The organism is Stenotrophomonas sp. FW305-C-20-S1 (assembly GCF_058783335.1).
Map to the genome: position 1 here is coordinate 1 of NZ_JBYTEK010000027.1, position 56,049 is coordinate 56,049.

The following is a 56,049-nucleotide window of genomic DNA, read 5'->3' on the forward strand; positions in this document are numbered from 1 at the left end:
CGTGAGCCGCATGGATGCGGCGACCGAGCTTACATGGACGTACTTGCAGCGGCCCCCGCAACCGGACCCACCCCGCCATCCCACGGAATGCCCGCTGTTGCAGTTGCTTCGGCTGTTGCATTTGATCTGGCAGGTGCAGGGCGCAGCCCTGCCGACTCACCCACCCACCCTATACTTGCCGCCGTGACCGCCTTCCCCGCCCTCGTTCCGCTTGATGCACCGCTGCTGGTCGGCTACAGCGGCGGCCTGGATTCCACCGTGCTGCTGCACTGGCTGTGGCGATCGGCACAGGCGGCCGGCACGCCGCTGCGTGCCATGCACGTACACCATGGCCTGCAACCGGTTGCCGATGACTGGGTGCAGCACTGCCAGCAGCAATGCGCGGTGCTGGGCATCGAACTGGCCGTGCACCACGTGCAGGTCAGCCGTGATGACGGCCATGGCATCGAAGGGGCCGCCCGGCTGGCACGTCGCGCTGCATTCAGCGCCGAGCTGCAGGCCGGGGAAACCCTGGCGCTGGCCCAGCACCAGGACGACCAGGCCGAGACCTTCCTGCTGCGTGCGTTGCGCGGTTCGGGCATCGATGGGCTGGCGGCGATGACCGCTGACAGCCGCCTCGATGGCCATCGGCTGTGGCGGCCACTGCTCGATGTGCCGCGCAGCGCGCTGCAGGCTTACGCGGCGACACACGGCCTGCAGTGGATCGAAGACCCCAGCAACGGCGAAGACCACGCCGACCGCAATTTCCTGCGCCTGCGGGTACTGCCACTGCTGCGCCAGCGCTGGCCGCATGCCACCGCCGCATTGGCCGGCAGCGCCGCGCATTGCGCGCAGACCCGTGCATTGCTCGATGGAGAAGACGCCGAACTGCTCGCTCACCTGGAAGTGGCACCCCGGGTGCTGTCGCTGGAGCTGCTGCGCCAGGTTGCACCGGAGCGTGCTGCGCGCGTGCTGCGTGCGTGGGTGCGCCGCCATGGCGCAGCCCCGTTGCCGGCGCATGTGCTGCGGCAAGTACAGAACGAATTGATGGCCGCAGGCGCCGATCGGCAGTCGCAGGTGCGTTGGCAGCAGCACGCCATCCGCCAGTGGCGCCAGCACGCCTACCTGCTGCCGGCAGCGCTGCCGGTCCTGCCGAAGGACTGGCACGCGGCCTGGGACGGCCGTGCACCGCTGCAGCTGCCCGACGGCGGCCAGCTGCGCCTGCTCGGCACGGACCGCTTCGAACACCCGCTGGACCTGCGTGCCCGCCAGGGCGGCGAGCGCATCGTGCTGCCCGGCCGTACGCATTCATCCGCGTTGAAGGATTGCCTGCAGCGCGAGCATCTGGCGCCCTGGCGACGCGCACAGCTGCCCCTGCTGTTCGACCAGGGGCAGCTGCTGGCGGCCGCCGATGTAGTCACTGCCGCACCGCTGCAGGCCTGGCTGCAGGCACGCAATGCGCAGTTGCAGTGGCATCCGGGCGGCTGGTGAATTGACCCTTGCGCGCGCGCCGTCCACACTTGTCGCATGGCCAAGAAGTCCCCCGAAAACGCCTCCCCGGTCGCCCAGTTCGAGCAGTCGCTCGAATCGCTGGAACAGCTGGTGGAGCAGATGGAAACCGGCGAGCTGAGCCTGGAAGCCTCGCTCAGTGCTTACGAACGTGGTGTTGGTCTGTACCGCCAGTGCCAGCAGGCGCTGGAGCAGGCCGAACTGCGCGTGCGCCTGCTCAGCGATCCGGCCCAGCCCGAAACCGCCGAACCCTTCGATCCGCCCAGCCATGACGGCTGAGGCGTTGTTCGCGCGCTGGCGCGACCGTATCGAAAGCCAGCTCGACGCCGCCCTGCCCTCACCGGCCGAAGCCCCGCAACGCCTGCACCAGGCGATGCGCCATTCCGTGCTCGGTGGCGGCAAGCGCATGCGCCCCTTGCTGGTCTATGCCGCCGGCCAGGTGTTCGGCGCGCCCCTGGACAGGCTTGATGCCGCGGCGATGGCGGTGGAACTGATCCACGCCTACTCGCTGGTGCACGACGACCTGCCGGCGATGGACGACGATGCCCTGCGCCGTGGCAAGCCCACCACCCACATCGCCTTCGACGAAGCCACCGCGATCCTCGCCGGCGACGCCCTGCAGACCCGTGCGTTCGGCCTGCTGGCCGATGCACCGCTGCCGGCGGCATTGCGCGTGGCGTGCCTGCAGACCCTGGCCCATGCCTCCGGCGCGGCCGGCATGTGCGGCGGCCAGGCGCTGGACATCGATGCCACCGGCCAGCAGCAGTCGCTGGCAGCCCTCACCCGCATGCATGCGCTGAAGACCGGTGCGCTGATCCGCGCTGCGGTGCGCATGGGCGCGTTGTGCGGTGATGCACCCGAACCCGTGCTGGCCCAGCTCGACGGTTTCGCCGATGCGCTCGGCCTGGCCTTCCAGGTCCGCGATGACATCCTCGATGTCGAAGCCAGTTCCGAACAGCTGGGCAAGACCGCCGGCAAGGACCAGGCCCAGGACAAGAGCACCTTCCCTGCCCTGCTCGGCATGGACGGTGCCAAGGCGCAGCTGCGCGAACTTTCCACGCGCATGCAGCAGGCACTGGCGGGCTATCACGAAGAAGCCGATGCGCTGCGCGCGCTGGCCACGCTGGCCGTGGAACGCGATCACTGATTGCAGGCATGGATCTGCCGCGCTGCGCGTTCGCCGGGCATGGCCCGGCGCTACCCTACGCGCCATACACGGAAACGCCCGGCAATGCCGGGCGTTTCTTTTTACGTCGTTGATCGTTGCCGCTTACTTGATCAGGCGCAGTGCGAACGGGTAACGGTAGGCTTCGCCATTGTTCGCCTTCACCGCAGCGATGATGCTGAAGACCAGGCTGAGCAGGCCGACGATCGGCGCCAGGAACACACCGATGACCACGAAGGTCAGGATGATGCAGACGAACATCGCGATGGCGACGGTGATCTGGAAGTTCAGCGCTTCCTTGGCCTGGTCAGTGACGAAGGCCTTGCTGGCGTCATCCTTGTTGATCAGCCAGATGACCAGGGCACCAATGAAACCGGTGAAGATGCCCAGCAGGTGCGCCACCAGGGCCATGGTGCGCTGGTCAGCGGGTACGCTGCTCGCCGCCGGGACGTTCTCGAATTCGCTCACGACAAAACTCCTTTTTTATTGGGTGGTCTTGACCGACCGGCGGCAAGCCGGTCGCGTCAGGCGGGCCTAGCTTACGCCATCAATGGCATCAATCATTGCCGGCGATCGTCATCCGTCCCACCAGGATCGAGCCGGTGCGGATATGCGAGCGCGGATCGACATCGCTGCCGACCGCCTCGATGGCCATGAACATGTCCCGCAGGTTGCCGGCGATGGTGATGCCATCCACCGGATACTGGATCTGGCCGTTCTCCACGCGGAAGCCGCCAGCGCCGCGCGAGTAGTCGCCGGTCACCCCGTTCACCCCCTGCCCCATCAGCTCGGTCACCAGCAGGCCGTTGCCCATCTGCGCGGCGATGTCCTGCAGCGAACCGGCATTGGCCGCCAGCTGCAGGTTGTGCACGCCGCCGGCATTGGCGGTGGTCTGCAGGCCCAGCTTGCGCGCCGAATAGCTGCCCAGCACGTAACGCTGCAGCACGCCGTCACGCACCAGGGCCGAGGCACGCGTGGCCACGCCGTCGCCGTCGAAGGCAGCCGAGCGCAGGCCACGGCGCAGGTGCGGCAGCTCCTCGATCTGCATCCAGTCGGGGAACAGCTGCTGGTCGACGCTGTCCAGCAGGAAGCTCGCCTGGCGGTACAGCGCGCCGCCGGAGACTGCCGACAGCAGGTGACCCACCAGGCTGCGCGCCACTTCCGGCGCGTACAGCACCGGCATGCTGCCGGTCGGCAGCGAACGCGGCTGCAGGCGGGCGATCGTGCGCTCTGCGGCGCGACGACCGACGCTGGCCGGATCTTCCAGGTCCTCGCGGGCCAGTGCGCCGGTGTACCAGCCGTCGCGCTGCATGCCATCGCCGGTGCCGGCGATCAGCGCACAGCCGATCGAATGATGGGTTCCGCGCTCGCGGCCGATGAACCCATGCGAATTGGCGTAGACCGACACGCTCTGCATGCTCGACACCGAGGCGCCATCGGAATTGCGGATCTGCGCATCGGCTTGGCGGCCCGCCGCCTCGCAGGCCAGTGCCAGGTCCACCGCCTCGTCGGCCTGCAGCTCCCAGGGGTGCCAGCCATCCAGTTCGGGGAAGTCGCGGGCCATCAGGTCGGCCTCGGCCAGGCCGGCGGCCGGATCGTCCTCGGTATGGCGGGCGATCGCGCAGGCCTGCTCTACGGTGGCCAGCAGGCTGGCCTCATGCAGGTCGGCGGTGCTGGCACTGCCCTTGCGCTGGCCGAAGTAGACGGTCACGGCAATGCCGCGGTCACGGGTGGACTGCACGGTCTCGACCTCGCCGAGACGGACATTGACCTCCAGCCCACGGTCTTCGCTGCAGCTGACCTCGGCCTGGCTGGCGCCCAGCGCGCGGGCACGCTGCAGCAGCTGCTGGGAGATGTCGGCCAGCCGTTCCAGCCGGGCCGGGCTGTCGTCGCCGACGGCGACTTCAGGGGCGATCACGTTCAATGCTTTATCCTGTGCGGGTTGGGCCCGGCATCACGCCGGGCGACTTTTTTTGAAATCAGGTATGGACGATGCGCGGACGCGACGAAGAAACCGGTGAATTCCACGACAAGAGCCGCAGCCAGAACCGGCGCGATGCGCTGGACGTCCTGGCCCTGGGCGAGAAGCTGGTGTCGCTGACCCCGGCCCAGCTGGCGCGCCTGCCGATCCCGGAGGACCTGCTGCCGCACATTGCCGAGTGCAAGCGCATCACCGCCCATATCGCGCACAAGCGGCAGCTGGCGTTCCTCGCCAAGCACATGCGCCGCGAGGACGATGCCGCGCTGGACGCGATCCGCGATGCGCTGGATGCCAACAGCGAAACCGGGCGCCGCGAAGTGGCGATGATGCACCGTGTCGAAGACTGGCGCGAACGCCTCATGAATGAAGGCGACAAGGCGCTGGCCGCGCTGCTGGATGACCATCCGCAGGCCGACCGCCAGCAGTTGCGCACGCTGGTGCGCAACGCCCAGGCCGAGAAGGCGAAAAACAAGCCGCCGCGTGCCTACCGCGAGATCTTCCAGGTGCTGCGCACGCTGATGCTGCCGGCCGCGCTGGGCCTTAAGGTGTCCGCTGAGGACGTCGAGGCAGACGAACCGGTCGACGACGCCGACGAGGACTGAGTCCCCGTCGGGCATGGCGGTGGCTGTGGCCATCGCCGTGCTCAGGCCTGGGTACCGCCGACGGTGATGCCCTCGATCAGCAGCGACGGCTGGCCGACACCGACCGGCACACTCTGCCCGTCCTTGCCACAGATGCCCACGCCCTCGTCCAGGGCCAGGTCGTTGCCGACCATGCGCACCTTCTGCATGGTTTCCGGGCCATTGCCGATCAGGGTCGCGCCCTTCACTGGAGCGGTGATCCGGCCGTCCTCGATCAGGTAGGCCTCGGTGGCCGAGAACACGTACTTGCCGCTGGTGATGTCGACCTGGCCGCCGCCGAAATTGACCGCGTACAGGCCCTTCTTCACCGAACGGATCATTTCCTGCGGGTCATGCTGGCCGGCGCGCATGTAGGTGTTGGTCATGCGCGGCATGGTCATGTGCGCGAACGATTCGCGACGGCCGTTGCCGGTCGGCGCCACGCCCATCAGCCGCGCGTTGAGGCTGTCCTGCATGTAGCCGACCAGGATGCCGTCCTCGATCAGCGTGGTGCACTGGGTCGGGTGGCCTTCGTCGTCGATGTTGAGTGAACCACGGCGCCCATCCAGGGTGCCGTCGTCGACGATGGTCACGCCCGGGGCAGCCACGCGCTCGCCGATCCTGCCGGCGTAGACACTGGTGCCCTTGCGGTTGAAGTCACCTTCCAGGCCATGGCCGACCGCCTCGTGCAGCAGTACGCCCGGCCAGCCCGGGCCCAGCACCACCGGCATCACCCCGGCCGGCGCCGGCACCGCTTCCAGGTTCACCAGGGCCTGCCGCAGCGCCTCGCGCGCAAAGGCTTCCGGGCGGCCATCGGCAAACAGCGCTTCATAGCCATAGCGACCGCCGCCGCCGGCATAACCCGACTCACGGCGGCCGTTCTGCTCGACGATCACCTGCACGTTCAACCGCACCAGCGGGCGCACGTCGGCGCCCAGCACACCATCGGTGCGGGCAACCAGCACGGTATCGACGCCACCGGACAGGCTGACCATCACCTGCTTCACGCGCGGGTCGGCCGCGCGCAGGTAGCCGTCCAGGCGCTTGAGCACCTCGACCTTGGCTTCGTTGCCGATGCCGTCGATCGGGTCCAGCGCTGGATACAGCACGCGCGCATCGCCGCGCAGCAGCGAGCGTCCGGTCTGTGCGCCGCCTTCGCGCGAGATCGCACGTGCCGACTGCGCTGCGGTCAGCAATGCACCGGCATGGATGTCATCGGAATAGGCAAAGCCGGTCTTCTCGCCGGCAATCGCGCGCACGCCCACGCCCTGCTCGATGGAATGGGCGCCGTCCTTGACGATGCCATCTTCCACGCTCCAGCTTTCGCGCCGGGCATGCTGGAAGTACAGGTCGCCGAAGTCGACACCGGGGCCGAGCAGTTGGCCGAAGGTGCGCTCCAGGCCAGCGGTATCCAGGCCACCGGGGCGCAACAGGCGATCTTGGGCAAGCGTCAGGGCGTTGTCAGTCATGGTCTCGATCTGGGGGTGTGAAGGCGGTCAGGCAAGGCCGCCCTGGGGAAACGGGGGCCGCGCTCAGCGCGGTGGCGGTGGTTCGGTGACGGTCGGCGGCACGGCCGGCATCGGCGGCAGGCGCGGCGGCGGTGCGGGTACTGGCGCACGTTCGCGGCTGCGCTCGATCACCTCCACCTTGGGCTCCTTCCAGGGGCCGGTCACCTTGTAGGTGCGGGCACCGATCTCGCCCAATGGCTTGGACAATACCGCATTGGTGGCTGCACCCAGCGCTGCGCCCACCGGGCCGCCGGCCACCGCGCCGACCACGGTCAGCAGATTGCCGGCGCGCGGGTTGACGTCGATGGTCTGGTCGAACTGCTGTTTCCGCAGGTCGGCCTGGCCACGGATGGTGATGTTCGCTGCCGGCCCTTCGATCAACACCTTGTCGGTACGGGCCATGCCCTCGCCGAACTGCACGCTGCCCTCGACCTGGTTGAACGCGAAGCCCTTGGAGAAGAAGTCGCGGAAGTCGAACATCAGCCGCCGCGGCAGCTGGGCGACGCTGAGCAGGCCCAGCACGCGGCCGGCACCCGGCTCCAGCTCCAGCAGCTGGCCATTGCGGGCATTCACATCGAGCTGACCCTGCAGGTTGCCAAGCTGGAAGTCCGACGGACCGCCGGGCCACGAGGCCTGCAGCTGGGCGTGGCCGGAGCCGCCGCGCAGCTGGCCGCCGTAGTCGAGGTTCTGCAGCAACCCGCCCAGGTCTTCACTGCGCACCTGCGCATCAAGCGCGGTTCGCGAACCGCCACCCTTGCCAAGCCAACGGCCACGGATGTCAATCTCCTGGCTGGGGGCGCGGAACTGCAGTTGTTCCACGCTCAGGCCATTGGCGATCGGCCGCGTACGCAGCACGGCCTGGCCCAGCACGACCTTGCCGAACTTCAGGTCGGCGATGTCCAGTGCGAACGGCGGCAGCTTGGCCGGGTCCATGTCGTCGGCACCGGCCTGCACCCGCGCCGGTGCCGCCGTGGCTCCGGGAAGGGTCGGCAGCGATTGCCAGTACACGCGCTCGAGCTGGCCGCTGATGGTGCCGCCATCGGCGTTGGGCACATTCAACTTGCCGGCCAGCGAGGGGCCATCCAGGCGCACGTCCAGCGCCTGCGGGCCAGGGCGCAGCTGCAGGCGGGTCTGCTCGAACACGCCGCCGATCAGCATCAGCTGGCCGACCTGCACGTCCACGGCGCGCAGCGGCATCGGGTCGCCATCGCCACCGGCGCCACGGGCCAGGCCGATCCATTCCAGCGCATCCAGGGTCGGGCTGCGGCCATTGATGGTCAGCCCGCTGGGCGGTGGTTCGCGGTCAACGTGGTCGCTGCCCAGGGTGACCTGCACGCCGGTCTGGTTGTTGTGGCTGCGCGCGGCCAGCGCCAGGCGCTGGCCGAACGCCACGTCGATGCGGCCGGCGCCCATCGGCAGCTGTGCGGCCACGGTGGTCGGCAGCGGTTCGTTGGCCGGCTTCTGCAGCGGTGCCGGCAGGTCCAGGCGGGTGCCCAGCAGATCCGAGCGCAGGCGCAGCTCGCTGGGCGGCGCTGGTGTACCCGGCGCGACCTTCGGCAGGTTCACCGCGATGGTCCACGGCGAGGTGCCGTTGATGTAGGGCTTCAGCCAGGCCATTTCCGGTGCGCGGTCGATCAGCACGCCCGCATCGAGCGTGGCGGCCAGTTCCGATTCGAAGGCCAGCTTGGGGTCACGCACGAAACCACCGGCGCGCAGGCTCAGCCGGCCGTCCTGGCCGAGGTGGCGCACGGCCAGTTCCTCGGCGGCGAAGCCGGCGTTGCTGTAGCGGGCCTGCCCACGCATGTTGTCGAATTCCAGCTGGAAGCGCTTGTCGACCAGCTTCAGCCCGGCCAGGTCCACCGTGCCCTGCAGGTGGCCACCGCCCTGGTCATGACGCAGGGGCTGCAACAGGTCGAAATGCACGTTGGCCGGCCCGCTTGCCGCGAGGTTGTCCAGGGTGTCGCCGTAGTCCTTGTGCAGCGGGCTCTGCCGCAGCATCGCCAGCAGCTTGCCGGCATCGCCCTGGCTGTCGGCGCGGACGTACAGTGGCTGCTGGCCGAAATCCTGGATCCCGGCTTCGAACGTCTGCACCGCCACGCCAGCCAGATCGCCGCGGCCCTGCATGTGGAAACCGGGCCCAATGAAGGCGACATCGGCATCGACCTGGCCCATCAACGGCCAATCGTGCTGGAAGCGGATGTCACCGTTGCTGATGTGGCCGGTGGCCTCGAAGCGGCCATCGTTGTTGTCGAACGGCCAGTCGTCCAGGTCACCACTGACCAGGCCGATGCCGTTGCGCACCTGGCCACCGGCCAAGGCCATGTCCAGCCAGTCGGTGGCGCCCTTGCTCATCCTGGAATGGATCCAGAAACGCTTGGCCGCGGTCATCGGTACGTCGTCCAGCTTGGCCGCCAGCTGCATCCACGGCCGGGTGCCATCGCCCTGGAACCAGAGACCACCGCGCACGTCGGCAGCGTAGTCGGTGCCTTCCACACGCATCGCCGGGGTGCCGATGCGCCAGCCACCGGCCTCGTCGCGCCAACCGACGATCTGCCCGGCAAGATGCAGGTCGTGACGCACGCCGAAACCGGTCGGCCAATCGAACTGCAGCTGGCGCTGGGGTTGCAGCTGCAGGCTGAAACCATTGGCATCGCCCTCGAAGCGGCCGCCCAGGCCGCGCAGGCCCGGCGAGTTGCCAACACTGGCAAAGCCCAGCGACTGCAGTTCGCCCTGCATCCACAACGGGCCATCCTGCTGGCCGCGCAACTGCAGCTGCGCCACGTCCAGCTGCGGCTTGGCCAGGTACAGCCAATGCCGCAGGCCCGCGTCCAGGCGGTCGCTGAGCGCCAGCGCGCGCAACGCGGTACCCGCCTGCGCTGCTGCGGCCTGCACCTGCATCTGCTTGCCCACCCGCAGTTGCAACCCGTCCAGCTGCTGCTGGCTGCCATCGGCCTGCAGCCGCAGGCGCGGCACCTGCAGCGCCCAGCCTTCTGCCGTCCGCTGCCAACGCAGGCGCGCCTGCAGCCGTTGCAATTGAATTTCCGGGCGCGCCACGCCAGGCATCGGCGCGCCTTCGACACGCAGATCACGCAGGTCCGAATCGGTGGTCAGCGCCACCGGGGCGAAATCACGCAGGGTCAGCCACAGGTTGAGCTCGCCCTTGCCCTCGCGCAGGCGCATGCCGCCGGCCGCCAGCAACGGCGCCCAGGCACGGAAATCGATCGGATCGGCGCCTACCCAGGCCTCGCCGTTGCCGCGCTGGCGATCCAGGTCCAGCACCGCCGTCAGCGGCAAGGCGTCGGTCTGTGCCCAGGCACGCACGCCCACCCGCAGGCGGTCGCCATCCACGCGCAGGCGCAGGTCGATACGTGGCAGGGTGGCGTCGACACCCAGTGCTGGCGCATGCACGCCGAGGCGGCCACCAATCACCTGCAGTTCGCCCAGCCGGCGCAACGCATCCAACGGATCGCCGCCAGCGCTGGACTGCGGCAGGCCGCGCACCGACCAGCGGCCATCGGCGGCCTGCTGCAGGTCCAGCGCCAGGCCGCGCAGGCGCAGTTCGGTCAGAGAGCGGCCCGGCAACAGGCCGCTGTACATCGACACCAGCACCTCGGCATCGCCGATGGCCAGGCCCTGGCCCGCGCCGATGCGCAGGCCCTTCAACTGCAGCAGTGGACCACGTCGGGTCCAGGCGGTGTCCAGGCGTTCGAAGCGCACCGGTTGCCCGGCGCGCGTGCTCAGCCAGGCCGCGATCCGGTCCGGATGGCGCTCAGCCAGCGGCAACAGCTGGCTGAGGGTGCCGACCAGCAGGGCAAGCCCGACCAGGCCAACCGCGCATGCGGCGATGAAATGACGGCGGATCCTTCGCAGTCGCAGGCGCGGCGGCGCGCTCATCGGCCACCGAAGGCAGACAGTCGGCCTGGATCAGAGCAGAACAACATCGAACTGCTCCTGCAGGTACTGCTCGTCCGCCTGGAAGCGGATGCTCTTGCCGAGGAACTCCTCCAGCTCGGCCACGGCCGTGGATTCCTCATCGGTGATCCGCGCCACCACCTTGCTGGACGCGATAACCAGCAGGCGCGCGGCATCGAACTGGCGCACCGCGCGGGTGATCTCGCGGAAGATCTCGTAGGTCACCGTTTCGGTGGTCTTGATGGTGCCGCGGCCACTGCACTGCGGGCAGGTTTCCGACAGCTGGCGCTCCAGGCTTTCCACCGTGCGCTTGCGCGTCATCTCCACCAGGCCCAGCGGCGAGAAGTCGTACACCGTGGTCTTGGCATGGTCGCGGGCCAGCGCCTTTTCCAGGGTACGCAGCACCTGGCGGCGATGTTCGGCGTCATCCATGTCGATGAAGTCGATGATGATGATGCCGCCCAGGTTGCGCAGGCGCAGCTGCCTGGCCACCGCCTGCGCGGCCTCCAGGTTGGTGCGGAACACCGTCTCTTCCAGGTTGCGCTGGCCGAGGAACGAGCCGGTATTGACATCGATGGTGGTCATCGCCTCGGTCTGGTCGATCACCAGGTAGCCACCGGATTTCAGCGGTACCTGCTTGTCCAGCGCACGGCCGATCTCGTCCTCGACCCCGAACATGTCGAAGATCGGACGATCGCCGCTGTACAGCTCGATCTTCTCCGCCAGCACCGGCATGTACTTGGCCACGAACGCCTGCAGCTGGGCGAAGGTCTCCTTCGAGTCCACCTTTACCTTGTCCACGTCCTTGCGGATCAGGTCGCGCACCGAACGCAGCGGCAGGCTCAGGTCTTCATAGATGTTGCTGCACGACGCCGCCTCGCGGCCGCGGCGCTCGACCACGTTCCACACCCGTGACAGGTAGGCGATGTCTTCGGCGATGGCCTCGGCCGGCTGGCCCTCGGCATTGGTGCGCACGATGTAGCCGTAGCCGCCGTGCTGGGCCGACAGTTCGGTCACCAGCGCTTTCAGCCGCGCGCGCTCGCCTTCGTCCTCGATGCGCGCCGACACGCCCACCACCTTCGACTGCGGCAGCAGCACCATGTAGCGCGAGGGAATGCTGATCTGGGTGGTCAGGCGTGCGCCCTTGGTCCCGATCGGATCCTTCACCACCTGCACCACGATGTCCTGGCCGTCGCGCAGCAGCTCCACGATCGGCACGCTGGACGGCGGCGGCAGGGTCGTGTTCTCGGTATCGGCGCTGGCCACCGGCGCCGGCCGCACCACGTCGTTGGCGTGCAGGAACGCGGCACGCTCCAGCCCCACTTCGACGAACGCCGCCTGCATGCCCGGCATGACCCGCTGCACCTTGCCCTTGTAGATGTTGCCGACCACACCCCGGCGCCAACCGCGCTCGATGTGCAGTTCCTGCAGCATGCCGTTCTCGATCACCGCGACCCGGGTTTCGCGCGGGGTCACATTGACCAGGATTTCCTCAGACATCGGCAGCCTCCCTGGCGGCATCAGCAGTTGGGGCCAGCACGCCGCAGCGTGCCAGCAGACGATCGGTATGCAGCAACGGCAGCCCCATGACACCGGAGTAGCTGCCGGAAAGGTGTTCGATCCAGCGCTCGGCACCGCCCTGGATGGCATAGGCACCCGCCTTGTCCAGCGGCTCGCCGGTGGCGACGTAGGCAGCGATGTCGGCGGACTCGATGGCGGCGAAGGTGACCTCGGAAACAACCAGTTCGCTGTCCAGCCCGCGCGCGTCCACCACCACCACGGCGGTCATCACCTGATGGGTGCGCCCGGCCAGCCGTGCCAGCATCGCCCGCGCGTCGGCCGCGTTGGCCGGCTTGCCGAATACTTCGCCATCGAGCACCACTTCGGTATCCGAGCCCAGCACCCGCGCCTGCGGGTCATCGGCCAGCACCCGTGCCAGGCCGGCGCGCGCCTTGTCGGCGGCGACCCGGCAGACATAGTCCTGGGCACTTTCAGAGGCCGCGCGCTGCTCGACGACCTCCAGGTCCAACGCCTGGAAAGGGTGTCCGAGTCGGGCCAGCAGCTGGTTGCGTCGGGGGGAGCGGGAAGCAAGATAGAGCATCGACACAGCATAACCTGACGCCGGTACCTGAATCGTCGGACAATCCTTCCCCGGCGCCTGCAACCCCGAACGGACTCACAACGCGTTCATCGCTACGACACCACCCTCACCGCCACAACAAGGAGATCCCATGCGCCGCACCGCCACCCCGCTGCTGCTTGCCCTGTCCCTCGCTCTTGGAGCTTCGATGACCGCCCATGCCGACCCGTCGTCGCCGTCGATCGCCGCCGCGGCCGAAGGCACCCTGCTGAACATCTCGGCCAACGCCGAAGCCACCCGCGTGCCGGACGTGGCCACGCTGTCGGCCGGCGTGGTCACCCAGGCCGCCGACGGCAACAGCGCCATGCGCCAGAACGCCCAGCAGATGGACAAGGTCCTGGCTGCGATCAAGGCCGCCGGCATTGCCGAGCGCGACGTGCAGACCAGCGGCGTCAGCCTCAACCCGCAGTACCGCTATGCCGACAACGAAGCCCCGAAGATCACCGGCTACCAGGCCAGCAACACCGTCAGCCTGAAGGTCCGCGACATCGCCAAGCTGGGCAAGGTGCTGGACGCGCTGGCCGCGCAGGGCGCCAACCAGATCAACGGCCCGCAGTTTGAGATCGACCAGCCCGAGCCGGTCTATGACGAAGCGCGCCTGGCGGCACTGAAGAAGGCCCAGGCCCGTGCCCAGACCTATGCCAAGTCGCTTGGCCTGCAGGTGCGCCGCATTGTCAGCATTTCCGAGAACGCCGGTGGCGGTTTCCGCCCGATGCCGATGATGCGTGCGCAGGCCGCCGGCATGGCAATGGACAAGGCCACCCCGGTCGCCCCGGGTGAGTCGACCGTCTCGGTGAACCTGGACGTGGTGTTCGAACTGGGCCGCTGAGGCTCCTTCCGTTCAACCGACGGCGCCCTGCGGGGCGCCGTTTTCGTTTCCACCGCCGCCGTTCCGGCAGCGTTACATGAAGGCCAGCTCAACGCTGCCGCCCCTGCCTCTAGGCAGTGGTGGAGGCGGCGCGCTAATGATTGACTGCCAGCCGCGTGCGGCAACCCCGATGGCGGCCCTGGTGCGTTGAGGACTTCGACACTGGCATGGAGGTGGACCATGGTTCGTACGTATCCCGTAGTACCCCTGCACTTCGATCCCGCCCGCGTTGCCGCCTGGAGTGCGGCCATCGCCCTGCATCTGCTCGCGTTCCTGTTGTTGCTGATCCCGGCGACCTACCAGGCCATCACCGCGCTGCCGCGCGATCAGACCACGGTACGGTTCATTCCCAGGGAAGAGCCCAAGCCGATCGAGCCGCTGCCGGTGCCGACCGAGCCTGAAAAGGTGGAGGTGGTGCACAAGCGGCAGGCCACGCCGGTGCCCGCACCGCTGCCGACGCCCACCGCGACCGTCGAGGAGGCCCAGGGCATCATCCTGCCGGCGGCCGAGCCGACCGCGGTGCAGGCTGCGCCGACCATTGCCCCGTCCACGCCGCTGGCCGGCGCCCAGCTGCAGTACCGCAGCAACCCGCCGCCCAGCTACCCGATCCAGGCCCTGCGCAATCACGAACAGGGCACGGTGCTGCTGCGGGTGGAAGTGGACCCCAGTGGCCAGCCGGTGAACGTCAGCATCGAACGCAGCAGCGGCTCGCGCAGCCTGGACCAGGCCGCCCGCCAGCAGGTGCTGCGCCACTGGCGTTTCGTGCCGGCCGAGCGTGATGGCATGGCCGTTCCGGCCATCGGCATGGTGCCCGTGCAGTTCTCCCTGCCCGACTGAGCCACGGACCGGCCCGGCCGCACGCCGGGCCGGTCACAACGGTGAATGGGCCGGAACAGGGCCAATCTGCCCGGTTATTTGAACTTCGTTGGAAAACCGTTACGAATTTAGTAAAACTTCACACCTCCGTCACCTGCCGGAAACCTAGATTGACGCGTCCCGGGACACACCGGAGACAGCCCTCAATGCTCGAGTTTTCCAGTCAGGAGAGAAGCTGTGAAACACCCGATCCAACGGCCCGCCAGCCGCCGCCGCAACCACCTGGCAACGTCCATCACCCATATCCTCACCGGCGGCGCCCTGCTGCTCGCCGGGGCCGTGGCTTCCTCTTCTGCATTCGCGCAGGAACAGGCCACCAACCTTGACCGGATCACCGTCACCGGTTCGAACATCCCGCGCACCAACACCGAAACACCGTCGCCGGTGCAGGTGGTGACCCGCCAGGAAATCGATCGCACCGGCAAGACCTCGCTGGCCGAGTACCTGCAGACCATCACCGCTGATGGTGCCGGCTCCATTCCCAAGACCTTCGGCAACGGCTTCGCCGGTGGCGGCGCCGGCATTTCGCTGCGCGGCCTGGGTGCCGGCTCCACGCTGGTGCTGTTGAACGGCCGCCGCATGGCCACCTATGGCCTGGCCGATGACGGCCAGAAGGTGTTTACCGACCTCAGCACCATCCCGCTCGACGCCGTCGAGCGCGTGGAAGTGCTGAAGGACGGCGCCTCGGCAATCTACGGCTCCGACGCCATCGCCGGCGTGGTCAACATCATCCTGCGCAGCGACTTCCAGGGCGTGATCCTGCGTGGTTCCTACGGCCTGTCCGGCGACAGCGACGGCGACGCCAAGAAGGCGACCCTGACCGCGGGTACCGGCGACCTGGCCAGCGACGGCTGGAATGCATTCTTCAGCCTGGACGTCGGCAAGACCGACGCCATCAAGATCAGCGACCGCAAGAACCGCAAGTGGATCGGCACCGGCGACACCCGCCAGTGGGGCTATGACAAGACCGCACAGTTCCTGGGCGGCGCGTACACCCGTGGCGGCACCTCGGGCGGCTCCGGCCCCAACGGCTCCTACCTGGATGCCACCGGTCACCTGGTTCCCCTGCCCGGCTGCGCGGGCCTGACCACCATTGGTGGCCAGACCCCGGCCAGCATCGCCGCCGACGGCTGCCTGTTCGATCCGGCGCAGCAGTACCGCGACCTGATTCCGGAAGAGAAATACGTCAACGTGTTCGGTCGCGCCAGCTTCGCCTTCGGTGAAGGCGGCGAGGTCTACACCGAGATCGGCTACTCGAAGAAGCAGACGATCTTCAGCAACACCCCGTCCGGCGTATCCGGCGGCTGGGGTTACCCCGGCGGCCCGGTCAATGCCAACAGCGGCTCGGGCGCCACCACGCTCGGTGCCACCCACCCGGACAACCCGACCGGTGCGCCGGTGCGCCTGCGCTACTCGGCCTGGGACGTCGGCCCGCGCGTTACCGACAACACCAACGAGTTCAACCGTTTCCTGGTTGGCGTGAAGGGCAACTGGGGTGACTGGAGCTACGACACCGCCTACCTGCATTCGGGCACCGACCTGACCAACAAGCGCACCGGCTTCCTGAACTACGACAACGTGCGTTGCGCACTGGCCAACCCGAACTGCGCCGGTGGCGTGTGGCGCATCGGCGACAACGCCGGCCAGAACTCGCAGGCGCTGTACGACTTCATCTCGCCTATGATCAGTGCACGCGCCAAGTCCAGCCTGGACATGTTCGACTTCACCATGTCGCGCAGCCTGATGGACCTGAAGGGTGGCCCGCTCGGCCTGGCGTTCGGCACCGAATGGCGCAAGACCAGCAACAGCCTGACCCCGCAGACCTTCACCGACACCGGCGACATCATCGGCCTGGGCTATTCGGCCTACGACGGCACCCAGAACGTGTACGCAGGCTACGTCGAACTGTCCGCACCGGTGCTGGAGCAGTTGGAGCTGTCGGCCGCCATGCGCTACGACAAGTACGAGAGCGGTGAAGGCAAGGCCACGCCGAAGCTGGGCGTGAAGTGGACCCCGGCCGACTGGATCGCCCTGCGCGCCAGCTACGCCGAAGGCTTCCGCGCGCCGAACCCGGCCGAGAACGGTGACGGTGGCCTGGCCGCCTTCTCCACCGCAGTCGACCCGATTCGTTGCCAGATCAGCGGCAACAACGCGGCAGAGTGCGGCGCAAACTCGGTGGCGATCATCACCAAGCCAAACAAGCTGCTGAAGCCGGAAGAGTCCAAGAGCTACTCGGTCGGCATCGTGCTGCAGCCGACCTCGTCCACCTCGATGACCGTCGATGCCTGGCAGATCAAGCGCACCAACGAAATCGTGCAGGGCAGCACCTCGGCAGCGATCCTCGCCGGCAACGTCCTGCGTGACAGCAACGATCTCAATGGCGTGGCCAACAGCGGCACCATCCTGGCAGTCAACACCGCCTACGTGAATGCCAGCTCCTCGCGCGTGCGCGGTATCGATACCGATATCCGCCAGACCTTCGATATCGGCCCGGGCCAGCTGGAGCTGGACCTGCAGTGGAGCCACATCCTGAAGTTCGAGCGTACCGAGGGTGGGGACACCGTTGACTACGTGGGCACCCACGGCAACTGCGATGTCACCAACTGCATCGGCACGCCGAAGGACAAGGTGAACTTCGGCACCACCTGGAAGCAGGGGCCGTGGAGCGTCAGCGCCGTTGCCAACTACATCAGCAAGATGGAGAACAAAGACAAGCGTGGCGGCGACTACCTGGCCTTCTACGCCGATGGCGAGCCGGTGAAGAAGATCTCTTCGTTCACCACGATGGACCTGTCCGGTCGCTGGAGCATCAACGATTCGTTCGAACTCAACGCCTCGGTGGCGAACGTGTTCGACCGCATCGCCCCGCTCGACCCGACCACCTACGGCGGCGTGAACTACAACCCGATGCACTTCTCCGGTGCGCTGGGTCGTTATTACACCGTCGGCTTCAAGTACACCTTCAAGTAATACCGCTGCCGCTTCACCTGCAAAGGCCCGGGCTCACGCCTGGGCCTTTGCTTTTTTCCACACGCGACAGCGTCCATCATGGGCATCCCGACACCTGCGCCGCGCCTGATGCCCTCATCCAACCAACGCCTTGGCCTGGCCGCACTGACCGCGCTGGTGGTTGGTTCGATGGTGGGCGCCGGCATCTTCTCGCTGCCGCAGAACGTGGCGCGCAGCGCCGGCCCGGCCGCCGCGCTGATCGGCTGGGCGGTGAGCGGTGCCGGCATGCTGATGCTTGCCTTCGTGTTCCAGGCCCTGGCCAATCGTCGCCCCGACCTGGACACCGGCATCTATGCGTACGCGCGCGAAGGCTTCGGCAACTACATCGGCTTCTCCGCCGCGTGGGGCTACTGGGTCGCTTCGGTACTCGGCAACGCCAGTTTCTTCGTACTGATCTTCAGCGGTCTCGGCCACTTCGCACCGGTGTTCGGCGAAGGCAATACACCGGCCGCCATCGCCGCATCGTCCGTGCTGCTGTGGACCGTGCACCTGCTGGTGCTGCGCGGCCTGCGTACCGCGGCGATCATCAATGGCCTGGTCACCGTGGCCAAGCTGGTGCCGATCGCGCTGTTCCTGATCCTGGCAGCCGGTGCATTCCGCATGGACGTGTTCCGTGCCGACTTCTTCGGCGCTCCCGCGCTGGGCGACATGGGCCAGCAGCTGCGCGGGATGATGCTGGTCACCGTGTGGGTGTTCATCGGTATTGAAGGTGCCAGCATCTATTCGCGGCGCGCGGCACGACGCGCCGATGTCGGCCGCGCCACCGTGATCGGCTTCATCGGCGTGTGGCTGCTGCTGGTGCTGGTCAGCCTGCTGTCGATGGGCGTGCTGTCGCAGGCCGAACTGGCCGGCCTGCCCAATCCCTCGATGGCCTATGTGCTGCGCGCGATCGTTGGCGAATGGGGTGCGACGGTGATCATCATCGGCTCGATCATCTCGGTGCTGGGCGCGCTGCTGGCGTGGGTGCTGCTGTGCGCCGAAGTGCTGTTTGCCGCCGCTGGCGATGGCACGATGCCGGCCTTTCTCGGCCGCGAGAACGCGCGCGGCGTGCCCGCCAATGCGCTGTGGTTGAGTAATGGCCTGATCCAGTTGTTCCTGCTGCTGGTGCTGTTCAATTCGGGCAGCTACACCAGCCTGGTGCTGCTTGCGGCGTCGATGAGCCTGGTGCCGTACTTCCTGTCCAGCGCATTCGGCGTGAAGCTGGCCTGGCAGGGCGAGGCCTACGCCAGCGCGGCCGGCGCCCGCTGGCGCGACTTCATCGTCGCGCTGCTGGCCAGCGCCTATGCGTTGTGGCTGGTGTATGCCGGTGGCCTGGACAACCTGCTGCTGTCGGTACTGCTGTATGTGCCGGGCGTAGTGCTGTACGCGTTGACCCGGCGCCAGCGCGGCGAGCGGGTGTTCACGCGCTGGGAATGGGTGCTGTTCGGCGCGATCCTGGTGGTGGCGATCGCTACGCTGGTGGCGTTCGCCCGTGGCGCGCTGACCTTGTAAGGCCGAGCCACGCCCGACGCTAGTGCTTCGTCAGCATGCCGATGTCATGCATCCAGCGTTCTGCCAGGCTGGGCCATGCCGACACCGGCGCATCCTTCAGTCGCAGGCCGAAGGCGTGGCCGCCGTGCGCGAACAGATGCATTTCAACCGGCACGCCGGCCTCGATCAGTGCGCGGTGATAGACCAATGCATGACGGACATCGTCCGTCGGGTCATCGGCAGCCTGTACGATGAACGTCGGCGGCGCCTTTGCATCGACCACGATGTCTTTTTCCAGCGAATCATCCTTGCGTACCCAGAGATGCCCTGGATACAGCAGCATCGCGAAATCCGGCCGGCTGGACTGCACATCGGCCGCATCCAGCGGTGGATAGCTGCGCTGCGCATGCGTGCTCAGCCCGGCCACCACATGGCCGCCGGCCGAGAAGCCGATCACGCCCAACCGTTGTGGATCGATCTTCCAGCGCGCGGCCTGCGCACGCAGCAGGCCCATTGCCCGCTGCGCATCCTGCAAGGCCATCGGCACGGCCGGAATGTCGCGGCAGTTGCATTCGCGGTCCCAGTTCGGCCCCGAGGCCGGTACGCGATACTTCAGCAGTGCGCAGGTGACGCCCTGCGCGGTCAGCCAATCGCAGATCTCGCTGCCTTCCAGGTCGATCGCCAGCACGTTGTAGCCACCACCCGGTATCACCATCACTGCCGTGCCGTTGGGCGAGCCTTTCGCCGGGAACACGGTGAGCGTGGGCACGGCCACGTTCTGCAGCATCATCCAGCGCTCGCCACTGGCCTTGGAGACGGTTTCGCTGACCTGCTCGCGGCCTTTCAGCTTCGGCGGTGCCATCACCTTCCCATCCGGCCACAGAGGGAGTTCGGTGGTACCGGCTGGCGGGTGCCAGGTAGCAGGCGCGGCGGCCGATGCGGTAAATGGCAGCAGGACCATCAGCAGGCGAAATGCAAAGCGAGCGCGCATCGTCAACATCCACGTGATGGACCTGCAGTGTAGAGTCGAGTCCGCTCGAAAGATCGCGCGCGATGCATCCACGCATGGGGTGGATCCACCGCCGCACGCGACTGCACGGCGCGACACAACAAAAAAGGCCTGCATCTTGCGATGCAGGCCTCTTGAATGTGGCGCCCGAAGTTGGACTCGAACCAACGACCCCCTGATTAACAGTCAAGTGCTCTAACCGGCTGAGCTATTCGGGCAGACCGCCAGTATAACGACTCTTCACGCGCGATGGTAGGGGTGATTGGCCAACATCGCAGCAGCGCGATACAACTGCTCGGCCACCACCAGCCGCACCAGCATGTGCGGCAGCGTCAGCGGGCCGATCGACCACTTTTCATCGGCCAGCGCAGACACTTCCGGCGAATGCCCTTCCGGGCCACCGATCAGGAACGCCAGGTCCCTGCCCTGTCCACGCCAGTGCTCCAGGCGCTGCGCCAGCTGTTCGGAACTGAGCTGGCGGCCCGGTACGTCCAGTGCAACGACATAGGCATTCTTCGGCAACGCAGCGATCACCCGCTTGCCCTCGTCCTCGGTGGCGCGACGTGCGTCGCGCCCTTTGCCACGCAGGCCGGGCTCGATCTCCACCAGCTCGAACGGCAGCCAGTGCGAGAGCCGCTTCTGGTACTCGGCAAACCCTTGCGCCACCCAACTGGGCGCGCGTTCGCCGGTGGCGATCAGGCAGGCTTTCATCAACATTCCTCCAAAACGTCGACGGCGCCATCGGCGCCGTCGAAAACCGCATCAACGAATGGCTCAGGCCACTTCGTCGTCGTCGTAGGACGGCGGCTGGTCGCCAACGGTCCACAGGCGCTCGAGCGCGTAGAACTCGCGCACGCGCGGCAGCATCACGTGCACGATGACGTCGCCCAGGTCGACCAGCACCCATTCGGCTTCACGCTCGCCTTCAACACCCAGGGGCATGACGTCGATGTTCTTGGCGAAGCGCACGACTTCGTCGGCGATGGACTTCACATGGCGGGTCGAAGTACCCGATACGACCACCATGTAGTCGGCGACGCTGGACTTGCCGCGTACGTCGATCTCGACCGGGTCCTTGGCCTTCAGGTCTTCGGTGGCTTGACGAACGCTGGCCAGCAGTTCCGGCACGGAGGGCGGCGGGCTGGGCAGATCGACCTTGATGGTCTGGGGCTGGGTCTGGTTGCTCAAAGCGGGTCGACTCGATAAACGTGGGGGCGATTATACGGGCACAGCGCAGCAACCGTATTCACGAGGTGGCGGGGCGGTACAGGCCGTGGCCAGAAACGTAGTCGGCCACCGCTGGTGCCAGCATGGCCCGCCAGGGGCCGCCTGCGGCGATCTGGGCGCGCACGGCACTGGCCGATTCCACCCGCAGCGGGTGGTGCAGGCGCAGGATGCGGCCGGCTGGGCTGGTGAACAGGGCCTGCTCGTTGTCGGCCCAGCGCCCCTCGGTGGCCTGGCCCAGCGCGCCGTCGACACTGGCCCGCAGCGGGCTGCCGGGCCGTTCGGCAACGATGAAATGGGCCAGACCGAACAGCGCCTGCCACTCGTGCCAGCTGGGCAGGCCCAGCAGGCTGTCGGCCCCCACCAGCCACGCCAGCGGGCGGCTGGGGCCAAGTTCGGCCCGCAGTTCGCGCAGGGTATCGACGGTATAGGAAGGTCGGCCAGGGAAGCGCTCGGCCCGATCCAGCTCATGACGGTCCAGCAGCAGGCCCGGCTCATCGCCGATGGCCAGGCCGAGCATGCTGCAGCGTTGCTCGGCGGTCGCGCCCGGTACCGCGCGATGCGGCGGGTCGGCGGCAGGCAGCATGCGCACCGCCACCTGCAGTTCATCGCGCGCAGCGCGAGCGATCGCCAGATGGCCCAGATGCACCGGGTCGAAGGTGCCCCCGTAATAGATCCGCAGGCTCATGGATCAGGCCCGGGCGAGCAGCCGCACCGCACGCGCTTCGGCCACCGCCACCAGCAGGCGCTCAAGTGCAAGCCAGGCATCGCCGTCTGCGCGGCCCTTGGCGATGCGGTCAACCAGCCCTGCTTCGGCCACGAAACGCTCCCAGCGCTTGCCTTCCGGGTGCCGCTGCAGAGCGCGCTTGTAGGGCGCCTGCCGCGATTCCCAGATACCCCGGGATTTCATCTCCGCCGCCAGATTGCCGCCACGTGCCTGTACCCGTGCCAGGCCGGCACCGGCCAACAGCTCGCGGATCACGATCGGCATCAGCGCGGCCACGGCCTCGCCTTCGCCGCGCAACCCGGCCAGCATCCTCAGTACCGCCTGGGGCTGGCCGGAGAAGGTGGCTTCCACCAGTCGGAACACGTCGTAGCGGGCAGCATCGGCCACCAGCGATTCCATCCGTTCCACGTCCAGGGTCTGGCCGTCGGCCAGCAATACGAGCTTGTCGATCTCCTGCGCAGCCGCCAGCAGGTTGCCTTCCACGCGTTCGGCCAAGCGCTGCACGGCCGCCGGTTCGGCGCGCAGGCCCCTGCTGCGCAGGCGCCGTTCGATCCAGTCCGACAGCTCATGCGGCTTGATGGCCCAGGCCACCGACAGCACGCCGACGCGGTTCACCGCCTCGGCCCATTTGCCCTGGTGGGCCTTGCTCCATTCGTTGGCGGTGATCATCAGGATCACGTCCGGCGCCGGGTTGGCGCAGAACCGGCTGATCACCTCACCGCCGTCCTTGCCCGGCTTGCCGCTGGGCAGGCGCACTTCCACCAGGCGGCGGGCGCTGAACAGACTGGGGGCATTGAAGCTGGCGTCGAGCTGGTTCCAGTCGAAATCACGGCCATCGGCATCGAACACTTCGCGCTCGTCGATGCCGGCCGCACGTGCACGGGCACGTACGGCATCAGCTGCCTCCAGCACACGCAGCGTTTCCGGACCGGCGATCAGGTAGACCGGCGCCAGCGCCGTGTCAGCGCCCTGCCCGGCCAGCTGTTCCGGTCGCAGTTCCATCAGGCGCCCGGCTCAGTGCTGGACGGCGGGTGCGGGCTCGACCGGATCGCGCTCGACCGGCTTCGGCGCCGACAGGCTGCCGCCCTTTTCCAGTTCGGCGCGGACCACGCTGTCGATGCGGCGGATGATCGAGGCCGACATTTCCCGGCGCAGTTCATCGGCCAGGATCTCGCGTTCGGTGGTGGTACCGGTGGCGTCGGTCGGCGGCGACACGTAGTCGCGCGACAGTTCGATCACCTGCTGCGGCACCAGCTCGCTGCCGTCTTCGCGACGGAAGATGAAGATCACCGCATAGCGCAGGCTGTATTCCTGCGCGCGGCCCTGCGAGTCGATCGCGATGGGCAGGTCGCCCCAGCGTTCGGACAGCACCTGCAGCTGGGCATTGGGGCCCTCGCTGTCCTCATCGGCCAAGCGCGCACCGGATGCCAGCAGGCTGCGGTTCAACAGCTTGACCAACTCGCTGTAGGGCGCGGTGGAGACCACCTTCACCGGCGCCGTGTCGGTCGGCAGCATCAGCTTGTTGCGCAGGTGGAAACCGCAGCCGGCGAGGCCGAGGACGAGAACGAGGGCAAGCAGGATTCGGGTCATGGAGACAGTCTGGCGGAGCCGGGCGATCACGGCAACAGACAGGGTGCCCGAGGCCGCGTGAACGCAGGGCCATCGGCCGGGCGTGCCCGGCGTGGCGACAACGCACCGACCGCCACGATGGCGGCCGGTGCCAGGTACATCAGGCAGCGACGATGTTCACGATCTTGCCGGGGACGATGATGATCTTGCGCACCGTCAGGCCTTCCAGGAACTTGGCCGCGTTCGGCTCGGCCAGCGCCAGCGCTTCAACCTGTTCGCGCGCGGCATCGGCGGCGACCTCGATCGTGCCGCGCAGCTTGCCATTGACCTGTACGGCCAGGGTCAGCGCGTCGCGAACCAGCGCACTGCTGTCGGCCTGCGGGAACGGCTGGTCTTCCAGCAGCGTTTCGCCATGGCCCAGCACCTGCCACAGGGCGTGGCTGGCGTGCGGGGTGATCGGGTTGAGCAGCAGCACGATGGCCTGCAGCGCTTCCTGGCGCACGGCGCGCCCCTGCTCGCTGCCGTCCTCGAACTTGGCCAACGCGTTCATCAGCTCCATCACCGCGGCAATGGCGGTGTTGAAGCTGTGACGACGGCCGTAGTCGTCACCGACCTTGCCGATGGTCTCGTGGGTCTTGCGGCGCAGGGCCTTCTGGCTGGCATCCAGTGCAGCCGCGTCGAGCGCCGGTGCGGCGCCGTCGGCAGCGTGCTTCTGCACCTGTGCCCACAGGCGGCGCAGGAAACGGGCCATGCCGTCCACGCCGGCTTCGTTCCATTCCAGCGACTGTTCCGGCGGTGCCGCGAACATCGAGAACAGGCGCACGGTGTCGGCACCGTACTTGCCGACCATCGCCTGCGGGTCCACGCCGTTGTTCTTCGACTTGGACATCTTCTCGGTACCACCGACCACCACCGGCTGACCATCGGCGATCAGGGTGGCGCCGGTGATGCGGCCGCGCTCGTCGCGCTGCACTTCCACATCGGCCGGGTTGATCCAGTCCTTCGAGCCGTCCGGGTTCGGGCGGTAGTAGGTCTCGGCGATCACCATGCCCTGGCACAGCAGGTTCCGCGCCGGCTCGTTGCTGTCCACCATCCGCGCGTCGCGCAGCAGCTTGTGGTAGAAGCGGAAATACATCAGGTGCAGGATCGCGTGCTCGATGCCACCGATGTACTGGTCCACCGGCAGCCAGTAGTTGCCACGCTTGTCGACCGCATCGCGGGCGCCCGGCGAGGTGTAGCGGGCGTAGTACCAGCTCGACTCCATGAAGGTGTCGAAGGTGTCGGTCTCACGCTCGGCCGCGCCGCCGCAGTCCGGGCAGGTGGTCTTGCGCCATTCTGGATCGGCCTTGATCGGCGAACCGGTGCCGACGAAGTTGACGTCTTCAGGCAGCACCACCGGCAACTGGTCTTCCGGCACCGGCACCGCGCCACACTTGTCGCAGTAGATCACCGGGATCGGGCAACCCCAGTAGCGCTGGCGGCTCACGCCCCAGTCGCGCAGACGGTAGTTCACCCGGCGCTGGCCCTGGGCCTTGCGCTCGAAACGCTCGGCCAGCGCTTCGAAGGCGCCCTGGAAGTCCAGGCCGTCGAACTCGTCGGAGTTGACCAGTTCGGTCTCGCGGGTCTTGTCGCCGTACCAGTCCTGCCAGCGCGTCGCGTCGTAGGCGCTCTCGTCCTTGCGCAGCGACTTCAGCGCGATGACCTGGCGGATCGGCAGGTTGTACTTGTTGGCGAATTCATTGTCGCGCTGGTCGTGGCCCGGTACGGCCATCACCGCGCCGGTGCCATAGCCCATCAGCACGAAGTTGGCGACCCACACCGGCACCTGGGCACCAGTAACCGGATGCACGGCGCGCAGGCCGGTATCCATGCCGCGCTTTTCCTGGGTCTCCAGCTCGGCCTCGGACACGCCGCCCTGCTTCATTTCCGACAGCAGCGCAGCCAGTTCCGGATTGTTCTTCGCGGCATGCAGCGCCAGCGGGTGTTCGCCGGCGATCGACACGAAGGTCACGCCCATCACGGTATCCGGGCGGGTGGTGAACACGCGCAGCGGATCCAGTGCGGCGCCATCGACGTCGCGCACATCGAACTGGATTTCCAGGCCTTCGGAACGACCGATCCAGTTGCGCTGCATGGTCTTGACCGAGTCCGGCCAGCCGTCCAGTTCATCCAGGCCGTCCAGCAGTTCCTGGGCGTAGTCGGTGATGCGCAGGAACCACTGCGGGATCTCACGCTTTTCCACCAACGCGCCGGAGCGCCAGCCACGGCCGTCGATGACCTGTTCGTTGGCCAGCACGGTCTGGTCGACCGGGTCCCAGTTCACCACCGCGTTGCGGCGGTAGGCCAGGCCCTTGCGCATCAGCCGGGTGAACATGCGCTGCTCGTGGACGTAATAGTCCGGGCGGCAGGTGGCGAACTCGCGCGACCAGTCGATGGCATAGCCCAGCGACTTCAGCTGGCTGCGCATGTGGTCGATGTTCTTGTAGGTCCAGGCGGCCGGCGCGGTCTTGTTCTTGATCGCGGCGTTTTCCGCTGGCAGGCCGAACGCGTCCCAGCCCATCGGCTGCAGGACGTTGTGGCCGGTCATGCGCTTGTAGCGGCTGATCACGTCGCCGATCGTGTAGTTGCGCACGTGGCCCATGTGCAGCGCACCGGACGGATACGGAAGCATCGACAGGCAGTAGTACTTCGGCTTGTCCGAGGCTTCATCGACCTCGAAGGCACGGGTAGCATCCCAGTACTGCTGGGCGGCGGATTCAACCTGCTGCGGATCGTAAACGTTGGGTTCGACGCTGGTCATGTAACACGCGGTTGCGGCGGCAAAGCGGTACAGCGTACCGCAGTGCGGCAAATGGCTCCAATCCTGCCTGCCGGACCGGCGCGCGGCGCGGCTGCGGGAAGCATCTCAGCGCCCGCGCGACAGAGGCAGGGCCAGGGCCAGCCAGAGCGCCCAGCAGGCAAAGGCCAACCGCTGCGCCAGCGCCGCCGGCAGTACCCCCGGCAGGCCGAACGCCAGCAGACCGGCACCGATTCCGCAGGCCAGCGTCAGCAGGCCCAGCCTGCGCCCGCCGGAATGCCGCAGCCGCGCCGCGCCCAGCATCACGCTGCCGGCGACAAAGGCCAGTGCCCAGACCATCCACACGCTGGCGTGCAGCTTGCTGGCAGGGCCCTGCATGCCCATCTGGTCTTCGAAATCCAGCGGCAGCAGGCCCATCGCGATGAAGGCGAGACCGGCCAGCAGCAGCATCTGGCTGCCCACGCGTGCCGTCCAGGCGGCGTCCACCGGCAGCTGCCGGCGCAGGCGCTCGGCCACGACCACCGCCAGTGCACCCGGCAGCACCAGGCCCAGCAGGTTGAAGCCCAGCGCATGGGGGATGCCGTGCGCGCCCAGCCAGGTCACCGGATGCATCGCCTGCGAATAGTCCGGCAGGGCCGCACCGAAGCCGGCCACCGACAGCACGAACAGGGCTGCAGCGAGCATGCCTACCCAACGATCCAGCCGAACCACGGACATTGCAGCCACTCTTCAGGAGAACATCAGGCCATTGTCACGGCAGCCGGCACCTGCGCCAAGCCGTCCGCGATTTCATGGTGGGCGTGACCGCAGGGTTGAGACCGGCAAGGTTCGTCACCATAGAATCGGTCTCCAGATGCCGAACGATGCCCCATGACCGAGACGACCTACGTATTCGATGCCACCACTGCCACCTTCGAGGCGGAAGTGCTGCAGAAGTCGCTGCAGACGCCGGTCCTGGTGGATTTCTGGGCGACCTGGTGCGAACCGTGCAAGACCCTCGGCCCGATGCTGGAGAAGCTGGCCGGCGAATACAACGGCGCGTTCGAGCTGGCCAAGGTCGACGTGGACAAGGAACAGCAGATCGCGGCGGCCTTCCAGATCCGTTCGGTGCCCACCGTGTTCCTGGTCAAGGGTGGACAGCTGGTGGACGGCTTCCCCGGCGCCCTGCCGGAAGGCCAGCTGCGTGAATTCCTGGCCCAGCACGGCGTTGTGCCGGCTGATGTCGGCGACACCATCGCCGAGGACGAAGCGCCGCTGGACCCGCAGGCAGAGGTGGACGTGCTGCGCGCGCAGATCGCCGCCGAGCCGGACAAGGATGAGCTGAAGCTCGACCTGGCCCTGGCCCTGCTGCAGGTCGGCGGCGTGGACGAGGCCGCTACCCTGATCGATGCCCTGCCCGCCAACCTGGCCACCGACGACCGCGCCGTGCGTGGCCGCGCCCGGCTCTCCTTCGCCGCCGCGCTGAAGGATGCCCCTCCCGCCGAGGAGCTGGATGCGCGCATCGCCGCCGACGGCAAGGATCTGCAGGCACGCCACCTGCGGGGTGTGCAGCTGCTGCTGGCCGGCGAGGACGAAGCTGCGCTGGAACAGTTCCTGGAGATGCTGCGGATCGACCGCAGTTTCCAGGAAGGACTGCCGCGCAAGGCCCTGATCGATGCGTTCAACGTCATCGCCGATGAAGACCTGGTCGGCCGTTCGCGGCGCCGGATGGCCTCCCTGCTGTTCTGAACGGCACCGGCATCGTTCAGAATCCCTGCACTGAACGCGGGCAATAATGCCCGCGATGGTGGCCCCCAGGGCCGCCACGATCCGTTCGGGGGGATGAGGTCGGGGCCATGGGGTCTTGCTGCTGCGCCCCCGCTTTGCCGGGACAGCTATCCGTGACCGTTGGCCGCTCGTCGTCTTTCATCAAGTATTTCCTGCGCACACTGCTGTGTGCCCTCTGCCTGTGGCCGGCGCTCGCCGGCGCGCAGGACTGGAACTACCGGGTCCGGCCCGGCGATACCCTGTGGGATCTCGGCGCGGCCTACCTCAAGCCCAGCGTCGGCTGGCAGCAGCTGCAGCAGCACAACCGCATCGACAACCCGTACCGGCTGCCGCCGGGTGAACTGCTGCGCTTCCCGATCGGCTGGCTGCGCGTTGAGCCCGCCCCGGCGCGGGTACTGGCCGTGCGTGGGCAGGTTGAACTGAGCGCGGCCGATGGCAGCAGCAGCCGCGCCGTGCGCGCAGGCGAACAGCTGCACATCGGCGACGCGATCCAGACCAAGGCCGATTCCAGCATCACCCTTGAGTTCGCCGATGCGTCGCGCTTGCAGCTGCGCGAATACTCACGCCTGCGCCTGGACCAGCTCAGCCGCTATGGCCGCACCGGCATGGTCGATACCCGCCTGCGCCTGCAGCAGGGGCGCGCCAGCAACCGGGTAACCCCTGCGCGCGGGCCGGCCTCGCGCTACATCATCGATGCCCCCACGGCCACCAGCAGCGTGCGCGGCACCGTGTTCCGGGTCAGCGCCGGCGATGATGCCCATGCCGGTGCCACCGAAGTACTGGAAGGCAAAGTGCAGGTCGGCAACCCGCATGGCCAGCGTCTGGTGCACCCCGGCCAGGCCAGCCGCAGCGCGGGCAGCGGAACGGCGCCCGAAGCGGTTTCCGGTTTGCTGCCGGCACCGCGCCTGCGTGCCGATGCGACCCGCCTGGGAGCCCTGCCGGCCCAGCTCGCGTGGGAGCCGGTGACCGGCGCCGATCACTACCGGGTCGAAGTGGTGCAGGCCGCCACCCCGGAAATCCTGTTGTTTGCCGCCGACACCGCCGACACCCGGCTGCTGATCGGCGAGCTGCCGCCAGGAACGCTGCGCCTGCTGCTGCGCGCAGTGGATGCACAGGGTGTGGAAGGCCTGGATGCCAGCGAGGATTTCGTCCTCGACGACCAGCCGCCACCGCCGCTGACCATTTCCCCGCTGCAGGGACAGACGGTCAACAGCGACCGTCCCCGCTTCCACTGGAGCCAGGCGCCCGGTGCCAGCAGCAGCGTGCTGCAGGTGGCCGACGAGCCGCAGTTCCTGCAGCCGCTGCGCGAGCAGAGCACCGGCGGCACCGACCTGCGCCTGGGCCAGCCGCTGCCTCCCGGCCAGTACTACTGGCGGGTCGCTTCGCGTGATGACCAAGGCCACCAGGGTCGCTATGGCCAGGCAGTGACGCTGCAACTGACCGATGAACCGGTGGACCCGGCACTGCAGCCGCCCGAAGCCGTCGATGGCGAGCTGACCCTGCGCTGGCAGGCGGGAAGCGACGGGCAGCGCTACCGCGTGCAGGTCGATCGCCGCGGCGACTTCAGCGCGCCGCTGCTCGATACCACCGTCGACCAACCGCAGGTCAGTTTCAAGCGCCCGTGGCGCGGCACGCTGCACATCCGCGTGCAGTACATTGATGACGACGGCCATGCTGGACCGTTCTCGCCCGCCCAGCAGGTCAAGCTGCCGTGTCGCCTGTGCTACGGCGCCAGCGGTGGTGCCCTGCTGCTGTGGCTGTTGCTGTGAGGCGCTCGCCGCTGCCGTGGTCGCGACGGATCCTGCTGGCCCTGCTGGCGGGTGTAGCGACGGCGGTGGTCAGCCATGGCCAGTGGCTGTGGCGGCAGGACGAAAGCGCGTACGACCTGATGGTCGGCAGCTGGGATTACCGCCCCGACCCCAGCGTGCTGATCGTGGCCATCGACGAAGGCAGCCTGCAGCGGTTGGGCCAGTGGCCGTGGCCGCGCTCGATGCATGCCCGCCTGCTGGACCGCTTGACCGACGCCGGTGCCGAGCGCGTCGCGCTGGACCTCATGCTGTCCGAGCCCGACCGTCGCGATGCGCGCCAGGATGCCGAGCTGGCAGCGGCGATCCGTCGCAACGGCCGTGTGGTACTGCCGGTGCTGGCCGCGCCGGCCGCCGGCGACCGCATGGCCGAGGAGATGCTGCCGATCCCGCTGATTGCCGCCAGCGCTGCCGCCATCGGCCACAGCGACGTTGAAGTCGACGGCGATGGTGTCGCCCGCGGGGCCTACCTGCACGCCGGCATCGGCCAGGCGCACTGGCCGGCACTCGGCCTGGCGTTGACCGGCCTGCCGCCGCAACGCGCACAGGGCCTGCCCGATCCCGACCCGGCGCTGGACTCGCCCTATCAATGGCGCCGCAATGATTACGTGCGCGTGCGTTATGCCGGGCCACCGGAACGCTTGCCGCAGGTGTCCTACGCCGATGTGCTGGAAGGGCGCGTGGATGCCTCGATGCTGCGTGGCAGGCGCATCGTGGTGGGCATGACCGCCAGCGGCATCGCCCTCCGCCTGTTGACACCCACCACCCGCGAATACTGGATGAGTGGCAGCGAGTACCAGGCCAACATCGCCTCGATGCTGCTGCAGGACAAGCAGATCAACGTGTTGCCCCGCGCCTGGCAGGACGCCATGGCCGGCCTGCTGGTGGCCATGTGCGTGCTGCTGCTCGGGCTGCGCCTGCCCTGGGTGGTTGCGCTGTGCTCGCTGCCGGCCGCGCCGCTGCTGAGCTGGCTGCTGCTGCGCACCGGCAGCCTCTGGTGGGCGCCGGCCAGCGCTCTGCTCGGCGTCGTGCTGGTGCTGACGGCGTGGGCGACCTGGCGCATCGCCTCCTGGCACCGCCAGGCCAACCGTGATGCGCTGACCGGACTGGGCAACCGCCTGCGCTTCGAACAGTCACTGCAACAGGAATGCGATGCGGCACGCCGCAGTGGCAAGCCACTGACCCTGGCCCTGATCGACGTCGACCACTTCAAGCACCACAACGATCGTCATGGCCACCAGGTCGGCGATCGCGTGCTGTGCGAAGTGGCCCGCCTGATCCAGGCGCATGCCCGGCGCCCCCGCGACATGGCTGCCCGCTACGGCGGCGACGAGTTCGCACTGGTGTTGCCCGACACCCCGGTTGAAGGCGCGCGGCAGGTGATCGAAGACCTGATCTCCTGCATCCGCGCCCTGCCGCCGCCCGGCGATGGCAGCGACACAGGCGTCACCCTGACCATCGGCGTCTACACCCGTGTGCCTGACGGCGACCTGCAACCGCATCATTTCGTCGAAGGCGCCGACAACGCGCTGTACCGGGCCAAGGACAATGGCCGCGACGGCTACGTGATCGACGGCGGCACGCCCGGACCCTAACGCCCGGCAGGCCTGTCGGCGCGCTGCGGGCTACAACATACGCATGCGAATGGTTAGACTGGGCGCCCCGTCCCCTGCCCGGTTCCCGCATGAAAGCCAGCACGTTCCGCTTCGGCATCAACCTGTGGCCACCGTTCCTGTTCACCGGCATCCATGTCACCCGGATCACCCCGGACTACCGGCAGATCGACGTGGAACTGCGCCTGCGCCCCTGGAACCGCAACTACGTCGGCACCCACTTCGGTGGCAGCCTGTTTGCGATGACCGATCCGTTCTGGATGCTGGGCCTGATGCACACCCTGGGCCGCGACTATTACGTCTGGGATCGCGCCGGTGCGATCGATTTCCTCAAGCCCGGTCGTGGAACGGTGCGCACGTCTTTCCGCATCGACGATGCACTGCTGGATGAACTGCGCACGGCGGCGGCCGGTGGCGAAAAAGTGCTGCGCTGGTTCAGCAACGACGTGGTCGACGAAGCCGGCGAGGTGGTCGCGCAGGTACGCAAGCAGGTCTATGTGCGCCTGAAGCCACACGCACGGTAAAGCGGGCCGGCGCACGCCCGGCTATCCTCTGCAGCCCTGCCATGGAGGCTGCAATGCGCCTTTTCTTCCTTGCTGCGGCACTGACCGCCCTGCCCTTCGCCGCCACTGCACTGGACGTGCCGCCGGTGCGCTATCCCGCCGTGCCCGCGCACGCCGCCACGGCCGAGGGTTTCGTACCTGCCGGCTGGACGCTGGAATACAGGATCGAAGGCGACCTCGACCAGGACGGGCGCGCAGACCTCGCGCTGGTGCTGCGCCAGCAGGACCCGCGCAACATCATCGAGCACGATGGGTTTGGCCCTTCGCCGTATGACAGCAACCCGCGCATCCTCGCCATCGCCTTCGCGCGACCGTCCGGTTACGTGCTGGCCGCGCAGAACCACACGCTCATTCCACGGCCGGACTCGCCCGTTCTCAGCGATGCGCTGGCCGAAGGCACCGGCGTGTCGATCCAGCGCGGCGCACTGCGGGTTGGGTTGTACTCGTTCTCCAGCGCGGGCAGCTGGTCGATGGGCACCACCACGTTCACGTTCCGCTGGCAGGAAGGCAACTTCGCGCTGATCGGCTACGACCGCGACACGATGATGCGCAATTCCGGGCAGACCGAGGGCCTCAGCGTGAACTACTCCACCGGCAAGGTGAAGCTGACCGAAGGCAGCATGCAGGACGACAAGGAACAGGTGCGCTGGCAGACCCTGCGTGACCGCAAGCCCTGGACGCTGGACAGCGTCGGTGATGGCTGGGCGTTCAATCCGCTCGGCGACGGCGGCTGAGCGCGGGTCAATCCGCCCGCAACGGCATCGACAGATGCGGGCCTTCGCCTTCGCGCGCAGGTCCGCGCCGCAGCACCTGCAGGTAGCGGCCATCGGCAGACACCTCGGGCGTGCGGGCGTGCGAACGCCATTGCGCCGGCAACCGCGCCAGCGCCTCGTCGGCGGGCCCGGGCTGCTGCCGCAGCCAGCGCTGCGCGCCGAGCAGGCGGATCATCGCCGCCGTGTCCTGGCTGCGCGCCGCGTACGGCGCATAGGACGGCCCGGCGATGGCGCTCAATGTGCATCCCAACGGGTTGGCCATGCAGCGCACATCCCATCCGAGTGGTGGCGACACAGGGAGCGGGACGTCGGCCGCCAGCGCCGTGGCTGCAGCAGGCCGGCATGCCCAGCCGAAATTGCCGGCGATCCGGGCCAGGGTGTGGTCGCGATCCAGCAACAGACGGCTGCCTGCCGTCTGCGTGGACGCCTCCACCGCCGCCTTGTTCATCGCAAATTCGCCCTGCATTGCCTGGCACAGGCTCTGTTCGTTCGCGTCCAGTGGCTGCAGCGCCGCCTCGCAGGGGACGGGCAGCGCGTAATCCGGCGATTGCTCGACCAGCATCTCGCCAAGCAGTGCGGCATGGGTCCGCACCACGGCGGCGCCCATCATGCTGTCCACCAGCGTGCTGCCGGTCCGCATCAACCGCCGACCAAACCGCACCGCGCTGCAGCTGCCCTCGATGGCACCGGCAACATCGCCCTGCAGATAGGCCAGTGCCTGTGCACTTGCCCCATCCAGCAGCGGCGCGTAGGCCGGCAGAGGCAGGAGCTCGCTTCCGCGGGGCCTGAACGGGGAATCGAAGCGATCGTAGTCCGCCATCCGGGCCAGTCGCTCGTGCAGGCCGGCATGCCCCGCGTGGGCGTCAGCGAAGCGCTGCGGATCAGCGCGTACCTGTGCCAGGCAGCCGACCGGCCCGACTGCACAACGACCTGAGCGGCCCGGATTCAACGGTGCGTGCCTGGCGGCCAGCACCGACGCTTGCGACGCCTGCGTGGGCGCCGCCTGCCAGCGCTGCAGATCTTCGGCCAATGCCGCCTCACGCTGGGCCAGGTCCAGCCCATCGAAGGGCAGCGTCCACAGCAGGGCGAAGCCGTTCCTGCCCTCGCTGCGATGCGCGGCTTCAAGCAGGCGGACATCCTCCCGCTGGGCGGCCGACAACGGCCAGAACCTCGACAGCAGCCATGCCGCGATGGCGATCACCAGCAGACCCAGCATTGCCCAGCCCAACCACCGCAGCATCCTCAACACAGCATCCCTTCCCTGCATGGCCAGCGCCGCCAACGGGCAGCGTAAACGAGCGGCCGCGACCGCTACAATGCGCGCATGTCGCTCGATGCCCCCGCCCTGGTTCCCCGTCCCTCCCTGCAGCGCCTGTTCCTGACCGGCCTGCTGACCCTGTTGCCGATCTGGCTGACCTGGGTGGTGGTCAAATTCGTGTTCGTGCTGCTGTCGGGCATCTCCAGCCCGCTGGTGGTGCCGCTGTCCGAACAGATCGCGACCAGCTTCCCGCATTACCTCGGCTGGGTCCGCGCCGAATGGATCCAGAACACCATTGCCCTGCTGGCCACTCTGCTGGTGATCCTGGCGGTGGGCGTGGCCAGCCGCCGCGTGGTCGGCCAGCGCCTGCTGCGCTGGGTCGGCGCGGTCATCAAGCGCATTCCGCTGGCCAGCATCATCTATGACAGCGCCAAGAAGCTGCTGGACATGCTGCAGACCGAACCGGGCAGTACCCAGCGCGTGGTGTTGATCGACTTCCCGCACCGCGACATGAAGTCGGTGGGCCTGGTCACCCGGGTCATCAAGGAACAGGGCACCGACCGCGAACTGGCGGCCGTCTATGTGCCGACCACGCCGAACCCGACCTCCGGCTATCTGGAGATCGTGCCTGTCGAACTGCTCACCCCGACCGACTGGACGGTGGACCAGGCAATGAGCTTCATCATTTCCGGCGGTGCAGTGGCACCAGCCAGCGTTCCGTTCACCCGCGCCGGCGATCGTTCCGAATGAGCGAGGCGTCGCACGCGCGCCCGCTGCAGGACCGCGCGGTCCTGCTGTTCATCGTGCTGGCTGCGTTCTTCTGCGGCAACGCGGTGCTGGCCGAACTGATCGGGGTGAAGATCTTCGCCCTGGAAGACACCCTCGGCATCGACCCGCTGAACTGGAACCTGTTCGGCCAGACCGGCTCGTTGAGCTTCACCGCCGGCACGCTGCTGTGGCCGGTGGTGTTCATCATGACCGACACCATCAACGAATTCTTCGGCAAGCGCGGGGTGCGTTTCATCTCGTGGCTGGCGGTGGTGCTGATCGCCTACGGTTTCCTGTTCGCCTTCGCGGCGATCTCGCTGGCACCGGCCAGCTGGTGGGTAACCTCGATGGATGCCCACGGCGTGCCCGATTACCAGGCCGCGTTCGCGGCGGTGTTCGGACAGGGCATGTGGACCATCGCCGGTTCGCTGGTGGCGTTCCTGTTCGGCCAGTTGATCGACGTGGCGGTGTTCCACCGCATCCGCCAGGCAACCGGCGAGCGCCATGTATGGCTGCGTGCCACGGGTTCCACCGCGGTCTCGCAGCTGGTGGACAGCTTCGTGGTGATCTGGATCGCCTTCGTGCTCGGCCCGCAGCACTGGCCGACTTCGTTGTTCCTGGCAGTGAGCAGCGTCAACTACGTCTACAAGATGGGCTTTGCGATCGCCCTGATTCCGTTGCTGTACCTGATGCGTCGCGCAATCACCCGCTATCTGGGCGAACACCGCGCCGCCGACCTGCGCGCTGCGGCCGCGGCTGACTGAAGCCCCAGCGACGCACAAGCTGACTGCGCCCCCACGCTGGCCGTACGCGCGCGGATCGTGCAAGCTCCACGGTCTGTGTTCCACGGAAGCTTCTTGATGCCGTATTCCCCCCGCGTCCTGGCCGCCGCCATCGCCGCGTTGTTCCTGTTCAGCGCCGTTCCGCCGGCCGAAGCAGCGAAGAAGAAGGGCAGCCGCCCCGCCGCCGCGCAGACCCGCCAGGCGGCCAAGCCGAAGGCCCGCGCCGGCACGCGTGCCACCACGCCCGCCCGCGGCAGTTCGGCGCGCCGCGCCGCGCCGCGCCCGATCGCCCCTGCCCGTGCGGTGCCCAAGCAGGTGCAGCTGGAGCGGCTGTACGACGAATACTGGGATGCCTCCATGCGGTTGAACCCGCTGCAGGCCACCTTCCAGGGCGAGCCGCGCTACAACGACCAGCTGCCCAACATCCTTTCTGCCGCGTGGCGCCAGCAATCGCACGACTTCACCACCGAATGGCTGGGCAAGGTCGAGAAGATCGGCAGCGACGGCCTGCAGGGGCAGGACCTGCTCAGCTACGAGATCTTCGTGCGTGATGCCCGCGCTTCGCTGGCCGCCGAACGTTATCCGAGCTGGATGATGCCGATCAGCCAGTACTACAACGTCGGCAGCATCATGGCCATCCTCGGCGCCGGTGCTGGCGCACAGCCGTTCAATACGGCCAAGGACTACGACACCTGGTCGCGACGCTCGCTGGGCATCCCCGACCTGTTCGAGCAGGCCATCGACAACATGCGCCAGGGCATGAAGGCCGGCGTGGTGCAGCCGCGCGACCTGATGGAAAAGGTACTGCCGCAGCTGGACGCGGTGATCAAGCCGACCGCCGAAGAGAGCATCTTCTGGTCGCCGATCCGGACCATGCCCGAGTCCATCTCCGCCGAAGACAAGGCGCGCATCAGCGCCGAGTACAAGCGCATGATCGAACTGCGCATCATGCCGGCCTACCGCGCCCTGCGTGGCTTCATCGCCACCGAATACCTGCCTGCCACGCGCAGCAGCAGCGGCCTTGGCGCACTTCCCGACGGCCAGGCCTGGTACGCCAACCTGATCGTGCAGACCACCGCCAGCCAGCAGACCGCCGCGCAGCTGCATGCGCTGGGCGAGCAGCGTGTGCAGGAGCTGCAGGCGCAGATCACCACGGTGATGCGCGACGGCAAGCTGCGCAGTTCGCAGGCCAAGCTGCTGCGCAGCATGCGCAACGACCGCCAGTTCCAGTACAGCGATGCCAACGCGCTGCTCAACCGTTACCGGCAGGTGCAGCAGCAGGTCGATGCACGCCTGCCGCAGGTACTGGACACCCTGCCGAAGGCGCCGCTGCAGATCCGTGCAGTGGAACCGGAGCGTGCCATGACCGCCGCCGCAGCCTCCTACCAGCCGTCGCCGCCGGGACAACCTGGCGTGCTGTTCGTCAACACCCGCGACCTGCCCAGCCGCAAGCGCTGGAACGTGCCGGTGCAGTACCTGCACGAAGCCATTCCCGGCCACCATGTGCAGCTGGGGCTGCAGCAGGAACTGACCAAGCTGCCGCGCTTCCGCCGCCTCGGCGGTGACCTTGCCTTCGTCGAAGGCTGGGGCCTGTATGCGGAAACCCTCGGCGAAGACCTCGGCGCGTACACCGATCCGTACGACCGCATCGGCTATCTGTATTCGCGCCTGCTGCGCGCCGCACGCGTGGTCGCCGACACCGGCGTGCATGCGCAGGGCTGGAGCAAGCAGCAAGCCGTGACCTATCTGCAGAAAACCGTGGACATGAGCGCTGACGATGCCAACGCGGAAGTGGAACGGATCATGGCCCAGCCTGGCCAGGCGCTGTCCAACGTCGCCGGCCTGACCACGATCATCGCCCTGCGCGACAAGGCCAAGGCGCGCCAGGGCGCTGCGTTCGACCTGCGCCGCTTCCATGCCGAAGTGCTGAAGGACGGTTCGATGCCGCTGGATGTACTGGACCACAAGATCGAACGCTGGCTGGCGCAGCCGGCCGCTGCAACGCCTGCGCCCGCGCCCTGACCGCCACGGAGCTGCCATGCGCCCTGCCGCCCTGCTGTGTGCCACGGTTCTCGCTCTGCTGCCGTCGATAGCGTTGGCAGCGGCACCGCTGGCACCTCCGGATGCAGGCATCGATGGACTGATGCAGGCCTACGACGGCCAGGTGCCGGGCGCAGCGGTGCTGGTGCTGCACGACGGGCAGCCGGTGTTCCGTCGCGGCTACGGCCTGGCCGTGGTTGAAGATGGCAGCCCAGTCACGCCGGCCAGCAACTTCCGCCTGGCCTCGGTCAGCAAGCAGTTCACCGCTGCGGCGGTGCTGTTGCTGGTCGAGGACGGCCGTCTGGCGCTGGACCAGCCCGCGCGGCGCTGGCTGCTGGAGCTGCCGCCCGCCGCTGCCGGCATCACCCTGCGCCAGTTGCTGTCGCACACCAGCGGTCTACTGGACTACGAAGACCTGATGGACCCTGCCGACACCCGGCAGGTGCACGACACCGATGTGCTGGCGCTGTTGGCCCGCAAAGATCGACTCGCCTTCGCACCCGGCAGCCAGTACCGCTACAGCAACAGCGGCTACGCACTGCTGGCGCTGATCGTCGGCCGCGCCGCCGGCAGCGACTTTGCCAGCTTCCTGCAGCAGCGCATTTTCAGGCCGCTGGGCATGGCGCACACCGTCGCCCACCAGGACGGGGTCGACCAGGTCGCGCAGCGTGCCTATGGCTACAGCGAAGTTGACGGACGTTGGCAGCGTACCGACCAGAGCACCACCAGCGCCGTGCTCGGCGATGGTGGCATCTACTCCTCGCTGGACGACCTCGCCCGCTGGGACGCGGCCTTGTACGACGACCGCCTGCTGTCGGCCGCATCACGCAAGGCCATGTTCAGCCCGGCCACCGCCACCACCGAAGCGGACGTACCGCACTACGGCTTCGGCTGGCGCCTGAACGGCCGCATGCACTGGCACAGCGGCGAGAGCATCGGCTTCCGCAACGTGATCCTGCGCTACCCGGACAAGCACCTGACAATCATCGTGCTGAGCAACCGCAACGCACCCGAACCCTATCCGCTGGCGCTGAAGATCGCCCAGCGCTGGCTGGACACCCTGCAATGACCACCACGACCACCGGCCTGCTGGGCATCCACCATGCCGCACTGATCTGCAGCGACTACGCCCGCTCGAAAGACTTCTACGTGCGCGTGCTGGGCCTGCGCATACTGGCCGAGAACCACCGCGCGGCACGCGACTCGTGGAAACTGGACCTGGCCCTGCCCGATGGCGGCCAGCTGGAGCTGTTCTCCTTCCCCTCGCCCCCCGCACGGCCCAGCCGCCCCGAAGCCCAGGGCCTGCGCCATCTCGCGTTCCGGGTAGCCGCGCTGGAACCCTTCATCGAACGCCTGGCCCGCCACGGCGTGGAATGCGAACCGATCCGCGTGGACGAATACACCGGCCGCCGCTTCACCTTCTTCGCCGACCCCGACGACCTGCCGCTGGAGCTGTACGAGACCGGTTGAGCGATTTTCAATCGACAAGCATTCATCAACGCATGACATGGATCTGCGTGTCGACCAAGGTCGACACCCACCAAGAGCAGGCAACGCTATTCCAACCGATCGCGGAACCTGTCGAAGGCGCGGTGGGTCCGGTTGCGGGGGTGTCCGCGGCATGGATGCCGCGGCCAAGCCCCCATGGACGGGTTTACGGCGTCCCCCGCAACCGGACCCACCCCGCCATCCCACGGAATGCACGCTGTTGCCGTTGCCGTTGCAGTTGCAGTTGCAGTTGCAGTTGCAGTTGCCGTTGCCGTTGCGGGTGCCGGGCGCAGCCCGGCCAAAGCCCCCCCCTTCCCCATACCCCGCCGAATGGGTATACAGTCGACCCGTACCGGCATCGTGCCGGAATGAACCCTGGGAGGGGACCATGCGCAAGACCTTCAAGACCCTGCTGCTGGCGCTGCCGCTGTGCCTGGCCGCGCTCTCCGCGCAGGCCGCCGACAGTGCCGCCGGCCGCTGGAAGACCATCGACGACAAGACCGGCAAGGTGAAGTCGATCGTCGAGATCAGCCAGGCCGCCAACGGCACGCTGTCCGGCAAGGTGGTCGAGATCCTGCACTCGGACAAGGGCCCGAACCCGGTCTGCGATGGTTGCGAGGGCGCCAACAAGAACAAGCCGGTGAAGGGCATGACCATTCTCTGGAACCTGAGCCAGGACAAGGGCACCACCAGCAAGTGGTCCGGTGGCACCATCCTCGACCCGGCCAACGGCAAGACCTACCGCTCGAAGATCGAGCTGCAGCCGGGCGGCGGCAAGCTGGACGTGTCCGGCTGCATCGCCTTCATCTGCCGCGCGCAGACCTGGGTCCGCGAGTAAGCGTCACGGCCCCGGCAATGCCCTGGTGACCCGGCTCCGGCCGGGTCACCGCGTTGCGGGCATGCGATAATCCCCGGTTCCCCCTGGCTGCACCCCGTGACCATGACCCGTACCGCGCTCGTCACCACCGCCCTGCCCTACGCCAACGGCCCGCTGCATCTGGGCCACCTGGTCGGCTACATCCAGGCTGACATCTGGGTGCGGGCGCGTCGAATGAGTGGCGGCAAGGCCTGGTTCGTGTGCGCCGACGACACCCACGGCACGCCGATCATGCTGGCTGCGGAAAAGGCCGGGGTCACCCCGGAAACCTTCATCGCCAACATCCAGGCCAGCCACGAGCGCGATTTCGCCGCTTTCGGCGTCGCCTTCGACCATTACGACTCGACCAATTCCGCCGCCAACAAGGCGCTGACCGAAGCGTTCTACCTGAAGCTGGAAGCGGCCGGCCACATCAGCCGCCGTTCGGTGGCGCAGTTCTACGACCCGGCCAAGGGCATGTTCCTGCCCGACCGCTACGTCAAGGGCATCTGCCCGAACTGCGGCAGCGCCGACCAGTACGGCGACAACTGCGAGGTCTGCGGCGCCACCTATGCGCCGACCGACCTGAAGGAGCCGCGCTCGGTGATCTCCGGGGCCACCCCGGAAATGCGCGATTCGGAGCACTTCTTCTTCGAGGTCGGCCACTTCGACGGCTTCCTGCGCGACTGGCTGGCCGGCGATGTCGCCCTGCCGGGCGTGAAGGCCAAGCTGGGTGAATGGCTCAACGCCGAAGGCGGCCTGCGTGCGTGGGACATCTCGCGCGATGCGCCGTACTTCGGTTTCGAGATTCCCGGCCAGCCGGGCAAGTACTTCTACGTCTGGCTGGACGCGCCGATCGGCTACCTGTCCAGCTTCCAGACCCTGTGCAGCAGGATCGGCGAGGATTTCGAAGCGCACCTGCGCGCCGGCACCAGCACCGAGCTGCATCATTTCCTCGGCAAGGACATCGTCAATTTCCACGGCCTGTTCTGGCCGGCGGTGCTGCACGGCACCGGCCACCGCGCGCCGACCCGCCTGCACGTCAACGGCTACCTGACCGTCGATGGCGCGAAGATGAGCAAGTCGCGCGGCACCTTCGTGATGGCGCGTACGTTCCTCGATGCCGGCCTGGAGCCGGAGGCACTGCGTTACTACTTCGCCGCCAAGTCCGGTGGTGGCGTCGACGACCTCGACCTGAACCTGGGCGACTTCATCGCGCGCGTCAACGCCGATCTGGTCGGCAAGTTCGTCAACCTCGCCAGCCGCTGCGCCGGTTTCATCAGCAAGCGCTTCGATGGCCAGTTGGCCGCGCAGCTGCCCGACGCGGCGCAGTACCAGCGCTTCGTCGATGGCCTGGCGCCGATCCGTGAGGCGTACGAGCGCAACGACCCGGCCGCGGCAATCCGCCTGACCATGACCCTGGCCGACGAAGCCAACCGCTACATCGACGACGTCAAGCCGTGGGTGATCGCCAAGCAGGAAGGCGCCGATGCGCAGCTGCAGGCGGTCTGCAGCCAGGGCCTGAACCTGTTCCGCGTACTGGTCACCGCCCTGAAGCCGGTGCTGCCGGCCACCGCGGCGCAGGCCGAGGCCTTCCTGGCCGCGCCGGTGAATGACTGGACCGAGCTGGCGCAGCCGCTGCTGGGCCACCGCATCACCGACTACACCCCGCTGTTCACCCGTATCGACCCGAAGAAGATTGACGCCATGATCGACGCCTCCAAGGACACCCTGACCACCGCCGCCCCCGCTGCCAAGGTTGAAGCAAGCAAGCCCGCCGCGCCGGTGGTGGCCAAGGACGAAGCAAAGAGCGCCGACGCGCCGGCCTACATCGGCATCGACGACTTCGCCAAGCTCGACCTGCGCATCGGCAAGGTGCTGGTGTGCGAGTTCGTGGAAGGCTCGGACAAGCTGCTGCGTTTCGAACTGGATGCCGGCGACCTCGGCAAGCGCCAGATCTTCTCCGGCATCCGCGCCAGCTACGGCGAGCCGGAAGCGCTGATCGGCCGCAGCGTGGTGTTCATCGCCAACCTGGCACCGCGCAAAATGCGCTTCGGCCTGAGCGAAGGCATGATCCTGTCGGCCGGTTTCGATGGCGGCGCGCTGGCGCTGCTGGACGCCGACAGCGGCGCGCAGCCGGGCATGCCGGTTCGTTGATGCAGTACGGGCGCGGCCCTGGCCGCGCCCGGTCCTGAGCACCGCGAAGGGAGGTACCGTGATGGGAGATGCTGCGTTGGAACTGGCGCTGTTCGACTTCGACCACACTGTCACCACCTGCGACACCTATGGCCGCTTCCTGCGCCGGGTCGCCACCGCCGAACAGCTGGCACAGGCCTGGTGGAAAGTCGGCCCGTGGCTGCTGGCCTACAAGCTGAAACTGATCTCCGCCGAGCGCATCCGCGCACGGGTGACCCGGTTGACCTTCAGCGAGCGCCACGCCGATGACATCGAGACGCTGGCTGCGGGCTTCTCCCGCGAGTTCCTGCCCGAAGTCGTGCGCCCGGAAATGCTGGAGCAGATCCGCTGGCACAAGGAGCAGCAGCACACCGTGGTGGTGGTGTCCGGTTCACTGGACCTGTACCTGCGGCCGTGGTGCGAACAACTGGGCCTGCAGCTGATCTGCAATCGGCTGGAAAGCGAAAGCGGACGCCTGACCGGCCGCTACGCGGGTGGCGATTGTGGTCCGCGCAAGGTCGAGCACATCCGCCGCCAGTTCGACCTGTCACGTTACACACGCATCCATGCCTACGGTGACAGCGCGGAGGATCGCCCGATGCTGGCCCTGGCGCACGAGCGCTGGTACCGCGGCAAACCCCTGAAGTAACCCAACGCGCAGCCTTCGCCACGCATGAGCCTGATTCCGCCCCTGACCGAACGCCTGGACCGCTTGCTACCGCAGACCCAATGCGGGCAATGCGGTTACGACGGCTGTCGCCCGTATGCGCAGGCGATGGCACGTGGCGAGGCTGGCGTGGATCGTTGTCCGCCCGGCGGCGATGCCGGTGCGCGGGCGTTGGCGCAGGTGCTGGGTGTGCCGGCGTTGCCGTTCGATCGCAGCCGGGGCGAGCACAAGCCGCCGCAGGTGGCATTGATCGTGGAGGCTGACTGCATCGGTTGCACCAAGTGCATACAGGCGTGCCCGGTGGATGCGATCGTCGGCGGGGCGAAGTACATGCACACGGTGATTGCCGATCTGTGCACGGGGTGCGAGTTGTGTATTCCACCGTGCCCGGTGGATTGCATCGAGCTGGTGTTGGTGTAGGTTTTTTTTGCGACGCCGCGGCGTCGCGTTGCGCTGAGAGCAACAGCAACAGCAACAGCAACGGCAACGGCAACGGCAATGGCAACGGCAACGGCAACAGCTGGGAGCGTCGGCTGCCTGGGTTTCAGGATCTGGGCGGGTGGGCGGGGGTGTTGGTGGGTGCGGACCTTGGTCCGCACTATCTGTCCGATGTCATGAACCGTCGTCGCAATCGACCTTGCCTGCGCACGCTGGCGACTATCGAATCACGATGCATGTCGCAGATTGCTCGGTCTATCGCGACCGTGGCGCCACCTGCGTTCGAGGCGGCTTAACAGCATGCAAAAATGCCGGAAACCTCCTGACGTTGCGGGCATTGCAACTTGTCTGATTGGCATTCCGCTACGACGGGTTTACAGATGGTGAGCCGCCGAAAAAGGGTGGCCGGGTGTCGAAAACCCGCGACGCAAGATGTTGTTTACGCTTGCCAGCCGGCGTCACCTTGCGTGGCGCCGGCTGGCAATCCGTCTGCCGGTCATGGCGGGCGGAGCGTGGGGGCTTTCGGGTCCACCGGTTTCGTCTTGCGTCCCGGTTTTCGAGCCACGTCTCCGTCCGCCACCTTTGAGTGGCGGCTACCGTCTGTCCTGCACGGAGCCTTGCCATGAACGCATCGGATTTCCCCCATCTGCACGCCTACCTCGGCCCGGCAGACGCCGACGAGGACACGGAACCGTCGCCAGCGCTTGATCCCACCACGTTGGTTGCGACCCTGCGGCGCATCGGTACCGGCGCCGCCGCTGACGGTCAGCCGTGGCCGGAGCGGCATCAACTTCCCAGCCGGTGCATGGCGCTGGCCGATGCCGATTGCGCGCTGGCCGGGCTGCGCGTGGTGCAGGAGGTCCTGCTGGCCGCCGAACGCACCCGGCAGAACGGCGCGCCGGAGGAGTACGTCGGCGACCGGGTCATGGAAGGCCTGATGCTGGCCTGCCTGGCCTTGTGCACGCAGGCAAGCACACGACTGCAGCCGCAGCTGTAACGGATGTTGCAGCGTCAGCCCCCCGGCAAACGGGGTCAGATCCCTTTTCCGGAGGAAAAAGGATCTGACCCCTGTCCGCTCATTACGGCACTGCCGCCGTAACGATGATCTCAACCTTCCATTCGGCGTGCGCAAGCTTGGCTTCAACGGTGGCGCGGGCCGGGGTCGCGCCCTCCACCACCCACTCGTCCCACGCCTTGTTCATGCCCTCGAAATCGGCCATGTCGGCCAGGAAGATCTCCGCACGCAGCACGTGCTGGCGGTCACTGGCCACCAGCGCCAGCAGCTTGTCGATCTCGGCCAGCACCTGCCGGGTCTGGCCGGTGATGTCCTGGCTGGTGTCTTCCGGAATCTGGCCGGAAAGGTAGGCGACCTTGTTGTACACGGTCATCTCGGACATGCGCGGTCCGACGTCGTAACGCTCCATCATGGGCGTGGCTCCTGCGGGTGGTCTGGACTGCATTCTCACCCAGCCGGCGTTGGAAGTGTGTGCCCGGTGCGGCCACTGGATACCGCCACCACCAGCACAGCGGCAGTGCTGGTCAAACGGCGTGGACAGGCGCACGATGCGCCACGCCTGCGTTGACACCGCCCTCGCCCTTTCTGACGCACCCTTGCGCCGATGACCGCACCCACCGATTCCACTGCCTCCCCTTCCACACCGACCTGGAAGCGGGTCGTCACCATCGTCGTCCCGCTGCTGATCCTCGCGCTGGCCCTGCACGGGCTGGCCGGCGAATTCGACGAGCATGGCTACCGCGCCATCCGCCAGGCCTTCCGCGAGCTCAGCGCTGCGCAGATCGCGCTGACCGTGCTGCTCGGCCTGGCCAGCTACGCCTGCCTGATCGGCTTCGATGCGATCGGCCTGCGCCGCAGTGGCATCCGCGTGCACCCGGCACGGATCGGCATCACCGCCTTCCTCGCCCACACTCTGGGCCAGACCGTGGGCTTTGCCGCCCTCACCGGCGGCGCAGTGCGCCTGCGCGGCTACCGCAGTGCCGGCCTGGACCTGGCGCAGATCGGCCAGGTGGTGCTGATGAGCACGCTCGGCTTCATTTTCGGCGCGTGGCTGCTGATCGGCGTTGCGCTGTGCATGGAGCCGGCCGCGGCCGCGCTTGCGCTGCCGCTGGACCCCGGCGCGGTGCGCGTGGTCGGCATCGTCGCGCTGCTCGCCTATGTGGCCACCTTCGTCCTGGTCGGCCGCAACGGTCGCCAGTTCCGCATCTTCGGCCATGGCCTGTGGCTGCCCGACCGGCGCACCATGCTCGGGGTCACCGTGTTGAGCGTGGTTGAACTGGTCCTGGCCAGTGCCGCGTTCTATGTGCTGCTGCCCGATTCCACGCCGACCGGCCTGCCCGGTTTCGTCGGCCTGTATCTGGTGGCCGTGCTGGCCGGCCTGGTGTCGACGGTACCGGCCGGCCTTGGCGTGTTCGAGTGGAGCCTGCTGAAGCTGCTGCCGCAGGTGGCGCCGGCTGCAGTACTGGCGGCGGCATTGATCTACCGCGTCAGCTACTACGTGCTGCCGCTGCTGCTGGCGACTGTGCTGGCCCTGGCGCCCGCGCTGCGGCAGCCGCTGCAGGCCAGCGCAGGTGCCACCCGCGCCGGCTGGTACGCGCTGCGTCCGTGGTTGCCGCAGATCATCGCGCTGGCCGCCTTCAGTGTCGGTGCCGCGCTGGTCATCGACGGCACCCTGCCCACACCGCGACGGCACCTGATCAATGCCTCGCTGCCGATCCTGGAAACCTCGCACCTGATCGGCAGCCTGGCCGGCGTCGCCCTGCTGCTGATCGGCCAGGGCCTGGCCCGCCGCAGCCACGCGGCCTGGATGCTGGCGATGGCGATCTGCGTGATCGCGCCGCTGCCGATCTGGCTGCGCGGTGGCCAACCGCTGATCGCCTTGTCGGCGTTGCTGGTGGCGATGGCGCTGTGGGCAGCACGTCGCGAGTTCTATCGCCAGGGCGCGCTGCTGGACGAAGCCTGGTCGTGGCCATGGCTGCGCAACCTCGGCCTGGTGCTGGTGGCGGTGACGTGGCTGCTGTTCTTCACTTACAGCCACGTCGAATACCAGAACGAGCTGTGGTGGCAGTTCGCCGTGTCCGGCAATGCGCCGCGCGCGCTGCGTGCACTGCTGCTGGTGGCGATGGCGCTGGTGATGTTCGGCCTGGCGCGGCTGCTGCACAGCACGCGCAGCCCGCTGCCGCCTGCCGACGACGCAACCCTGCAGGCGCTGGCACCCGTGCTGGCTGGTGCCACCGACACCCAGGCCTGCCTGGTGCTGACTGCCGACAAGGCGGTGCTGCGCGATGAGCAGCACAAGGGCTTTGTGATGATGCAGCGCTACGGCGGCTCGCTGATCGCGATGGGCGATCCGGTCGGGCCACCGGAGGTGGCGCGCGCACTGATCTGGCGCTTCCGCGAAGAAGCCGACCGGCTCGGACTGCGCCCGGTGTTCTACCAGGTGGGTGAGGCGTATTGGCAGACCTATCTCGATCTCGGCCTGGGCCTGGTCAAGCTGGGCGAAGAGGCGATGGTGCCGCTGCACGATTTCGGTCTGGAAGGCCGCGAGCGTGCCGACCTGCGGCAAGCCTGGAACCGCGGCAAGCGCGGAGGGCTGTCGTTCCGCGTAGCACCGGCGGAAGAGATCCCTGCCCTGCTGCCACGCCTGCATGCGATTTCCAACGCTTGGCTGGAGGACAAGTCAGGCGACGAGAAGGGCTTCTCGCTGGGCAGCTACGACCCGGACTATCTCGTGCGTTTCCCGATCGCCCTGGTCGAAGCTGAAGGTCGGATCGTGGCCTTTGCCAACCTGTGGCAGGCACCGGCGGGCGCCGAACTGTCGGTGGATCTGATGCGTCATGTCAGCGATGCACCGAAGGGCACGATGGATTTCCTGTTCATCGAGTTGTTCCTGTGGGGCCGCGCGCAGGGCTATGCACGGTTCTCGCTGGGCATGGCACCGCTGTCCGGCCTGGCCCAGCACCGCCTGGCCGGTCGCTGGAACCGCCTGGCCGGCCTGCTCGCACGACACGGCGAGCGCTTCTATGGCTTCAGCGGCCTGCGCAGGTTCAAGTCGAAGTTCGATCCGCAGTGGCGACCGCGCTACCTGGCCGCGCCCGGCGGCATGCATCTGCCCGCCGCCCTGCTGGATGCCACACGGCTGATCTCGCTGGACCCGCGACGCAACTGACGCCCCGATCCGCCGGGCATGGCCCGGCGCTACCTGATGGATCGTCCGCACGGGTAGCGCCGGGCCATGCCCGGCGGTGGTCCCATGAGGCCGATTACGCGCCGCCCTTGAGGATCACCTCGGCCAGGCGATCGTAGTCACCGCCGAAGTGATGGTCACCCGGTAACTTGACCTTGTGCACGCCGTCGTTGCCCGGCAGATCGGGGCACAGCGCATCCTCGTCCTTGTCGCCGTACACGCACAGGGTCCTGGCCGCCGGCAGCTTCGCCACTTCCGGCGCGATCGGCAGGCCGCCGCCACCGCCGCCCAGCCAGTTGCTGACATGGAATTCAAAGTCGGCATTCCTGCCGACCGACAGCAGCACGATGCGTTCGAGGCCGGCGCGGGTGCCTGCATCAAGCTGGTTGATGGTGGCCGGCAGCACGTCGGCGCCCTGCGAGAAACCGATCAGCATCACCTTGTCGCGCTGCCATTGCTGGCGGTAGTGGCCGATGATCTTCTGCAGATCGACAGCGAATCCCTGCGGCGTGCGTTCGCTCCAGAAATAACGCAGCGAATCGATGCCAACCACCGCCACGCCATGTTCGGCCAGGGCGCCGGCCACGTCCTTGTCCAGGCCGGCCCAGCCGCCATCGCCGGAAACGAACACCGCCAACGTGTCACCGCTGCCCTGCGCCGGCACTTCCACTACCGGCAGCCCCTTCAGGGCATCCGGAGGCGGTGCCAGCGCGACCCCGGCCTGCGCGCCGATCACCCGCGCGGCGGCCACCAGCCCCGGTGTCGCATCGCCAGCGGCGGTGCGCTTGAATTCACGCGCCATTGCAACCTGCTGCACGAACGGGCCAGCGCTGTTGGTCGAACACCCCGGCGCGCCGGCCGCGTTCAACCACGGGAAATTCAGTTCGCTGGGCTGCAGGCGGTCGTGCTTCACGCCATCACCGCAGACCATGCGCTCGTGCACATGTGCCGGGCAGAATCCCGAGGTCAGCAGGCCGGCAAAGACCTGGGTGTCGGCCTGCGCTGCCAGCGCATAGGCCAGTTCGGCGCCTTCGCCGCTGCCGCCGACCAACGGCAGGTGATACCCCGGCAGATGCAGGAACGCCTGTACCCAACGCGAGAAATTCTCGACATCGCCCGCGCCGAACGCGCAGCTGCTGTTGCCTTCGCGCTTGAGCACGCCACGCAGGTGGGCCACATCCACCGATGCGACCAGTGCACCATCGGCGCGCAGCGCTTCAATCGGCATACGGCTGTCATCGGCATCGGCGCCGTCATGGAACCAGATCACCACCCGTTGCGGTGCCCCGGCCGGAACATGCACCGGCACCTGATCGAAACGTCCATGGCTGACCTGCTGCACTGACGCCACCGCTGGCACCGCCGCCAGCGCCAACACCAGTCCCATCGCCCTGCCCAGCCCTGCACGCATCGTTTCGCATCCCGTTGGAATGCGCACACGATACGCCGCTGCCGCGTGCACGGCACGTACCGGTACAGGCGGCCTGCAACCAGGCAGGTGGTTGATTCAGCGGGTGCCGGCAGGACGCCCGCGGCGATACAGCGCCAGCGCCAACCACAGCAGCCAGCCGACGATCACCGCGATCACCAGTTTCTGCCCCAGCCCACGCGGTGGGCCACCGCGCCACAGCACGTGTACCCACAGCAGCACGAAGGCCAGCCATGCCCAGCCCCACAACAGCGCCGCACTGCCCCGCCAGCCTGGCTCGCGGCGCAGGTACCAGGCCTGCAGCAGCATGCCGACGCTGGCGCACAGGAAGGCGGTATTGGCGGCCAGGCCGTGGATCAACGGCGCCAGCAACGGCGTTGCCGCAGGCAGCCAGCTGTCACCGATGGCGACGGTCGCCAGGCCAACGGCGGCCACGCAGAACAACAACGGTGCCGCAGCGCTGCGCCGCGGCCCCACGCTGTGCCGATACAACGCGATACCGAGCACGGCGATGGCCAGTGCCAGCAGGCAGTAGGCGCTGCGTAGCGCCAGGCCCCACGGCCCATGCAGGTACAGGCTCAAGGTGGCCTTCACCCAATCCAGATCGGCCCGCGCGAACTGCGTCCACAACGCGGTCGCCACGAACAACAGCAGTGCCACCAGCGCCAGCGTCGCGGCCGGACGCGCCCGCGTCATGGGCCAGCGTCCGGATGCCGTGCCAGCCACTCAGCCAGCGCCTTGCGATAACGCTGCAGCTCCTCGGTGTACAGGTCGAGCACGCACAACGGGCAGCCACTGCCGCAGCACTCGTTGGGACCGGGTTCTTCCGGCGGCAGTGGACGGGGATCGGCAGGAGTATCGGAGACGGTCACGGCTGCAAACAACACCACGCAATGGCAGGTGGGTAGTGTAGCGGCGCGATCAGGCGCCCAGTTGGCGGCGCAGGTTGGCTCGCGCGGCGGCATCAAGCTGCTGGTCAAAAAAGTCGCTGAGGAAGATCCGCGGCGCGCGCAGCAGCCCCTGCAGGAAACGGCGGCGTCCGGCGCGGTACAGGAAGCCCGGCACCACGCCTTTGTACTCTTCGGCCACGCCGCGGTCATACGCGGCGAATACCTCCTCGGGTGCCGCCAGGATCGCCATGTCGCAGTCGAGGAACAGCGCCGCTTCGGCATCGACATCGGCCGGGCCCAGCTCGCCATGGCGGGCGGTGAGCAGGATCAACTGCTCGACCCGGCCGGCATCGACCGATGCGAGCTCGGGCCAGTCCGCGATCGCCTGCAGGGCCAGCGCGGCCGACCTGGCCTCGTTGTCCTTGCGGCCGGCCTGGTAGATCGCATCGTGGTACAGCACTGCCAGATAAACCTCGGCCGGCTGCTGCCAGCCCGGACCTGCAGCCACCTCCTGGCAATGCTGCAGCACCGCGCGCACATGGCCGAAGTGGTGGTAGGCGCGCGGTGGCGTCGCATAGGCATCCTGCAGAGCCTGCCAATGCGCGGGAGCGAGAGTCAGCGGGGCGAAGTCCATGCAGGGATGATCCCGCCCTTGGCACCGCCGGGCAAGCTGGCTGTTTTTTCACCAGCCACTCACATCCCGTGCCGGGCAAGGGCGCAGGACAGTTGTCCACAGGTTTGTCGCGTGCTGGTCCACACCGGCTGTGGACGAAGCGCAGCGCCGATCGCCGGTGGATGCGGACCGCCACGCGCGGGTCTACACTGGCCGCAGGCGGGAGCGCCCGCCGCTGCCGGAAACCGTCATGCGCCGTCTTGCCGCCCGATGCTTTCTCCTGCCACTGCTCGCGCTCGGCGCGCCAGCCCTGTCCGCGCAGGATGCTCCAGCCGCTGCGCCCGCCATCCCGACCATCTCCACCGTAAAGGTCACCGCCGCCAGCGTGCCGACACCCGAACAGGTGCTCGCGATCCCGCCGGCGATGCGCGAGATGCTGCAGAAGCAGGTGATCAGCCGCAGCTACTCGCGCGACCAGCGCCTGCAGGCGCTGGTGGAGATGATCTTCAGCCAGCACGGCCTGGACCTGCAGTACGACGCCGATGCGACCTACACCGTCAGCGAGATCTGGCAGCACCAGCGCGCCAACTGCCTCGCCTTCACCCTGCTGTTCGTCACCCTCGCCCGTGAGGCCGGCATCCAGGCGCGGGTGCAGGAAGTCGGCCAGGTGGTGTCGTGGTACCAGGACCAGGACCAGGGCGTTGTCTACAACGTCGGGCACGTCAACGCCGGCGTGGATGTCGGTGGCCGCTACGGTACGGTCGACCTGGACCGCAACGTGCTGTACGACCGCCACGGGCCGCAACCGATTGGCCGTGAACGGGCGCTGGCGCACTACTACAACAACCGGGGCGCGGAGCAGCTGGCCGATGGCGACCTGAGCGGAGCACGTGCCTTCTTCGATGCCGCGCTGGCGCAGGATCCGGAGTTCGCCTCGACATGGAACAACATCGGCGTGCTCGACAACCGCCTGGGCGATGACCAGGCGGCCCGCACTGCGCTGGACACGGCACTGCGACTGGACGGACGCCAGAGTGCAGCGCTGAACAACGCCAGTGCGCTCTATCGCAAGCTGGGCATGACGGCGCAGGCGGAAGCCATGCAGAAGAAGCTGCAGTCGGTGCAGCGCGAGGACCCGTTCGCGCAGTACATGCAGGGTGCCCAGGCCGAACGCGCTGGCGACCTGGACAAGGCGATCACGTACTACCGGCGGGCGGTGCGCCTGTACGACACCGCGCACCAGTTCCACTTCGGCCTGGCGCGGGTGTATTTCCTGACGGGCCGGCTGCAGCGTGCGGACCGCGAACTGCTGCGGGCGCAGGAACTGGGCGGATCAACGCAGCAGGCACGCTACCAGGCCAAGCTGGACAGCCTGGCCCGCTGGCGGGCGCAGCAGGCCAAGCGCTGAGGCGCGATCAGGCCTTCTTGAGGAAGCAGGTCTTCAGCACCAGGCCCTTGATCTTGTCCGAGTTGCCCTCGATGTGCTCGGCATCGTCTTCGACCAGGCGGATGTTGCGGATCACGGAGCCCTGCTTGAGCGGGATTGAGGAGCCCTTGACCTTCAGGTCCTTGATCACGGTGACGGTGTCGCCGGTCTGCAGGGTATTGCCGTTGCTGTCACGCACGACCAGGGTCGAACCGGTACCTTCTTCGGCCGTCCACTCGAAGCCGCAGTCGGCGCAGATCCACAGCGCGCCATCGGCATAGGTGTTTTCCAGGGTGCACTGCGGGCAGGCGGGAACAGAAGACATTGCAAGTACCTCAAAATGAATCAACAGCGGCCATTGTAACCGCCCTGCCTTTTCGTTCATTTTCCGACGTCGGTCCGGACCGGACCTCGCCCCGCCCCGCCCGAGGCAGGCACCGGAACTTGCAGCGCGCGGCAAACTCCAGCAGAGTGCGCGGCCCCTGATCGTCCCCGGACCTCCCCATGCGCCTCGGCATCGACTTCGGTACCAGCAACTCCGCCGCCGCCATCGTGCGTGATGGGAAGCTGCTGCCGATCCGCTTCGGCGAGGCCGAGCAGTTCCGCACCAGCGTGTACTTCCCCGGCGTGGTGCCCGACCCGGACGATTTCCAGCTCGACGCCGGGCAGGAACACGAACTGCAGCAGCTGATCGACAGCGCCGCCCGTGCAGCCCGCGCCGCTGGCCAAGAGCGCACGCCACAGGCCCTGCGCCGCGAGGCACTGCGCGCCCTGCGCCGGGAATGGATGGAGGCTCGCGCCGGAAAGGAGCGCAGCGCCAGCGACCTGCTGCAGAACGCCGTCTATGGCGACGACGCGCTGGAAGCGTATTTCGAGGAGCACGAAGGCAACCTCGTGCAGAGCCCGAAGTCCATGCTCGGCTACAACCTGCACCCACGCGCGCGGCAGACCATCACCGGCATTGCCGCGCACATCCTCGAACACATCCGCTTGACCGCCAGCGCCCAGCTCGGCCAGCCGCTGCGCAGCGCCCTGCTCGGCCGCCCGGTGCAGTTCCGCAGCTCGATCGGCGAGGCCGGCAACGACCAGGCCCTGGACATCCTGCGCGAAGCGGCCGGCCAGGCCGGATTCGACCACATCGATTTCCTTGAAGAGCCTGCCGCCGCAGCGATGCATTACCACGCTGAAAGTCGCGATCGCCATCAGGCGGTGATCGTCGATATCGGCGGCGGCACCACCGATATCGCGCACGCCGAAGTGGGCGGCAGCCAGGCCCCGCGCATCCACCGTGCCTGGGGTATTGCCCGCGGCGGCACCGATATCGACCTGGCCCTGAGCCTGTCCGGCTACATGCCGCTGTTCGGCCGCGGCATCACCCGCGTGCCCACCCACCACTACGTGGAAGCGGCCACCGTGCAGGACATGACCCGCCAGCGCGAGTTCCGCCAGCACAACTACGACAACGTCGACGCGCCGTGGGGCGCGCGCCTGCAGGCGCTGCAGGACACCGGCAACACCGCCCGCCTGTACCGCGATGTCGAGCGCGCCAAGATCGCCCTCAGCGGTGCCAGCGAACACCGCAGCACGCTGGATTACATCGCCCGCGACCTGCACGTGGACAACAGCGCCGACGGCCTGGCCGCCGCCGCCCATGGCTACCTGAGCCAGATCCGCGAACTGCTGGCCCAGGTCCGCAGCGACATCGGCGGCGACCCTGACGCGGTGTTCCTGACCGGCGGCATGTCCCGCGCCGGCTACCTGCGGCAGGCCGCTGCCGAGGCGTTCCCGGGCGCCCGGATGGTGCACGGCGAGCCCTCGCTGGGGGTCGTCCAGGGCCTCGCGCTGGCGGCAGCCAGCCGGGATTAACAAAACGTTACGCGGTCTGAGCTACCCTTGGCCGGCTAGAAAACCGCTGCACCTTCCGCTGGCCTCGCCGGTGTGTGTACCCATGGTGCAGCCTGACCCGCCCAGCGGGTCTGGCGACCATGCCCTCTGGCTCGATCATGGTCCGCGTATTACCCGAGCCGCCATCGAGACCCGCTTTGGGCACCCGCCAGGCCCCTGTGGCCGTACAACCTGACGCTGAACCAGCACCCATCGACTGCCGCCGTTGTGACGCGGTCTGTTGCCGGTTGCCGGTCCTGCTGCAGCCCGGCGACCACGTGCCCGGCCAGTTCCTGTCGCGCGATGCACACGGCCGTGCCGTGATGGCGCGCAACGAGGAAGGCTGGTGCGCGGCGATCGATCCGTATCACCTGCGCTGCACGATCTATTCGCAGCGCCCGGCGATCTGCCGCCAGTTTTCGATGGGCGGCGACGACTGCCGCCGCGAGCGGCAGGACTACCTGCGCCAGGCTGAATCCTGCGCGCTTTCCTCCCCTTCCACCTGACAGGAGCAACCATGCCCCGCAAGGCAAAGACCCCCGCGAAGGCCAGCAACAGCATCCGCAGCGAACGCAAGGGCGCATCCGCCAGCACCGTGGTCAACAGCGACTCGATCGCCTCCGACCTGGCCGCGTTCCGCAAGAGCGGTGGCAAGATTGAAGTTCTCGGTACCACCTGGGCGCTGAAGAAAGCCAGCTGACCCTCCCCCGACCGCGGCGGCGCTGCCGCCGCGGCCTGCCGGGCCGCGCTCAGCGGTCCAGGCGCACCTGCACACTACCCGAGTGCGACTGCACGCGGATATCGCCGTCGCCGCTGCCCAGCCGCGCATCCAGGCTGCTGCCCGGCCCATAGCGCGGCCGCTCCACCTTGCCGGCGTCGCTGTTGATCGACCCGCTGAAGCTGTTCACTGACAGCTGCGCCGACACCGTGCGCGGCAGGCGCAGGCTGACCGAGGCACTGACCGACTCGACGTTGATGCGCCCGCCTGGTGCCAAGGCGGTCGCCGACAGGTCGATGCCTCCGGATACCGTCTCCACCACCAGGCGCTGGATGCGACCGGCATCGACGCCTACCCGGCCAGACACCGTCTGCGCCCCGATCTCCCCGGAAACGCCCCCGCCAGCCTCGATCCGGCCGCTGACCGTGTTCACGTCCAACCGCGGGGTCTGCAACCGCGCAGTGACATTTCCGCTGACCGTATTGAGCACGCTGTCGCCACTACGACCGGCGGCGGCAAGGTTGCCACTGACAGTGTCGGCCTGCAGCCGCCGCACGTCCACGCCACTGATGTCCTGGTCGGCACTGACCGTGCTCAGCAGCAGCTCCACCGAGCGCGGCACGTTGAGGGTCAAGGTGGCGCCGCCATTGTTGCCGCGTCGCGGATACTCGATTTCCCAGCGCACCCGGTTGGCACTCTTTTCCTGGCGCAGCTGCAGGCCGTCGCTGAGCGTGCCGGTGAGCTGCACGTCATTGCGGTCCCAGCCGCGTACAGTCACCTTGCCAGCGACGTTGCTCAGTTCGATGCGGCCGCCTGCAGCAACATTGTGGCGTTCATCGACGCGTGTATCGGCCAGCGCCATGGCGGGCACCAGCAGCAGGGCCGCGCAGAGAGGGAAAAGGGTTCGCATCGGGGGGTCTCCTCAGGTTGTCAGACCGGAGGCGGCCTGGGCCGCCTGCCGGGTCAGTTCGAGCCGCAGCGCATAGGTCCGCTTGAGCTGTCCAAGCAGGTGCGGCGCACGCGGGTCCTGCGCCATCGCGGCGCGGATCTGTTCCGCGCTGCGATCCAGTTCATGCAGCGCGGGCTGCCACTCCGGCGCAGTGCCATCAGGCAGCGACGCCACTGCCTGCCGGTACTGTTCGGTCATCGCATCGGCCTGCAGCTGCAGGCCGCTGGGTGCAGGCAGCGACTCGGGCGCGTGCCGCCACGGCGCCACCGCGTAGAGCGCGAGGCTGGCTGCCAACGCCGCGCCAACCGGCAGCCACCAGCGTCGACGGGTGCGCAGTGGCAAGGCCACCACGTTGTCCAACGGCGCCTGCGCGGCAACCGGCTCGCGGGGTGGCAACCGCGCCGACAGGCGTTCCCAGCCATCGGCCGGTGCGCTGCGTTCCGCGGGAAGGGCGCGCAGGCGCGCCAGCAGGTCGTGATCGGGGTCGTGCGTACTCATGTCATGTCTCCCAGGCGCGCGCGCAGCAGGCCACGCGCGCGATGCAGCTGTGCTTTGGAACTGCCGACCGCCATCTGCAGCTGG

At 67.8% G+C, this 56,049-nt stretch carries 52 protein-coding genes and 1 tRNA gene (1 of these 53 only partly in view); 28 read left to right on the forward strand and 25 right to left on the reverse strand.

Annotated features, from left to right (window positions below; translation table 11 throughout):
* Positions 1–183 precede the first annotated feature (183 nt).
* From tilS to AC3WTC_RS14465, 3 genes are read left to right on the forward strand one after another with little or no spacing between them, the layout of a single operon-like run.
* Complete coding sequence (tilS, locus tag AC3WTC_RS14455) at positions 184–1,470, forward strand: tRNA lysidine(34) synthetase TilS (protein WP_279208965.1); 1,287 nt, start codon at positions 184–186, stop codon at positions 1,468–1,470.
* 36 nt (positions 1,471–1,506) lie between these two features.
* Positions 1,507–1,767 (forward strand): exodeoxyribonuclease VII small subunit, encoded by a 261-nt coding sequence (locus AC3WTC_RS14460; RefSeq protein WP_006381978.1) that lies wholly within the window; start codon positions 1,507–1,509, stop codon positions 1,765–1,767.
* Positions 1,757–2,635: a polyprenyl synthetase family protein gene (locus tag AC3WTC_RS14465; RefSeq protein ID WP_033831691.1), complete on the forward strand. Its 879-nt coding sequence runs from the start codon at positions 1,757–1,759 to the stop codon at positions 2,633–2,635. The genes AC3WTC_RS14460 and AC3WTC_RS14465 overlap by 11 nt, the downstream gene beginning before the upstream one ends.
* Positions 2,636–2,758: 123 nt before the next feature.
* Here AC3WTC_RS14465 and AC3WTC_RS14470 read toward each other — a convergent pair whose 3' ends face one another.
* On the reverse strand, positions 2,759–3,121 hold the full coding sequence (locus AC3WTC_RS14470) for a DUF4870 domain-containing protein (RefSeq protein WP_025879282.1): 363 nt from the start codon (positions 3,119–3,121) through the stop codon (positions 2,759–2,761).
* An 88-nt stretch (positions 3,122–3,209) separates the two neighbouring features.
* Positions 3,210–4,577, reverse strand: coding sequence for a metalloprotease PmbA (gene pmbA, locus AC3WTC_RS14475; RefSeq protein WP_025879283.1), 1,368 nt, complete (start codon positions 4,575–4,577; stop codon positions 3,210–3,212).
* Positions 4,578–4,645: 68 nt separating this feature from the next.
* On the opposite strand from pmbA, the gene yjgA reads away from it, so the two are divergent.
* Positions 4,646–5,236, forward strand: a complete 591-nt coding sequence (yjgA, locus tag AC3WTC_RS14480; protein ID WP_080148329.1) for a ribosome biogenesis factor YjgA — start codon at positions 4,646–4,648, stop codon at positions 5,234–5,236.
* A gap of 41 nt (positions 5,237–5,277) precedes the next feature.
* Here yjgA and tldD read toward each other — a convergent pair whose 3' ends face one another.
* The 4 genes from tldD to AC3WTC_RS14500 form a co-directional block, all read right to left on the reverse strand.
* The gene (gene tldD, locus AC3WTC_RS14485) at positions 5,278–6,723 is read right to left on the reverse strand and encodes a metalloprotease TldD (RefSeq protein WP_025879285.1); all 1,446 of its coding nucleotides are present in this window, start codon (positions 6,721–6,723) and stop codon (positions 5,278–5,280) included.
* Between the two features lie 63 nt (positions 6,724–6,786).
* On the reverse strand, positions 6,787–10,656 hold the full coding sequence (locus AC3WTC_RS14490; protein WP_492711737.1) for a YhdP family protein: 3,870 nt from the start codon (positions 10,654–10,656) through the stop codon (positions 6,787–6,789).
* 30 nt (positions 10,657–10,686) lie between these two features.
* Positions 10,687–12,174, reverse strand: a complete 1,488-nt coding sequence (rng, locus tag AC3WTC_RS14495; RefSeq protein WP_025879287.1) for a ribonuclease G — start codon at positions 12,172–12,174, stop codon at positions 10,687–10,689.
* The gene (locus AC3WTC_RS14500; protein ID WP_025879288.1) at positions 12,167–12,775 is read right to left on the reverse strand and encodes a Maf family nucleotide pyrophosphatase; all 609 of its coding nucleotides are present in this window, start codon (positions 12,773–12,775) and stop codon (positions 12,167–12,169) included. Before AC3WTC_RS14500 ends, rng begins: the two co-directional genes overlap by 8 nt.
* A 130-nt stretch (positions 12,776–12,905) precedes the next feature.
* Between AC3WTC_RS14500 and AC3WTC_RS14505 the strand changes: the two genes are divergently transcribed.
* From AC3WTC_RS14505 to arcD, 4 genes are all read left to right on the forward strand, one after another.
* A complete protein-coding gene (locus AC3WTC_RS14505) occupies positions 12,906–13,643 on the forward strand; it encodes an SIMPL domain-containing protein (RefSeq protein WP_025879289.1) in 738 nt (245 codons plus the stop codon).
* A 219-nt stretch (positions 13,644–13,862) separates the two neighbouring features.
* Positions 13,863–14,519 (forward strand): energy transducer TonB, encoded by a 657-nt coding sequence (locus AC3WTC_RS14510; RefSeq protein ID WP_025879290.1) that lies wholly within the window; start codon positions 13,863–13,865, stop codon positions 14,517–14,519.
* 216 nt (positions 14,520–14,735) lie between these two features.
* Positions 14,736–17,528: a TonB-dependent receptor gene (locus AC3WTC_RS14515; protein ID WP_223496034.1), complete on the forward strand. Its 2,793-nt coding sequence runs from the start codon at positions 14,736–14,738 to the stop codon at positions 17,526–17,528.
* Between the two features lie 108 nt (positions 17,529–17,636).
* Positions 17,637–19,058, forward strand: coding sequence for an arginine-ornithine antiporter (gene arcD / locus AC3WTC_RS14520; protein ID WP_492711753.1), 1,422 nt, complete (start codon positions 17,637–17,639; stop codon positions 19,056–19,058).
* Positions 19,059–19,077: 19 nt separating this feature from the next.
* Here the strand turns inward: arcD and AC3WTC_RS14525 are convergent, their stop codons facing one another.
* The 9 genes from AC3WTC_RS14525 to AC3WTC_RS14565 form a co-directional block, all read right to left on the reverse strand.
* The gene (locus AC3WTC_RS14525; RefSeq protein WP_425541485.1) at positions 19,078–20,037 is read right to left on the reverse strand and encodes an alpha/beta hydrolase; all 960 of its coding nucleotides are present in this window, start codon (positions 20,035–20,037) and stop codon (positions 19,078–19,080) included.
* A 150-nt stretch (positions 20,038–20,187) separates the two neighbouring features.
* A tRNA-Asn gene (locus AC3WTC_RS14530) sits at positions 20,188–20,264 on the reverse strand.
* 22 nt (positions 20,265–20,286) lie between these two features.
* Positions 20,287–20,757 (reverse strand): 23S rRNA (pseudouridine(1915)-N(3))-methyltransferase RlmH, encoded by a 471-nt coding sequence (gene rlmH, locus AC3WTC_RS14535; protein WP_492711740.1) that lies wholly within the window; start codon positions 20,755–20,757, stop codon positions 20,287–20,289.
* A gap of 63 nt (positions 20,758–20,820) precedes the next feature.
* On the reverse strand, positions 20,821–21,234 hold the full coding sequence (gene rsfS / locus AC3WTC_RS14540) for a ribosome silencing factor (RefSeq protein WP_025879295.1): 414 nt from the start codon (positions 21,232–21,234) through the stop codon (positions 20,821–20,823).
* A gap of 58 nt (positions 21,235–21,292) precedes the next feature.
* Positions 21,293–21,958, reverse strand: coding sequence for a nicotinate-nucleotide adenylyltransferase (nadD, locus tag AC3WTC_RS14545; protein ID WP_223482795.1), 666 nt, complete (start codon positions 21,956–21,958; stop codon positions 21,293–21,295).
* 3 nt (positions 21,959–21,961) lie between these two features.
* The gene (gene holA, locus AC3WTC_RS14550; RefSeq protein WP_059064761.1) at positions 21,962–22,999 is read right to left on the reverse strand and encodes a DNA polymerase III subunit delta; all 1,038 of its coding nucleotides are present in this window, start codon (positions 22,997–22,999) and stop codon (positions 21,962–21,964) included.
* Between the two features lie 12 nt (positions 23,000–23,011).
* Positions 23,012–23,587: an LPS-assembly lipoprotein LptE gene (locus tag AC3WTC_RS14555; RefSeq protein ID WP_025879298.1), complete on the reverse strand. Its 576-nt coding sequence runs from the start codon at positions 23,585–23,587 to the stop codon at positions 23,012–23,014.
* A gap of 139 nt (positions 23,588–23,726) precedes the next feature.
* On the reverse strand, positions 23,727–26,366 hold the full coding sequence (gene leuS, locus AC3WTC_RS14560; protein WP_025879299.1) for a leucine--tRNA ligase: 2,640 nt from the start codon (positions 26,364–26,366) through the stop codon (positions 23,727–23,729).
* A gap of 105 nt (positions 26,367–26,471) precedes the next feature.
* The gene (locus tag AC3WTC_RS14565) at positions 26,472–27,080 is read right to left on the reverse strand and encodes a DUF998 domain-containing protein (RefSeq protein ID WP_033831703.1); all 609 of its coding nucleotides are present in this window, start codon (positions 27,078–27,080) and stop codon (positions 26,472–26,474) included.
* A gap of 153 nt (positions 27,081–27,233) precedes the next feature.
* Between AC3WTC_RS14565 and trxA the strand changes: the two genes are divergently transcribed.
* From trxA to AC3WTC_RS14590, 5 genes are all read left to right on the forward strand, one after another.
* A complete protein-coding gene (trxA, locus tag AC3WTC_RS14570; RefSeq protein ID WP_492711742.1) occupies positions 27,234–28,091 on the forward strand; it encodes a thioredoxin in 858 nt (285 codons plus the stop codon).
* A gap of 107 nt (positions 28,092–28,198) precedes the next feature.
* Entirely contained in the window at positions 28,199–29,899 is a 1,701-nt protein-coding gene (locus tag AC3WTC_RS14575; protein ID WP_025879095.1) for a FecR family protein, read from the forward strand.
* Positions 29,896–31,530, forward strand: coding sequence for a CHASE2 domain-containing protein (locus AC3WTC_RS14580; RefSeq protein WP_492711743.1), 1,635 nt, complete (start codon positions 29,896–29,898; stop codon positions 31,528–31,530). The genes AC3WTC_RS14575 and AC3WTC_RS14580 overlap by 4 nt, the downstream gene beginning before the upstream one ends.
* An 89-nt stretch (positions 31,531–31,619) precedes the next feature.
* Positions 31,620–32,072 carry a DUF4442 domain-containing protein gene (locus tag AC3WTC_RS14585; protein WP_032975063.1) on the forward strand — a complete coding sequence of 151 codons (453 nt, stop codon included), beginning with the start codon at positions 31,620–31,622 and terminating at the stop codon, positions 32,070–32,072.
* Positions 32,073–32,125: 53 nt separating this feature from the next.
* Complete coding sequence (locus tag AC3WTC_RS14590; RefSeq protein WP_099784980.1) at positions 32,126–32,845, forward strand: hypothetical protein; 720 nt, start codon at positions 32,126–32,128, stop codon at positions 32,843–32,845.
* A gap of 7 nt (positions 32,846–32,852) precedes the next feature.
* Here AC3WTC_RS14590 and AC3WTC_RS14595 read toward each other — a convergent pair whose 3' ends face one another.
* On the reverse strand, positions 32,853–34,124 hold the full coding sequence (locus tag AC3WTC_RS14595) for a hypothetical protein (RefSeq protein ID WP_492711744.1): 1,272 nt from the start codon (positions 34,122–34,124) through the stop codon (positions 32,853–32,855).
* A gap of 84 nt (positions 34,125–34,208) precedes the next feature.
* Here AC3WTC_RS14595 and AC3WTC_RS14600 point away from each other — a divergent pair, with 84 nt between their 5' ends.
* The 10 genes from AC3WTC_RS14600 (at position 34,209) to AC3WTC_RS14645 (ending at position 44,353) form a co-directional block, all read left to right on the forward strand.
* A complete protein-coding gene (locus tag AC3WTC_RS14600; RefSeq protein WP_032975065.1) occupies positions 34,209–34,892 on the forward strand; it encodes a DUF502 domain-containing protein in 684 nt (227 codons plus the stop codon).
* A complete protein-coding gene (locus AC3WTC_RS14605; RefSeq protein ID WP_025879090.1) occupies positions 34,889–35,674 on the forward strand; it encodes a queuosine precursor transporter in 786 nt (261 codons plus the stop codon). Before AC3WTC_RS14600 ends, AC3WTC_RS14605 begins: the two co-directional genes overlap by 4 nt.
* Before the next feature lie 96 nt (positions 35,675–35,770).
* Positions 35,771–37,714 carry a DUF885 domain-containing protein gene (locus AC3WTC_RS14610; protein WP_492711745.1) on the forward strand — a complete coding sequence of 648 codons (1,944 nt, stop codon included), beginning with the start codon at positions 35,771–35,773 and terminating at the stop codon, positions 37,712–37,714.
* 16 nt (positions 37,715–37,730) lie between these two features.
* Positions 37,731–38,801 (forward strand): serine hydrolase domain-containing protein, encoded by a 1,071-nt coding sequence (locus AC3WTC_RS14615; protein ID WP_492711746.1) that lies wholly within the window; start codon positions 37,731–37,733, stop codon positions 38,799–38,801.
* Positions 38,798–39,202, forward strand: coding sequence for an SMU1112c/YaeR family gloxylase I-like metalloprotein (gene gloA2, locus AC3WTC_RS14620; RefSeq protein ID WP_099843250.1), 405 nt, complete (start codon positions 38,798–38,800; stop codon positions 39,200–39,202). Before AC3WTC_RS14615 ends, gloA2 begins: the two co-directional genes overlap by 4 nt.
* A 406-nt stretch (positions 39,203–39,608) precedes the next feature.
* Entirely contained in the window at positions 39,609–40,058 is a 450-nt protein-coding gene (locus AC3WTC_RS14625; protein ID WP_025879086.1) for a DUF2147 domain-containing protein, read from the forward strand.
* 102 nt (positions 40,059–40,160) lie between these two features.
* Positions 40,161–42,233, forward strand: coding sequence for a methionine--tRNA ligase (gene metG / locus AC3WTC_RS14630; protein ID WP_080148314.1), 2,073 nt, complete (start codon positions 40,161–40,163; stop codon positions 42,231–42,233).
* Positions 42,234–42,309: 76 nt separating this feature from the next.
* Complete coding sequence (locus tag AC3WTC_RS14635) at positions 42,310–42,900, forward strand: HAD family hydrolase (protein WP_492711754.1); 591 nt, start codon at positions 42,310–42,312, stop codon at positions 42,898–42,900.
* Between the two features lie 24 nt (positions 42,901–42,924).
* Positions 42,925–43,338, forward strand: coding sequence for an Rnf electron transport complex subunit RnfB (gene rnfB / locus AC3WTC_RS14640; RefSeq protein WP_032952130.1), 414 nt, complete (start codon positions 42,925–42,927; stop codon positions 43,336–43,338).
* 640 nt (positions 43,339–43,978) lie between these two features.
* Positions 43,979–44,353, forward strand: coding sequence for a hypothetical protein (locus AC3WTC_RS14645; RefSeq protein ID WP_025879082.1), 375 nt, complete (start codon positions 43,979–43,981; stop codon positions 44,351–44,353).
* 82 nt (positions 44,354–44,435) lie between these two features.
* Here the strand turns inward: AC3WTC_RS14645 and AC3WTC_RS14650 are convergent, their stop codons facing one another.
* Complete coding sequence (locus AC3WTC_RS14650) at positions 44,436–44,783, reverse strand: RidA family protein (RefSeq protein WP_025879081.1); 348 nt, start codon at positions 44,781–44,783, stop codon at positions 44,436–44,438.
* Positions 44,784–44,975: 192 nt separating this feature from the next.
* Between AC3WTC_RS14650 and mprF the strand changes: the two genes are divergently transcribed.
* Positions 44,976–47,540, forward strand: coding sequence for a bifunctional lysylphosphatidylglycerol flippase/synthetase MprF (gene mprF, locus AC3WTC_RS14655; RefSeq protein WP_492711747.1), 2,565 nt, complete (start codon positions 44,976–44,978; stop codon positions 47,538–47,540).
* 94 nt (positions 47,541–47,634) lie between these two features.
* Here mprF and AC3WTC_RS14660 read toward each other — a convergent pair whose 3' ends face one another.
* The 4 genes from AC3WTC_RS14660 to AC3WTC_RS14675 form a co-directional block, all read right to left on the reverse strand.
* On the reverse strand, positions 47,635–48,969 hold the full coding sequence (locus AC3WTC_RS14660) for a virulence factor family protein (RefSeq protein WP_279208971.1): 1,335 nt from the start codon (positions 48,967–48,969) through the stop codon (positions 47,635–47,637).
* A gap of 96 nt (positions 48,970–49,065) precedes the next feature.
* On the reverse strand, positions 49,066–49,683 hold the full coding sequence (locus AC3WTC_RS14665; protein ID WP_248149056.1) for a DUF998 domain-containing protein: 618 nt from the start codon (positions 49,681–49,683) through the stop codon (positions 49,066–49,068).
* Positions 49,680–49,859, reverse strand: a complete 180-nt coding sequence (locus tag AC3WTC_RS14670; protein WP_032952129.1) for an oxidoreductase-like domain-containing protein — start codon at positions 49,857–49,859, stop codon at positions 49,680–49,682. The genes AC3WTC_RS14665 and AC3WTC_RS14670 overlap by 4 nt, the downstream gene beginning before the upstream one ends.
* Positions 49,860–49,908: 49 nt before the next feature.
* Positions 49,909–50,511 (reverse strand): HD domain-containing protein, encoded by a 603-nt coding sequence (locus tag AC3WTC_RS14675; RefSeq protein ID WP_025879077.1) that lies wholly within the window; start codon positions 50,509–50,511, stop codon positions 49,909–49,911.
* Between the two features lie 229 nt (positions 50,512–50,740).
* Here AC3WTC_RS14675 and AC3WTC_RS14680 point away from each other — a divergent pair, with 229 nt between their 5' ends.
* Positions 50,741–51,898: a tetratricopeptide repeat protein gene (locus tag AC3WTC_RS14680; protein ID WP_099784996.1), complete on the forward strand. Its 1,158-nt coding sequence runs from the start codon at positions 50,741–50,743 to the stop codon at positions 51,896–51,898.
* Between the two features lie 7 nt (positions 51,899–51,905).
* On the opposite strand, the gene AC3WTC_RS14685 is transcribed toward AC3WTC_RS14680, so the two are convergent.
* Entirely contained in the window at positions 51,906–52,241 is a 336-nt protein-coding gene (locus AC3WTC_RS14685; RefSeq protein ID WP_492711749.1) for a zinc ribbon domain-containing protein YjdM, read from the reverse strand.
* Positions 52,242–52,420: 179 nt separating this feature from the next.
* On the opposite strand from AC3WTC_RS14685, the gene AC3WTC_RS14690 reads away from it, so the two are divergent.
* From AC3WTC_RS14690 to AC3WTC_RS14700, 3 genes are all read left to right on the forward strand, one after another.
* Positions 52,421–53,782: an Hsp70 family protein gene (locus AC3WTC_RS14690; RefSeq protein WP_025879074.1), complete on the forward strand. Its 1,362-nt coding sequence runs from the start codon at positions 52,421–52,423 to the stop codon at positions 53,780–53,782.
* A 230-nt stretch (positions 53,783–54,012) separates the two neighbouring features.
* On the forward strand, positions 54,013–54,306 hold the full coding sequence (locus tag AC3WTC_RS14695; RefSeq protein ID WP_051501656.1) for a YkgJ family cysteine cluster protein: 294 nt from the start codon (positions 54,013–54,015) through the stop codon (positions 54,304–54,306).
* A gap of 11 nt (positions 54,307–54,317) precedes the next feature.
* A complete protein-coding gene (locus AC3WTC_RS14700) occupies positions 54,318–54,500 on the forward strand; it encodes a hypothetical protein (protein WP_025879072.1) in 183 nt (60 codons plus the stop codon).
* 49 nt (positions 54,501–54,549) lie between these two features.
* Here AC3WTC_RS14700 and AC3WTC_RS14705 read toward each other — a convergent pair whose 3' ends face one another.
* The 3 genes in view from AC3WTC_RS14705 to AC3WTC_RS14715 are tightly spaced (at most 12 nt apart) and all read right to left on the reverse strand, a layout consistent with a single transcriptional unit that may run on beyond the window.
* Positions 54,550–55,428, reverse strand: coding sequence for a DUF4097 family beta strand repeat-containing protein (locus tag AC3WTC_RS14705; RefSeq protein WP_032977119.1), 879 nt, complete (start codon positions 55,426–55,428; stop codon positions 54,550–54,552).
* Positions 55,429–55,440: 12 nt separating this feature from the next.
* Positions 55,441–55,965, reverse strand: coding sequence for a hypothetical protein (locus tag AC3WTC_RS14710; protein ID WP_134832917.1), 525 nt, complete (start codon positions 55,963–55,965; stop codon positions 55,441–55,443).
* Positions 55,962–56,049 carry the final stretch of an RNA polymerase sigma factor gene (locus tag AC3WTC_RS14715; protein ID WP_492711751.1) on the reverse strand. The gene runs 491 nt beyond the window's last position, so only the last 88 of its 579 coding nucleotides appear in the window; the start codon falls outside the window, past its right edge; it ends in the stop codon at positions 55,962–55,964. The genes AC3WTC_RS14710 and AC3WTC_RS14715 overlap by 4 nt, the downstream gene beginning before the upstream one ends.

Coding starts and splice junctions, on each gene's coding strand:
- AC3WTC_RS14645 (WP_025879082.1), top strand. CDS start 43,979: ATGAACGCATCGGATTTCCCCCATCTGCACGCCTACCTCGGCCCGGCA.
- yjgA (WP_080148329.1), top strand. CDS start 4,646: ATGCGCGGACGCGACGAAGAAACCGGTGAATTCCACGACAAGAGCCGC.
- arcD (WP_492711753.1), top strand. CDS start 17,637: ATGCCCTCATCCAACCAACGCCTTGGCCTGGCCGCACTGACCGCGCTG.
- AC3WTC_RS14500 (WP_025879288.1), bottom strand. CDS start 12,775: ATGCTCTATCTTGCTTCCCGCTCCCCCCGACGCAACCAGCTGCTGGCC.
- tldD (WP_025879285.1), bottom strand. CDS start 6,723: ATGACTGACAACGCCCTGACGCTTGCCCAAGATCGCCTGTTGCGCCCC.
- AC3WTC_RS14460 (WP_006381978.1), top strand. CDS start 1,507: ATGGCCAAGAAGTCCCCCGAAAACGCCTCCCCGGTCGCCCAGTTCGAG.
- AC3WTC_RS14660 (WP_279208971.1), bottom strand. CDS start 48,969: ATGCGTGCAGGGCTGGGCAGGGCGATGGGACTGGTGTTGGCGCTGGCG.
- gloA2 (WP_099843250.1), top strand. CDS start 38,798: ATGACCACCACGACCACCGGCCTGCTGGGCATCCACCATGCCGCACTG.
- leuS (WP_025879299.1), bottom strand. CDS start 26,366: ATGACCAGCGTCGAACCCAACGTTTACGATCCGCAGCAGGTTGAATCC.
- AC3WTC_RS14590 (WP_099784980.1), top strand. CDS start 32,126: ATGCGCCTTTTCTTCCTTGCTGCGGCACTGACCGCCCTGCCCTTCGCC.
- AC3WTC_RS14490 (WP_492711737.1), bottom strand. CDS start 10,656: ATGAGCGCGCCGCCGCGCCTGCGACTGCGAAGGATCCGCCGTCATTTC.
- AC3WTC_RS14615 (WP_492711746.1), top strand. CDS start 37,731: ATGCGCCCTGCCGCCCTGCTGTGTGCCACGGTTCTCGCTCTGCTGCCG.
- AC3WTC_RS14565 (WP_033831703.1), bottom strand. CDS start 27,080: ATGTCCGTGGTTCGGCTGGATCGTTGGGTAGGCATGCTCGCTGCAGCC.
- rlmH (WP_492711740.1), bottom strand. CDS start 20,757: ATGAAAGCCTGCCTGATCGCCACCGGCGAACGCGCGCCCAGTTGGGTG.
- AC3WTC_RS14680 (WP_099784996.1), top strand. CDS start 50,741: ATGCGCCGTCTTGCCGCCCGATGCTTTCTCCTGCCACTGCTCGCGCTC.
- AC3WTC_RS14710 (WP_134832917.1), bottom strand. CDS start 55,965: ATGAGTACGCACGACCCCGATCACGACCTGCTGGCGCGCCTGCGCGCC.
- trxA (WP_492711742.1), top strand. CDS start 27,234: ATGACCGAGACGACCTACGTATTCGATGCCACCACTGCCACCTTCGAG.
- AC3WTC_RS14610 (WP_492711745.1), top strand. CDS start 35,771: ATGCCGTATTCCCCCCGCGTCCTGGCCGCCGCCATCGCCGCGTTGTTC.
- AC3WTC_RS14525 (WP_425541485.1), bottom strand. CDS start 20,037: ATGTTGACGATGCGCGCTCGCTTTGCATTTCGCCTGCTGATGGTCCTG.
- AC3WTC_RS14705 (WP_032977119.1), bottom strand. CDS start 55,428: ATGCGAACCCTTTTCCCTCTCTGCGCGGCCCTGCTGCTGGTGCCCGCC.
- AC3WTC_RS14465 (WP_033831691.1), top strand. CDS start 1,757: ATGACGGCTGAGGCGTTGTTCGCGCGCTGGCGCGACCGTATCGAAAGC.
- AC3WTC_RS14685 (WP_492711749.1), bottom strand. CDS start 52,241: ATGTCTTCTGTTCCCGCCTGCCCGCAGTGCACCCTGGAAAACACCTAT.
- AC3WTC_RS14625 (WP_025879086.1), top strand. CDS start 39,609: ATGCGCAAGACCTTCAAGACCCTGCTGCTGGCGCTGCCGCTGTGCCTG.
- AC3WTC_RS14665 (WP_248149056.1), bottom strand. CDS start 49,683: ATGACGCGGGCGCGTCCGGCCGCGACGCTGGCGCTGGTGGCACTGCTG.
- AC3WTC_RS14600 (WP_032975065.1), top strand. CDS start 34,209: ATGTCGCTCGATGCCCCCGCCCTGGTTCCCCGTCCCTCCCTGCAGCGC.
- AC3WTC_RS14575 (WP_025879095.1), top strand. CDS start 28,199: ATGGGGTCTTGCTGCTGCGCCCCCGCTTTGCCGGGACAGCTATCCGTG.
- AC3WTC_RS14585 (WP_032975063.1), top strand. CDS start 31,620: ATGAAAGCCAGCACGTTCCGCTTCGGCATCAACCTGTGGCCACCGTTC.
- nadD (WP_223482795.1), bottom strand. CDS start 21,958: ATGAGCCTGCGGATCTATTACGGGGGCACCTTCGACCCGGTGCATCTG.
- AC3WTC_RS14690 (WP_025879074.1), top strand. CDS start 52,421: ATGCGCCTCGGCATCGACTTCGGTACCAGCAACTCCGCCGCCGCCATC.
- rnfB (WP_032952130.1), top strand. CDS start 42,925: ATGAGCCTGATTCCGCCCCTGACCGAACGCCTGGACCGCTTGCTACCG.
- AC3WTC_RS14605 (WP_025879090.1), top strand. CDS start 34,889: ATGAGCGAGGCGTCGCACGCGCGCCCGCTGCAGGACCGCGCGGTCCTG.
- AC3WTC_RS14510 (WP_025879290.1), top strand. CDS start 13,863: ATGGTTCGTACGTATCCCGTAGTACCCCTGCACTTCGATCCCGCCCGC.
- AC3WTC_RS14505 (WP_025879289.1), top strand. CDS start 12,906: ATGCGCCGCACCGCCACCCCGCTGCTGCTTGCCCTGTCCCTCGCTCTT.
- rng (WP_025879287.1), bottom strand. CDS start 12,174: ATGTCTGAGGAAATCCTGGTCAATGTGACCCCGCGCGAAACCCGGGTC.
- metG (WP_080148314.1), top strand. CDS start 40,161: ATGACCCGTACCGCGCTCGTCACCACCGCCCTGCCCTACGCCAACGGC.
- mprF (WP_492711747.1), top strand. CDS start 44,976: ATGACCGCACCCACCGATTCCACTGCCTCCCCTTCCACACCGACCTGG.
- AC3WTC_RS14595 (WP_492711744.1), bottom strand. CDS start 34,124: ATGCTGCGGTGGTTGGGCTGGGCAATGCTGGGTCTGCTGGTGATCGCC.
- AC3WTC_RS14675 (WP_025879077.1), bottom strand. CDS start 50,511: ATGGACTTCGCCCCGCTGACTCTCGCTCCCGCGCATTGGCAGGCTCTG.
- AC3WTC_RS14555 (WP_025879298.1), bottom strand. CDS start 23,587: ATGACCCGAATCCTGCTTGCCCTCGTTCTCGTCCTCGGCCTCGCCGGC.
- holA (WP_059064761.1), bottom strand. CDS start 22,999: ATGGAACTGCGACCGGAACAGCTGGCCGGGCAGGGCGCTGACACGGCG.
- AC3WTC_RS14650 (WP_025879081.1), bottom strand. CDS start 44,783: ATGATGGAGCGTTACGACGTCGGACCGCGCATGTCCGAGATGACCGTG.
- AC3WTC_RS14700 (WP_025879072.1), top strand. CDS start 54,318: ATGCCCCGCAAGGCAAAGACCCCCGCGAAGGCCAGCAACAGCATCCGC.